This is a genomic window from Yersinia frederiksenii ATCC 33641 (assembly GCF_000754805.1).
GTDB classification, from domain to species: Bacteria; Pseudomonadota; Gammaproteobacteria; order Enterobacterales; family Enterobacteriaceae; genus Yersinia; species Yersinia frederiksenii.
Map to the genome: position 1 here is coordinate 2059587 of NZ_KN150731.1, position 57671 is coordinate 2117257.

The window sequence follows — 57671 nt, forward strand, 5'->3', positions numbered from 1 at the left end:
TACCCGATTCATTGGCTGTCGTCAGCTCGTCGGGATTAGCTCGCTTGCGGACTTGCGACAACGCCAATGAGTTTGGTTATACCTAATAAGCGCATATTAGCAGGGCATTTTCTCTTTCAGGGGATCACGGTTTACAGAACTTTTCTCTGGTGACTTTCCAGAGTTCCTCGACCCTATGCTATTATGCGCTACCTGTAGCCCTAACCGGGCAAGAACAATAGACATTTCGTGGTGATAGATGAGCAATAGCTATCTGGCGTTTCCTAAATTTGATCCGGTCATTTTCTCCATTGGCCCGGTTTCCCTCCATTGGTATGGCTTGATGTATTTGGTGGGCTTTGTCTTTGCCATGTGGTTGGCGGTTCGTCGGGCCAATAAACCGGGTAGTGGCTGGACCAAAGAAGAAGTCGAAAACCTCCTTTATGCCGGGTTCCTTGGGGTGTTTGTTGGTGGCCGCGTCGGCTATGTTCTGTTCTATAACTTACCGATGTTCCTCGATAATCCACTGTATCTGTTCAAGGTATGGGATGGCGGTATGTCATTCCACGGTGGTTTGATTGGTGTTATCTGTGTCATGTTGTGGTTCGCCCGCCGCACCAAACGTCATTTCTTCCAAGTGTCTGATTTTATGGCTCCTCTAATACCATTTGGCTTAGGTGCTGGTCGTTTGGGTAATTTTATTAATGGTGAGCTGTGGGGCCGTGTCACGACTGATACCCCGTGGGCTATGCTGTTCCCAACCTCTCGTGGTGAAGATATTGCGATTGTTGCCGCCGACCCGGCAAAATGGCAGGCGATCTTCAATCAATACGGTGTATTGCCGCGTCACCCTTCGCAACTGTATGAAATGCTGCTGGAAGGGGTGGTATTGTTTATCATCCTGAACCTGTTTATCCGCAAGCCGCGCCCAATGGGTAGTGTGTCTGGCCTGTTCCTGATTGGTTATGGCACATTCCGTATTATTGTGGAATGTTTCCGCCAGCCAGATGCTCAGCTCGGCTTGTTCGACGGCGTGATCAGCATGGGGCAGATCTTATCTGTGCCTATGATTCTGGCCGGTATCATTATGATGATTTGGGCGTATCGCCGTCCTGCGCAACAACTTTCGTGAGGTAACATGAAACAGTATCTGGATTTGATGAAAAAAGTGCTGGCAGAAGGCACTGCTAAAGATGACCGTACCGGCACCGGTACGGTGTCAATTTTTGGGCATCAGATGCGTTTCAATTTACAAGATGGTTTCCCGCTGGTGACCACGAAACGTTGCCATTTGCGTTCAATTATTCATGAGCTGTTATGGTTCCTTAATGGCGATACCAATATTGCCTATTTGAAGGAAAATAACGTCTCAATTTGGGATGAGTGGGCTGATGAAAATGGCGATCTTGGTCCCGTTTATGGCAAGCAATGGCGTGCCTGGGGTGCCGCAGATGGTCGTAAAATTGATCAACTAAGTAACGTGGTTCAGCAGTTGAAGCAAGATCCCAACTCCCGTCGAATTATTGTTTCTGCTTGGAATGTGGGTGAATTGGATCAGATGGCATTGGCGCCATGTCATGCTTTTTTCCAGTTCTATGTTGCTGAAGGCAAGCTGTCTTGCCAGTTATATCAACGTTCTTGTGACGTGTTCCTTGGGCTACCATTTAACATTGCCAGCTATGCATTGCTGATTCATATGATGGCACAGCAATGTGATTTGGCAGTGGGTGATTTTGTCTGGACGGGGGGCGATACGCATCTGTACAGCAACCACATAGAACAAACGCAACTGCAATTGAGCCGCGAACCACGGGCATTGCCGAAACTGATTATCAAACGCAAACCTGATTCATTGTTTGACTATCGTTTTGAAGATTTTGAGATTGAGGGATATGACCCTCATCCAGGAATCAAAGCCCCGATTGCTATTTAGTTCTTTGACTGGGGCCGCAATGGCCCCAGCTTATACTCCTCACCTTTCTACTGCCCGACCTTTTCTATCACTCCCCACACTCAATAGAAACTGCGAGCTACTGCGCAATCTTTTCTACATTTGTGTCGCCATAAATAAAATTCTGCGTACCTTTTCCAAGGTTGGTGATGAGTGACTGGCGCGCAAACTTCAGCGACGTAAACTCACGACATGGAAATTAATATAACACTCAAAAACCACTGTTTCAAAAGAAGCAATATCCTTATAAAACAGAATGGTATGACTCTTATTGAACTGCTGTTGGTGATTGCATTGGTTGGTTCAATGGTTACATGGGGAGCCCAACGTTGGCATCATTATCAACAACGTGAGAGGCTCGCGGATAGTGCTCGCCAGTTACTCGCCTTCTTAACACACTTACAGGCCGAAGCTAATCGCAGCAACTACACGGCATTACTGTGGGTTCAACCTGATGGGCAAGGGTGCTTAAGCAGCGGTGATAAGCCAGTCATGTCTTGCTCCTCATTAGCTGGCCCAATTTTTACCCCCCCTTATCCTGATGTAAGCATCAGTATTTCTTTAAAAAAGGAGATTGGTTTCTTTGGTGTGAGGAATACGGCACAAGCAGGAAATATCATACTCAGCAGCCCGGCAGGGCGTATCCGGCTGGTTATCTCCAGCCGTGGGCGAATGAGGTTATGCAGCGAAGAGCAGTCAGTGGCAGGTATTCATTTATGCCAATGATGACAAAAAAGTCAGTCACATCGGGTCATTCCTTACAGGAATACATGGCTGGTTTTACTCTGCCAGAGATGATGCTGGCATTGAGCATTGGCAGCTTGATTATTATGGCTGCCAGCCAGACTTTCCCTAAATTGCGCCAGCAAATATCCTACTTGCAGCAGCATTATCATCTGGAATTAGCACTGAGTCAGGTTATGGCGGCACTGGAAAAAGACTTAAGGCGAGCGGGGTTTTGTCATGGTGAGTGTCAGGGAAAGGCAGTGACAACACATAACTATCCAGGAGAGACAACGAACTCTTGTTTGATAGTGGCTTATGACCTCAATCACAATGGTCGATGGGAAGGAGAGAAACATCCACAATCCGAATATTTTGGTTATCGCCTGCATAATAAAGCCTTAGAAGGCCAGCGTGGTGAGCTGAATTGCTCTGCCAGAGGTTGGGAAAAACTCTTTGATCCACAAGAGATTACTATCACACACTTTTCTGTTAACCAATTACCACGACAAGTATCGGGACAGATTTATCGGGTGCAATTAGCAGGACAAAGAAAAAGCCATCCGGCAATTCATCACCAGCTGACTTACACCATTCGTGGTAATAACCTATGACGCAGAATTATCAACAAGGGGCGAGTACCTTAGTGACTGTCGTCACACTTTTTGTTCTGGGGCTATTTTTACTGTCTGCGCTGCACCGGCAATTGGATAATATCCAGCAAATCACGGCTGAGGAACAACGGCATTTACGAGCTTTCAATCAAGCAACGTCATCATTGAACTGGGGTCTCAAACAACATTGGTTATTCGCAATGCCGTGGCGGTTGGGGTCGACATGGTATTGCAATGAGCACCAGCAATATGGCTTAAAAACTTGTATTAAACCGGCCTCGCTGACAGGTTTTTTTATCCTAAGAGGTGAGAGCCAATCCTCCGGTGCACCTTTGATGCTTTACCAGCGCGTTAAATTGCAAACAGCTAAAGATCATAGAAATGGCTATCAATTGGTTAAAACTGCACATGGCTGGTTGGATTTTTGCCCTGATAAGGATGCTCAATTTTGCCTTTACTGAAATACCGTTACCAGCAGCAACTTACCAAGACGTTATGTCACCTGCGTGAGCAGCAAGGGTTTAGTTTATTTGAGGTGCTAATTGCTGCTCTATTTTTCATGGTTTCGCTACTGGGGCTACTGCAATACCATCAGGCACTTTTACAGGGTTTTTCTTCTTTATGGCAACAGCGGCAGGCCTGGTCTTTGCTAAACCAACATATTGACAGTGGTGGAGAGCAGAGACCCACAGATCCATCTTTATCTGGCGAAAAATCTCACTGGCGCTATCAGCAGGTTATGACCAAAGTGGATGGGGAATGCGCAGAGTTTGATTTTACTCTGACGATATCACCAAAGCGGCAAGCAAAATTAAGCCGTTGGTTCTGTTCTGGCGAGATTAAAGCCAGTGATTAGACCGAGTGAACGCAGCTAGCGCCCTTGCTGCGCCAAGTACGAAAGGGGAGATAATCGAGGTAAGCTATTGCGCTTACTCATTATCAAGTTAGAGTATTAAACCTCAGGATTTATCTGCAAGTGATAATCAGTAGGGTTAATCATTGATGGATATTTCCATAGTGCCTCAAGGGAGTCATCATGTTCACGGTCTATCATTCTAATCAATTGGATCTACTTAAAGCGATAACGACTGCGCTGATAGAACGAGAGCCGCTAGATAACCCTTTTGAGCAAGAAGTGGTGTTGGTTCAAAGCCCCGGAATGGCTCAGTGGCTGCAAATGCAGTTAGCACAACAATTTAGCATTGCGGCCAATATTGAGTTTCCGCTACCCGCCACCTTTATCTGGGAGATGTTTACCCGCGTATTACCGGGGATTCCAAAGGAAAGTGCATTCAGTAAAGATGCTATGACATGGAAACTCATGTGGTTATTGCCTGATTTATTGGAAAATCCAGCATTCTCCCCGATGAAACGCTATTTAAGTGACGATAATGATAAACGTAAGATTCACCAGCTTGCCGCACGTGTTGCTGACCTTTTTGACCAATATCTGGTGTATCGACCAGAGTGGCTTGAAAGTTGGGAACGTGGTCAACTGATTGATAATCTTGATGATGCACAGCAATGGCAAGCTTTACTCTGGGTCGAACTTACGCGCTATACTCGCCAGTTAGAGCAACCTGAATGGCACCGAGCCAATCTTTATCAGCGTTTCATCCGCACACTGCTTGAATCCGATATATGCCCTGCAGGGTTGCCAAAACGCGTATTTATTTGCGGCATTTCGGCATTACCCCCCATCTATTTACAGGCCTTACAGGCGCTGGGTAAACACATTGATATCCACCTGATGTTTACTAACCCATGCCGTTATTTCTGGGGTGACATTCAGGATTATGCTTTTTTGGCTAAATTGCAGAGCCGCCAGCGCAGGCATTATCGCGAATCGATAGACGTAAAACTATTTCGTCAGCCTGAACAGGCAGAACAGTTATTTAATGCTGATGGCGAACAGGATCTCAGTAACCCACTGTTAGCCTCATGGGGTCGGCTTGGGCGAGATCATATGTATTTATTATCTCAGGTTGATGAAATCCAGGAGGTCCATGCCTTTGTTGATATCAAGCCGGATAATCTATTGCATGGTATTCAGCACGATATGTTGGAGTTAGAAGATCACGCCATTATGGGCACCACTGCGGAAACCCTAGCCCGCAGTGACCAAAAACGAGAATTACAACTTACAGACCGTTCTCTCAGTCTGCATGTTTGCCACAGCCCTCAACGCGAAGTTGAAGTCTTACAAGATAATCTATTGCGATTATTAGCCGCCGACCCTGAGCTGACCCCACGCGACATCATTGTGATGGTAGCGGATATTGATAGCTATACCCCCTATATTCAGGCCACATTTGGTAATGCAACGGGGAATCGTTATTTGCCGTTTGCCATTTCTGACCGCAAAGCCAGTCAGGCTCATCCCGCACTACAGGCATTTATTACGCTACTGGATTTGCCTCAGAGCCGCTTCACCTCAGAGCAAGTTTTGGCCTTGCTGGAGGTCCCTGCCTTAGCGAATAAATTCGGCATTACTGAAGATGGGTTACGCCGTCTACGGCAGTGGGTTGGAGAGTCTGGTATCCGTTGGGGATTAGATGACGACAATGTGCGAGAGTTGTCCTTGCCTGCAACCGGCCAGCATACCTGGCATTTTGGTCTCACTCGCATGTTGCTGGGTTACGCCATGGATAGCACTGCCGGAGATTGGCAGGGTGTTTTACCCTATGACGAATCTAGTGGATTGGCGGCGGAGCTTGCCGGGCAATTGGCTGATATGTTGATGCAATTGAGTCAATGGCGGCAACAATTAAATGAATCTCGCGCCCTGAGTGAGTGGCTACCATTATGCCGCCAATTATTGGATACCTTTTTTGAACCTGATAATGAAACCGAAGCGGTTTTAGTCTTGATTGAACAGCAGTGGCAGAAAGTTATCAGTTACGGTATTGCCGCCCAATATCCTGATATTGTGCCACTTAATCTGTTACGGGATGAACTGGCTTCTCGTCTGGATAATGAGCGTATTAGCCAACGTTTCCTCGCCGGACCCATTAATTTCTGTACCTTGATGCCGATGCGTTCTATCCCATTTAAGGTCGTTTGCTTATTAGGAATGAACGACGGCGTTTACCCACGAACTCTACCGCCGCTAGGTTTTGATTTAATGGCGAAACAGGTTCGTCGTGGTGATCGCAGTCGTCGTGACGATGACCGCTATCTATTCCTCGAAGCACTGCTCTCCGCCCAACAACAGCTTTACATCAGTTATATTGGGCGCTCGATTCAAGACAACAGCCAGCGCTACCCTTCGGTGTTAGTGAGTGAATTAATTGAATACATTTCACAAAGTTATCGCTTGCCGGGTGATGAAGCGCTCAGTGCTGATGATAGTGCCAAACGTGTGATTCAACATTTACTCTGCTGGCATGCACGGATGCCATTTTCTGCAGAAAACTTTATTCAAGACAGTGAGTCGCAAAGTTATGCTTCTGAATGGTTACCTTCCGCTGAGTCTCGGGGACAAGCACATCCGCAGTTTAATCAACCTCTCGCTCCTGAACCTTTAGTTGAAATAACACTGGATGAATTAATTCGTTTTTACCGCCATCCGGTGCGGGCATTCTTTCAGCTACGGCTGGGCGTGAATTTTGTTATCGAAGAGACAGAGTTGCCTGATGAAGAGCCATTTACTTTAGATAACCTTAATCGCTATCAGTTTAATACTCAGTTATTGAATGCACTGATAGAAGACAGTGATATCACTGCTGTGTTCTCACGTGCTCGTGCGGCAGGTAACCTTCCTTATGGCTCATTCGGTGAGCTGTACTGGGAAAGTCAGCAAGAGGAAATGGTGCCGCTAGCAGAACAGATTCGGAGCGAGCGTAAAGAGAGTCACAGTATTGAGTTAAATATTCTATTTGGGGAGACCACACTGACGGGATGGGTCCACCAGGTTCAGGATGACGGTTTAATTCGTTGGCGTCCCGCAGCACTCACCGCAGTCGATGGGCTGCTGCTCTGGGTTGAGCACTTGGTGTATTGCGCAGCAGGGGGAGAGGGTGAAAGCCGGATGTATGGACGTAAAGGGACAGCATGGCGCTATGCTCCACTGCATTGTGATGAAGCCCGGCAATATTTACAGCAGTTAATGACTGGGTATCAGCAAGGTATGTGTGAGCCTCTACTTTTGCTAAGCAAAAGTGGTTGGGCATGGTTGAGTCAATGCTTTGATCGTGAGTCTGGCCAGATTTTATGGGATGAAGAAACACAAACGAAAGCCAGAATGAAACTTTTGCAGGTTTGGCAAGGCTCTCAGCAAATCGCCGGGGAAGGTGAGGATCATTACATCCAAAGGGTGTTCCGCCTGCTGGATAACCAACATCTCGACATGATATTACACGAAACAGAACGTTATTTATTACCAATAGCCCGCCATAATAAGGCGTGAGGTACGGGTTATTATCAAAGCAGATCTTTCGTCGATATTGAATACAAAAAGCCGGATATGTGTTTTAGCGGCGATTTCTAAAGGGTTAGGGGAGAAACGGAATGCATAAACAGTTTGCCCGAATCATTGGCATATTTTTCTTATTAGGTCTGTTGACCCCATTGAGTTGGGCTACCACACCTGCGTGGCAACCACTGGCAGAAACTATTCACAAGAGTGAACATGACCTGCGTAAATATCAGGCGATCAAGTTGTCGAATGGTATGACCGTGTTGCTAGTCTCTGATGAACAAGCGCCGAAGTCTTTGGCTGCTGTAGCACTGCCTGTCGGATCACTGGAGGATCCTAATAACCAGTTGGGGTTAGCCCATTACTTGGAACACATGTTGTTGATGGGATCTAAGCGCTTCCCTGAACCCGGTAGTTTCTCAGAATTTCTGAAAAAACATGGCGGTAGCCATAATGCGAGTACCGCTTCTTACCGAACGGCCTTCTATCTTGAAATTGAAAATGATGCACTAGCTCCAACGGTTGACCGCTTGGCTGATGCCATTGCGGAGCCTCTGTTAGACCCGATTAATGCTGATCGTGAACGTAATGCGGTGAACGCAGAATTGACAATGGCCCGCTCCCGCGATGGCATGCGCATGGCGCAAGTTAATGCCGAAACCCTTAACCCTGCTCATCCGAGTGCCCGTTTTTCGGGCGGTAATCTGGATACCCTCAAAGATAAGCCAGATAGCAAATTACATGATGAGCTGTTGAGTTTCTATCACCATTACTATTCAGCTAATTTGATGGTGGGTGTGCTGTATAGCAATCAATCTTTGGAACAGCTAGCACAATTAGCGGCAGATACCTTTGGCCGAATTCCTAATCGTGATGCAAAAGTGCCACCGATTACTGTTCCGGTGGTCACCCCTGACCAAACCGGCATTATAATTCATTATGTCCCGGCCCAGCCCCGCAAACAGTTGAAAGTAGAGTTTCGCATTGATAACAATAGTGCAGAATTCCGTAGCAAAACAGATACCTATATTAGCTATTTGATTGGTAATCGTAGCAAAGATACCTTGTCTGACTGGCTGCAAAAACAGGGGCTAGCCGATGCCATCAATGCTGGTGCTGACCCAATGGTCGACAGAAATGGCGGTGTGTTCTCCATTTCAGTATCACTCACCGATAAAGGTCTGGCGAAACGTGACGTGGTGGTAGCAGCCATTTTTGACTACATCAACATGCTGCACAAAGATGGCATTAAAGAGAGTTATTTCGATGAAATTGCCCATGTATTGAATCTGGATTTCCGTTACCCCTCAATTACGCGAGACATGGATTACATCGAATGGCTGGTGGATATGATGCTGCGGGTGCCAGTCGCACACGTGCTTGATGCCCCTTATCTGGCTGATCACTATGACCCGAAAGCCATTGCTGCCCGTCTGGCTGAAATGACGCCAGAAAATGCTCGAATCTGGTTTGTTAGCCCGGATGAGCCGCACAATAAAGTAGCCTATTTTGTTGATGCTCCTTATCAGGTCGATAAAATCAACCCGCAACAGATGCAAGAATGGCAACAATTGGGGAAAGGTATCCAACTGAGTCTACCGGCACTTAACCCCTATATTCCGGATAATTTCTCTTTAATCAAAGCCGATAAAAATATTACTCGGCCGCAGAAAGTGGCAGAACAACCAGGGTTGCGGGTGTTCTACATGCCAAGCCAATATTTTGCTGACGAACCAAAAGCAGATATCACGGTAGCTTTTCGTCATCCTCATGCACTGGATACCGCCCGCCATCAGGTGCTATTTGCTCTGACAGATTATCTTGCTGGTCTGTCACTTGATGAACTGAGTTATCAAGCCTCAATTGGTGGAATCAGCTTCTCGACTGCGCCGAATAATGGCCTGTATGTCACTGCCAATGGCTTCACCCAGCGGATGCCTCAGTTGCTCACTTCCTTGGTTGAAGGCTATTCCGGCTTTACACCAACAGAAGATCAATTAGCACAGGCCAAGTCTTGGTATCGTGAGCAACTGGAAGTCGCTGAGAAAGGCAAAGCTTATGAACTGGCTATTCAGCCAGCCAAACTGCTCTCTCATGTTCCTTATGCGGAGCGCAGTGAACGACGTAAATTGCTGGATACTATCAGTGTGCAAGATGTCGTGACCTATCGTGACGCTTTACTTCAGCAATCTGCGGTCGAAGTTTTGGCCGTCGGTAACATGACCGCGCCACAGGTGATAGAACTGGCTGAATCGCTGAAAAAGCAGCTCAGTTTAACCGGTACCACTTGGTGGACAGGTGAAGATGTAGTGGTAGATAAGGCCCAGCTAGCCAATATGGAACGCCTCGGTAGCAGCTCTGATGCTGCACTGGCGGCAGTCTATATTCCTACCGGTTATACCGAAATTAAAGGGATGGCGTACAGTGCTTTGTTGGGGCAAATTATTCAGCCGTGGTTCTATGACCAGCTACGCACGGAAGAGCAACTTGGCTACGCGGTATTTGCCTTCCCAATGTCGGTTGGCCGTCAGTGGGGCTTGGGCTTCTTACTGCAAAGTAACAGCAAACAACCTGATTATCTTTACCAGCGCTATCTGGCTTTCTATCCACAGGCAGAAAAGCGCCTGCGTGAAATGAAACCCGCTGATTTTGAACAATATAAACAGGGGCTAATCAACCAATTACTGCAACGCCCACAAACACTGGATGAAGAAGCCAGCCGTTACAGTAATGATTTCAATCGTAATAATTTTGCGTTTGATAGCCGCGAGAAAATGATTGATCAGGTGAAGCTACTGACTCACACCGCACTGGCCGATTTCTTCCAGCAAGCCGTTATCAAGCCGCAAGGTTTGGCGCTGCTTTCTCAAGTTAAAGGCTTAGGGCAAACCGCTGGTGGGTATGCGGAGCTTAAAGGCTGGACGACGTATCCAACAACGTCTGCCTTGCAGGCAACTTTACCGCAGAAGGTATTGGCTCCATGACATCAATGACTCCCCAGCGGCTGGAGCCGCTAACGCTGCCCTTGTATGGCGAGAGGCTGATTGAAGCCTCTGCTGGTACCGGTAAAACTTTTACTATTGGGGTTCTTTATCTCAGATTGTTGCTGGGCTTAGGCGGGGAGGCTGCATTTCGTCGCCCTCTGATGGTTGAAGAGATCCTAGTGGTCACCTTTACCGAGGCGGCAACGGAAGAGTTAAGGGGGCGAATTCGCAACAATATTCATGAGTTGCGTATCGCGTGCGTGCGAGGAGTCAGTGATGACCCAATGCATAAAGCTTTACTTGCTGAAATCACCGATCTGGGCGAGGCCGCAGCACAATTACTGGCAGCTGAGCGCCAAATGGATGAAGCAGCGATTTACACCATTCACGGCTTTTGTCAGAGAATGCTAGCGAACAATGCATTTGAGTCTGGCATCTTATTTGAGCAAACATTGGTACAGGATGAACTGCCACTGCGCAGGCAAGCTTGTGCCGATTTTTGGCGGCGTCATTGTTATCCACTCCCATTGACGATTGCACGAGCGGTCAGTCAGGAATGGAGCGGCCCGGAAGCGCTGCTCAAAGATCTTGCAGCTTATTTGCAGGGTGAAACCCCTAAATTTCGCCAAGCCCCCGGTGAAGATGAAACAATACTCAGCCGGCATCAGCAAATTGTGTTGCAAATTGATGCGGTTAAAGAGCAATGGCGTGCAGCAGCCCATGAATTAGAAGCTTTGATTAGTGGCTCTGGCGTTGATAAACGCAGCTACAGTACTAAACATTTACCTAATTGGTTGGGTAAGGTTGAGGTCTGGGCTGAGCAAGCAACGGGTGATTATCAACTACCCAAAGAGCTGGAAAAATTTCGCCAGTCAGTATTGTTTGAAAAGACCAAAAAAGGAGCGGCCCCCCAGCATGCTCTGTTCAGTGCAATAGACCGGATATATGAACAACCGTTGACACTGAGAGACCTGATTTTGGCCAGAGCCATCAGTGAGATACGGACTTCTGTTCAGCAAGAAAAACGCCAACGAGCGGAACTGGGATTTGATGACCTGCTCAGTAAACTGGATGCGGCATTGCAACAACCGGGTGGGGAGCTATTAGCTCAAGCTATTCGTACTCGCTATCCCGTAGCAATGATTGATGAGTTCCAGGATACCGACCCTCAACAATATCGTATTTTTCACACGCTGTATGGTGGACAAGGTGATTGTGGCCTATTGCTGATCGGTGATCCCAAACAGGCTATTTATGCTTTCCGCGGAGCAGATATTTTTACCTATATCCGCGCCCGTTCAGAAGTAAGTGCCCACTACACACTAGAGACCAATTGGCGTTCATCTTTTCCGATGGTGCAATCAGTCAATAGGCTCTTTAGTTTAGTTAAAGTCCCTTTCTTATTTGAACAAATCCCATTTATAAATGTGGCGCCTGCTGAAAAAAATAGTCAGCTATCATTTGAAATAAAAGGGAAAAAGCAGCCCGCGATCTCTTTCTGGTTGCAACCAGGGGAGGGCGTTGGTGTCAGTGAATATCAACAGTTAATGGCGCGGCAGTGTGCTGCTCAAATTCGTGACTGGTTGACTGCAGGCCAACAAGGGCTAGCCCAATTAGTGACTGCCGAAAGCTCAAAGCCAGTTCAGGCATCTGATATAACCATATTGGTACGTAGTCGTGCAGAGGCGGCATTAGTACGAGATGCGCTTAGTGCATTGGCTATCCCATCAGTTTATTTGTCTAATCGTGACAGCGTATTTGATACCGCAGAAGCCAAAGACTTGTTGTGGCTATTGCAGGCGGTGCTTGCTCCTGAGCAGGAGCGGGCCTTACGCAGCGCGATGGCGACTGGGATACTGGGGCTGGATGCCAAAATGTTGGATGCATTAAATCACGATGAACGGGCTTGGGATACTTTGGTAGATGAATTCGATGGTTATCGCCAGCATTGGCAGCGCCGTGGAGTGCTGCCAATGCTGCGGGAAATTATGGCGCATCGTCATTTAGCTGAAAACCTACTAGCTACCCCAGGTGGAGAACGACGACTAACCGACGTGCTGCATCTGGGGGAGTTATTGCAAGAGGCTGCATCGCAACTTGATAGTGAGCACGCACTAATCCGCTGGTTGGCACAACAAATAGCACAGCCAAATCATCAGTCAGATAATCAGCAATTGCGTTTGGAGAGTGACCGCCATTTAGTGCAAGTTATTACTATCCATAAATCGAAAGGGTTGGAATATCCATTGATATGGTTACCTTTCGTGGGTAATTTCCGCCAGCAACAGGATGTGCTTTACCATGATCGCCATAGTTTTGAAGCATTACTTGACCTCAGTGCTGATGAAGAGAGTCAGGCTCTGGCGGAAGAAGAGCGTCTGGCGGAAGATCTACGGTTATTATACGTAGCACTGACTCGTGCGGTTTATCATTGCAGCGTGGGTATTGCTCCGCTGATTAAAGGCGGGCGAAAAAAGCAGGGCGACAGTGATATGCACCTCAGTGCATTAGGTTATTTGGTGCAGCGGGGGCAAGCCGGAGATGCACAATATCTGGCGGATAAACTTGCAGAGCTAGTCACATTGGCGGCGGGCGATATTTCTGTTTCGGCCGTCGGACAGCTGAATGAGACTCCTTGGCAACCACAATCAGAAGCATTGCCAGCTCTGGCGGCGCGCCAGTTTAACCGACAAATACAAGATTATTGGCGTGTCACCAGTTATTCCGGTCTACAACAGCATGGTTCCAGTAAAAGCGGTCTATCATCGGTATTGAATGTGCCATTACAAGAGTTATTACCCCGGCTGGACACCGATGCTGCGGGTGAACAAGCGGTGATAACCGATAACCACTTAACACCTCATACTTTCCCGCGCGGTGCTGCACCGGGTACTTTCCTGCATGACCTACTTGAGCCTTTGGATTTTAGCCAACCTATTGATCAAGAATGGCTTACTGAGCAATTGCAGCAGCAGGGTTTTGGTGAGCAATGGTCAGCCATGTTGTATCAGTGGCTATATGACGTTTTACAAGTCCCGCTTAATGAAACGGGCGTGACGCTGGCAGGGTTAACGCCACAGAGCAAGCAGGCAGAATTACAATTTTACCTGCCGATCGACGCGCTGTTACAAGCCCGAGAGTTAGACGCCTTAATCAAGCACTATGACCCACTCTCTCGCCAGTGCCCTGTATTGGATTTTCAGCAAGTTCGAGGGATGCTTAAAGGGTTTATTGACTTGGTTTTCTGCTGGCAAGGCAAATATTACTTACTGGATTACAAGTCTAACTGGCTGGGTGAAGACAGCAGTGCTTATACCGCTGAAGCGATGACTCAAGCCATGGCTGAGCATCGCTATGACCTGCAATATCAACTATATACTCTGGCTTTACATCGCTATTTACGTCATCGGTTAGTGAATTATGACTATCAACGCGACTTTGGTGGCGTCATTTATCTCTTCCTGCGTGGAGTTGATAAGCAGCATCCAGGTAATGGTATTTTTAGCTGCCGCCCACAATGGGAGTTGATTGAAGGAATGGACAATCTATTCAGTGGTCGTGCTATTGAGCTGCAATTCAGTGATGAAAGTGGCTTTGCCTCTATAGATGACAGGGGCGCAATATGATGGCGTTACTGGATCAGGCGGTTCGTGACCACTTACTACGCCCACTGGATGTTCAGTTCTCGCGCATGATTGCCGGTGAAGACAATCCCATGCTGCAATTGGCTGCCGCTATTCTCAGTGCGGAAGCTGGAGCTGGGCATGTGTGTCTGCCACTAAGCTATTTACAGCCAGATGAGCTATTTGGTGGTCGACAGCCTAGCTTATCACAAGCGCTGTGGCAGGCAGCGGGGTCGCCTAATAAATTGCTTTGGATTCAATCTCTAAACAGCTCTCCAGCGGTCAGTGATGGTGCACGGCCGACACCATTAGTTTTGCAAAATGATCGTTTGTATCTGCAACGAATGTGGCAATACGAAGGGGATGTCGTGCGCTTTATTGCCAGCGACAATGCCGCTTCATTCATTACTGAAACCAGAGTCGTCAACGAAACATTGCTACGAGAAACCCTCGATGGTTTGTTTGGGGGGACTGGCCCTGAAGTTGACTGGCAAAAAGTGGCTGCTGCGGTGGCAGCAACCCGTCGAATTTCCGTGATTTCTGGCGGACCGGGTACCGGAAAAACTACGACGGTCGCCAAGTTATTGACCGCATTGATACAACTTAGCCAGGGGCAACGTTTACGTATCCAACTTGCCGCCCCGACCGGTAAAGCCGCAGCACGCTTGACTGAGTCACTGGGTAACGCCATGCGGCAACTGCCATTGACTGATGATGAACGACAGCTATTTCCTGACCAGGCATCCACATTACACCGTTTGCTGGGTGCTCAGCCTAACAGTCAGCGTCTGCGTTATCACCGAGGTAACCCATTAAACCTTGATGTGCTGGTGGTCGATGAAGCTTCCATGGTGGATTTGCCCATGATGGCGCGGCTGATTGCTGCGTTGCCAGCCAAGGCTCAGGTGATTTTTCTTGGGGATCGAGACCAATTAGCCTCGGTTGAGGCGGGGGCGGTACTGGGTGATATTTGCCGCTTTGCTGAATTGGGCTATAGCGCAGCGCGGGCTGAACAATTAGCGCGCTTAACAGGCTGCACACTGAGCGGGCACATACCTATTGGTGATGTGCAGACTGATACCGTCAATGTCCGTGACAGTTTGTGTTTATTACGCAAAAGCTATCGCTTTGATGAAAAGTCCGGTATTGGCCAACTTGCCCTAGCCGTTAATGCTGGCAAGTATCGCGATGCATTATCTGTTTTAAGTGGTACATATTCTGATATCGAACGTTTTCCTTTGGTTGATACCGATGATTATCAGGTATTGCTGGAAGACTGTGCCGCTGGTTATCAACATTATCTTCAACTGGCGACAAGCGGCGCGCATGCAACTGATGTGTTGGCGGCATTTGGCCGTTACCAGTTGTTGTGCGCATTACGCACCGGTCCATTTGGCGTCAGTGGGTTAAATGAGCGAATTGAACAGTTATTACATCGGCAGCGGTTCATTGAACGAACCCCAGGGCCATCAGGGCGTTGGTATGTTGGTCGGCCAGTCATGATTGGGTTAAATGACAGTGCCCTTGGTTTGTTTAACGGTGATATTGGTATTGCTTTAAATGACTCTGAGGGCGAGCTGCGGGTGTATTTCCAATTACCTGACGGCAATATAAAATCGGTACAACCCAGTCGCCTTCCCAGCCATGAAACCGCCTATGCGATGACGGTACATAAATCTCAGGGATCAGAGTTTGAACATACTGCGTTAGTATTGCCCAATACTTTTATGCCAGTGTTAACTAGAGAACTGGTCTATACCGCGATAACTCGAGCCCGCCAGCACTTAACGTTGTATTGCAGTGATGCGGTACTGGGGAGTGCGATTCGCACGCCGACACTTCGTCTGAGTGGATTAGTTGATCGCTTGAATGAGCTGAAGAAATAAAACTAGGGGGCTATAGAGCCCCCTTGATGACATCAACGACCAGCTACAAATCAGCCAGTAGAATTTTTGAACGGCGCTGATAGTTATACAATTCTTGCTTCAGAATAGGTAAAACATCAACTTCTGCCGGAGTAAATCCGCGCTCCTGGAACCAATGAATACTGCGGGTAGTTAACACAAACAGCTTTTTAAGGCCCATCTGCCGTGCCTGATTAGCAACCCGCTTAAGTAGCATTTCGCCACGGGAAGAGCTGCGATAATCGGGATGTACTGCGACACAAGCCATCTCACCAATTTGCTCTTCAGGGAATGGATAAAGTGCGGCGCAGGCAATGGTCAAATTATCTCGCTCAATAATGGTGAACTTATCGATCTCCATCTCAAGCTGTTCGCGTGAACGACGTACCAATATTCCTTGCTGTTCGAGTGGGCGGATCAGTTCCAATATGCCGCCAATATCATTAATGGTGGCACGGCGAACTTGCTCTGCACTCTCCATAACAATCTGGGTACCGATACCATCACGGGAGAACAGTTCTTGTACCAGTGCTCCATCTTCTTGATAACTCAGTAAATGGCTGCGACGCACGCCACTACGACAAGCTTTTACTGCGCCACGCAGAAAACGCACGGTCCCTGAGTTGTAGTCACCAACCTGCTCCAGATCTTCAATTCGCTTTTGTGCGTCGTTGGGGAACAGTTCGGAAATAATATTGCCTTCATGGTCTGTCACCCCTTGGGATGAGCAGAAGCCAATCATTTTTTCGGCTTTTAGTTTGATGGCTAACTGAGTGGCCACTTCTTCAGATGTCAGATTAAAGCTCTCGCCGGTAACCGATACCGCAACTGGCCCCAGTAACACGATAGCGCCGTTATCCAACTGGCGATGGATAGCCTCTTCATCGATCCGACGAATACGCCCGCTATGGCAATAATCAACACCATCATCCACACCCAAAGGTTGGGCAATGATAAAGTTGCCGCTGACGACATTAATATGCGCACCTTGGAGTGGCGTGTTATTCAGGCTCATCGATAATCTTGCCGTGATATCTAACTGTAATAAGCCTGCAGCTTGTTTCACCATTTCCAGTGTGCGGGCATCGGTCACCCGGGTATGCTTGTGATAAATAGGTTCGTAGTGATGCTGTGCTAAATTGGCATCAATTTGGGGACGGGCACCGTATACCACGACCAGTCGGATCCCAAGGCTATGCAATAGCCCTATATCATTGACGATGTTCGAGAAGTTTTCATGCTCAATCGCCTCGCCCCCCAGCATGACAACAAATGTCTTGCCGCGGTGGGCATTGATATAGGGAACTGAGTGGCGAAATCCCTGGACCAGTTCAGTACTACGTTCCTTCACGGCAGACCCTCTTTGAATTTTTATTCGGTATTTTTGTATTTTTATTCTTTTTTGATCAAGATGGCAAGCAGGAAATTGCTATTAAATGCATATGTATGGCACATGCTCATTAATAAATTGAATAACATAAAAATGTTTTTCTGATGACAGCTGGGGGTCGATTAGTTAAAGTTTTTCCTCGTGAATTTTTTTTGTTCGATTTTTATTCATATTTTGGTAGTGACTTTGGAGTTACATGGCAGATTCAAATCATAATTTTAGGCGTCGCCGTCTACTACAAGGTGCCGCCGCAGCCTGGATGTTAAGTGTCACCCGGGTTGGATTTGCTGCTTCCTCTCATATCATCGCAGTAAGGGTTTGGCCCTCTTCAACTTATACCCGGGTAACACTGGAATCCAATACGCAGCTGAAGTATCGTCAGTTTGCGCTAACAAATCCGGATCGGATTGTGGTGGATATTGAAGGCGTGCATCTCAATAGCGTATTAAAAGAAATCAGCAGTCAGGTGCAATCCGGCGATCCCTACCTGAAGCAGGCACGAGTAGGGCAGTTTGATAAAAATACTGTCCGGCTGGTGTTGGAGTTGAAGCAAAGTATTAGCCCGCAATTATTTACTCTTAAGCCCTTTGCTGAGTTTAAAAACCGCTTGGTAGTTGATTTATATCCGCAGGAGGGCACAACCTCTGCAGAGGATGACCCACTGCTGGCTCTATTAGAGGATTACAATAAAGGTAATGTGGAGCGCACTTTACCCGCTGAAGCCCCAAAAGCGGGTAAAGCAGGGCGGGACCGGCCGATTGTTATCATGCTGGACCCCGGACATGGTGGGGAAGATCCTGGCGCTATTGGTCGAAATAAAACCCGTGAAAAAGATATTGTGCTGCAAATTGCCCGCCGGTTGCAGGCATTAATAAAGAAAGAATCGAATATGCGGGTGTTTATGACCCGTAATGAAGATGTCTTTATCCCATTGAAAGTTCGGGTCGCTAAAGCACGTAAGTTACGTGCGGATTTATTCATTTCGATTCATGCCGATGCTTTTACCAATCGAGCCGCCAGAGGCTCCTCTGTGTTTGCGCTATCGACCAAAGGGGCAACCAGCACAGCGGCACGTTTCTTGGCCCAAACACAGAACGAAGCTGACCAGATTGGTGGCGTCAGCAAGAGTGGTGATCGCTATCTGGACCATACCATGATTGATTTGCTGCAAACGGCGACTATCAATGACAGCCTGAAATTTGGCAAAGAAGTGCTGAATCGTATGGGTAAAATTAACAAACTTCACAAGAATAGTGTTGATCAGGCCGGTTTTGCCGTCTTGAAGGCACCTGATATTCCGTCCATTTTGGTTGAAACGGCATTTATCAGTAATTTGGAAGAAGAGCGAAAATTACGAACCAGCCATTTTCAGCAGCAAATTGCCGAATCTATCTTTGCCGGTATCAAAGCTTATTTTGCTAATGGCGGGGCGATGGCTCGGGTTTAGTCAGATTGATTGATATCAGTAGGGGCAGGATAGCCCTTGCTGGTAAGGGCTTGTGATAATTAGAAAGCCAGAAACAAAAAAACACCCTTGAGGGTGTCTTATGCGGATAACAAAACGATTAAGAATTGGTTGCGGGGGCCGGATTTGAACCGACGACCTTCGGGTTATGAGCCCGACGAGCTACCAGGCTGCTCCACCCCGCGTCCGTCTTAATACTATTTTTTATCTTTCTATCTTAATGTAATTGGTTGCGGGGGCCGGATTTGAACCGACGACCTTCGGGTTATGAGCCCGACGAGCTACCAGGCTGCTCCACCCCGCGTCCGTCATTACATTTATTACTTTACTTCTTAAAGCCACTTTCGCAGCTGGACATCTATTCTACCTAATTCGTCTTAACTTTCAAGACTATCGAACCACATTTGATACTGCTGGTAGCCAGTATCGGTTGGTTGCGGGGGCCGGATTTGAACCGACGACCTTCGGGTTATGAGCCCGACGAGCTACCAGGCTGCTCCACCCCGCGTCCGATTGAGCGCACTATACTCTGGATGAGATCTGTTGCAAGTAGTTTTACCACTTAATTATGGTAAATAGAGTTTTTCGATTAATTTATCAACTATCTGTTTCCTTTTTCCCCACAACTCTGTCAGGGGATTTTTTTCTAACTGCTGATTCCTTTATCCATAGGCGTTTGTTATCGTTCGCCGGTAGATAAAATAAGTAAGAGAAGGCGTGAAATGACAAGTCGTTGGGGCAAATACCTACTGAGTGGAATAATGATTGCCGTTCTGGCAGGTTGCCAATCGCGGCCAACCGACCGCGGGCAGCAATATAAGGATGGGCGTCTGGAGCAATCACTGGAATTGGTGAATGAACCCAACGCGGCAGGTAAGCCAGTCAACGCCAAAGATTATTCTGATCAGGTGAAGGTGATTAACCAATCTTCACCGGGTCTCTATAGCCGTAATAGTAATACCTTCAATGCGGTTCAAAACTGGATGTTGGCAGGGGCTGATACCAGTAAGCTAAGTCTGTTTGGTTTGAATGCCTATCAGATGGAAGGGGTCGATAATTTCGGTAATGTGCAATTTACCGGCTACTACACCCCAGTGCTTCAAGCCCGCTATACACCGCAAGGTGAATTCCGCCACCCACTTTATCGCATGCCAGCCAAAGGAAAACGCCGTTTACCTGATCGCGCTGCTATATATGCCGGTGCATTGGATAACCGTAATTTAGTGATTGCCTACACTAATTCGTTAGTCGATAACTTTATGATGGAAGTGCAGGGCAGCGGTTATATTGATTATGGTGATGGCCGGCCACTGACTTTCTTTGGCTATGCTGGTAAAAATGGCCATGCTTACCGCAGTATTGGCAAGGTGCTGATTGATCGTGGGGAAGTGGCAAGAGCAGATATGTCGATGCAAGCTATTCGCCACTGGGCTGAAACTCACAGTGAATCGGAAGTCCGAGAGTTATTAGAGCAAAATCCATCCTTTGTCTTCTTCAAACCGGAAATGTATGCGCCAGTGAAAGGGGCCAGTGCGGTGCCTTTGATTGCTAAAGCGTCGGTCGCCTCGGATCGTTCGCTGATTCCACCGGGTACTACGTTGTTGGCTGAAGTACCTTTATTGGATAATCAGGGGAAATTCACGGGGCAATATCAGATGCGCTTGATGGTTGCACTGGATGTGGGGGGAGCAATTAAAGGCCAACATTTTGATATCTATCAAGGGATTGGCCATGAGGCAGGCCAGGCAGCCGGCTTCTACAACCATTATGGCCGCGTTTGGGTACTGAAAAATGCTCAAAGTAGTGGGCCACTGTTTACTGCTTATCAAAGTGGTAGCAAAGCAGTACCAGCAGATAATAGTTCTTCGCTGTTGGTGAGTAATCAGGGCCAGTAGATATCCCCCAACGACCTAAAGCTACAGAATAATTAACCGCAGCTTTAGGTTATCTGGCTATGGATGCTATCTTTCCTCGGCGGCCTACTGGCCGCTTTTGCATTAGTATTATTTTTCAAAGTAATGAAGGTAACGAGTTTATGAGCACAGCCTATTCCGAAGCTTACCAACAGCGATTTGGTGGCATTGCACGCTTATATGGGCAGCAGGCACTGATGCTTTTTTCACAGGCACATGTCTGTGTCATCGGTATTGGTGGTGTGGGTTCATGGGCAGCAGAGGCACTGGCGCGTACCGGTATTGGCGCAATTACATTAATTGATATGGATGATGTTTGCGTGACTAATACCAATCGGCAAATCCATGCCTTACGGAGCAATGTCGGGCAGGCTAAAACCGAAGTCATGGCAGAGCGAATTCGAGCGATTAATCCAGAATGCCGAGTAACCTGTATTGACGATTTTATTACGGCGGATAATGTTGCTGAGCTATTAGACAACAACTTTAGCTATGTTATTGATGCCATTGACAGTGTACGGCCAAAAGCCGCGCTATTGTCTTATTGTCGCCGCTATAAAATCCCGGTGGTGACGACTGGCGGTGCTGGTGGGCAAATCGACCCAACTCGCATTGAAGTGGTGGATCTGGCGAAAACTATTCAAGATCCGCTGGCGGCAAAGTTGCGTGAAAGACTGAAAAGTGACTTTAATGTGGTGAAAAACAGCAAAGGTAAACTGGGGATCGACTGTGTTTTTTCCAGTGAACCATTAGTTTACCCACAAAGTGATGGTTCGGTGTGTGCGTCTCGCAGCACAGCTGAGGGACCGAAAAAGATGGATTGCACTTCAGGCTTCGGCTCGGCAACCATGGTCACCGCCACCTTTGGGTTTGTCGCGGTATCACATGCATTGAAAAAAATGATGGCAAAAGCTGCCCGTCAGGCGAAATAGTAACTCAGGGCATGTGCGCAGCTAGCAAGCTTGTAACTTCAATTAATAAAGGTATTGGGCGGCAATGGCTTGCACACCTTGCGCTAATGCCTGCAAACCACTGGCGCGCGAAGTGCTTAATTGCTGGCGCAGCCCTAATTGGTCAAACAGTGCTAAGGGATCTTCAGCAAGTATTTGCTGTGGAGTTTTACCTTCAACGGCAGTCAAAATAACCGCTAATAGTCCACGAACAATCCGGCCTTCACTGTCACCGTAGAAATGCAAACTGCCATCCGGCAGATGCTCATGCCCAAGCCACACTCTATTTTCACAACCCGTTAGCTCCCATTCATGCTGTTTTAATGACTCGGGCAATGGTGGGAGCTGTTTGGCCAGTAAAATTAACTGGCGATAACGATCTTCCCACTGTTTATGGGGGCTGAATGTTTCCAGTAAATTAGCAGCAGTAATGTCGTGACCAAATGGGTGTGGGGCAATCATCATCTTCTCAATCTAGGTCTGGTTGATATTATTAAAACTTAGTCTTGTAGTAACGCCAGAGCTTTAGTTATTGCAGAACACAGTACTTCAACATCGTGCTCGTTATTGTAAGGAGCAAATGATGCACGCAAACTACCACTCACTCCCAGTGCAGCCATTAATGGCTGGGCGCAGTGTTGCCCAGCCCGGAGCGCGATGCCTTGTTCTGCCAGTAACGTCACCAGGTCACTGTGATGAACACCATCAAACGTGAAGGCCAGTAAGCTTGATTGTTGGCAACGGAAGCTGCGAAAACCCGGCAATTCAGCCAGCTTATTCTCGGCCAGCGTCGCCAGATTTTGGCTATAAGCTTCAGCTTCTTCCAGATCAATATGTTCAAGCCAACTGAGTACTGCGGATAAACCAATCACGCCAGCAATGTTAGGGGTACCCGCTTCAAAACGATAAGGGACTTCATGGGGGGTAAAACCGCCAAATGAAGCCTGTGTGAGCATTTTGCCGCCACCTTGCCATGCAGACATCTCTCTCAATAATTCAGATTTGCCATACAGAGCACCAATGCCGGTTGGACCATATAATTTATGGGCAGAAAAAGCATAAAAATCAATATCAAGAGCTTGAACATCAGCCGGATTATGAACAACGCCCTGGGCTCCATCGACCATAACCACACAATCATATTGATGGGCGAGTTCAATTGCCTGAGCCAATTGTGGGCTACCGCCAGTCACATTAGACATCTGCCCTAGCGCTAATAGGCGAGTTTTACTGTTGAGTAATTGCGGCAATAGCTGTAAATCGGGCAGATTATCAAGACCGATAGGTAACTTAATTATTCTGGCACCCGTCTGTTCGGCAACCATAAGCCAGGGTATTAAATTCGCATGATGCTCTGCTTCACTGACAATAATTTCATCCCCAGCCTGTAGGCGAGGGCGGGCATAACTTTGCGCCACCAGATTAATGGCCTCGGTAGTGCCTCGTGTCCAAATGATATTCTCTGCTTCCGGCGCATTGATAAAGTCAGCCACCTGTTGGCGGGTTTCTTCAAAACGGACAGTTAGGGAGAGTGCTGATTGATGCTGGCTTCGGTGTACCGTCGCGGAATCTTGTTGATAAAACAACTGGGTAGCTTCAATCATGGCGCACGGTTTCAGCGCCGTTGCTGCACTGTCCAGATAGATTATTTCATCATTGATTGCCGGGAATTCCTGGCGAAAATCCGTTGGATTAAAAGCCTTCATACTGTTGTTCGTATCCTTTGATTTGCTTCGGAACTGTCTCATTTTGCCCATAATTAGCCTACTAATGGCCCTGAGCGCTGGCAATATGTCCTGAGCGAGTTATGCTGAATAGTAACGGACATAACCATTTGTCTGGTAATGGAAACGAATTTTTCAGCATTTTAATCTGCAAGGAGTCACCCATGAAAAAGACAGCTGCCGTAATTTCTGCACTTATGCTCACTTTTACTTTAGCAGCCTGTTCAAGCAACTATGTTATGCACACCAATGATGGTCGCACTATCGTTGCTGATGGTAAACCTAAAGTAGATGATGAAACCGGGATGATAAGCTATACCGATGCTAACGGTACCGAACAGCAAATTAACCGTTCAGAAGTGAAAGAAATGGCTGAAGGTAATTAATTGATAGCCTTAGTACTACTTAAATTTAAGCTTTTGCTCTGTGCAATGCAAAGCGGGCGCTTAAATTTAGGTTTTTGAAAAATAAGTAAGCTCTGAAATTAGGGTAAAAAAAAGCACCGCAAAAATAGCGGTGCTGCATAAAATCACTATGGACAGACAGGGTAAATGTACAGGAAGTGAAAAAAAACAGTAGCTTAGCTACTATGTCTGGTACACCAGACCATTTGCAAACACAACATCACAACCACAAAGCCAAAAGCATTTCAGTACCTGGATACTAAACCTACTTTTCGTTCCGGCTTGGGAAGTGCCGCCACTATAGGTATTTACTGGCACATCCTCAACGGACAATTTATAATGTCTCGGATTATAAAAACTAATAAGTAAACAAAGGGTTTCATCTCACGGTGAGCCGTTATAAAAAAGTATCCAATTCATGTCAAAACGATTGCCACCACTGAATGCTTTGCGGGTTTTCGATGCGGCCGCACGCCACCTGAGCTTTACTAAAGCTGCTGATGAATTATTTGTGACCCAAGCTGCGGTTAGCCACCAGATAAAGTCACTGGAGGATTTTCTTGGGCTAAAACTGTTCCGACGCCGCAACCGCTCTTTACTCCTGACCGAAGAAGGCCAGAGTTATTATCTCGATATCAAAGAGATATTTACCTCCATCAATGAAGCCACGCGCAAATTACAGGCCCGTAGTGCGAAAGGGGCTCTGACCGTCAGTCTCCCTCCTAGTTTTGCTATCCAATGGTTGGTCCCCCGTCTTTCTGGATTTAATGCGGCTTATCCCGGCATTGATGTCAGGATCCAGGCGGTTGATCGAGAGGAGGACAAACTCGCTGATGATGTTGATGTAGCCATATTTTATGGTCGGGGAAATTGGACCGGTTTACGCACTGAGCGTCTGTATGCCGAATTCCTGCTCCCGGTGTGTGCGCCGAGTTTATTAATGGGCGAACATGGATTAAAAGTGCCGTCAGATCTGGCTTATCATACCTTGTTGCATGATACTTCCCGCCGAGATTGGCTGGCATATACCCGTCAATTGGGGGTGCCGCAGATTAATGTGCAACAAGGGCCGATATTCAGCCACAGTGCCATGGTGGTGCAGGCCGCTGTTCATGGCCAAGGTATTGCATTGGTGAATAACGTGATGGCGCAGTCTGAAATTGAAGCAGGGCGATTAGTGTGCCCATTTAATGATGTATTGGTGAGCAAAAATGCTTTTTATCTGGTTTGTCATGACAGTCAGGCAGAACTGGGTAAAATAGCCGCCTTTCGTCAGTGGATATTGGCAAGAGCCGCCAGCGAGCAGGAAAAGTTACGTTTTCGCTACGACAACTAATTTTTAATTATCACTAGGTAATTTAACGATAACTCTGAACCAACTTAAGGTTAATGACGATGAATAGTCGTTTAATGCTGATTTTTGCCGCCCTGAGCGGTTTTTTCTATGTTGCTTTCGGCGCCTTTGGTGCTCATGTATTGAATGCCTCTTTGGGGCCGAATGAGATGGCTTGGATTCGCACCGGGCTGGAGTATCAGGGTTTCCATACGTTGGCGATCCTGGCATTAGCTGTTGCTATGCAACGGCAGATAAGTATTTGGTTTTACTGGAGTGGAGCCTTGTTAGCGCTCGGAACGCTACTCTTTAGCGGCAGTTTATACTGCCTGGCTCTATCACACCTGAAGCTGTGGGTATATATCACGCCAGTGGGCGGAGTATGTTTTCTGGCGGGATGGATTTTGATGTTGGTTGGCGCGCTGCGTCTAAGAAAAAGGGCAGAACGCCATGAATAATAAAATTGCTTTATATTGTCGCTCAGGCTTTGAGAAAGAGTGTGCGGCAGAAATTACCGCCAAGGCGGCACAGCTTGAAATTTTTGGCTTTGCGCGGGTAAAAGAAAACAGCGGTTATGTGCTGTTTGAATGCTATCAGTTGGAAGATGCTGATCGTTTGATTCGCGAAGTCCCCTTCCGCGAATTGATCTTTGCCCGCCAGATGATGGTGGTGGGTGAGTTATTGAAAGATTTACCGCCTGAAGACCGTGTGTCGCCGATTGTTGGTATGTTAGTTGGTGTTATTGAAAAAGCCGGTGAGCTTCGTGTTGAAGTTGCTGATACCAATGAAAGCAAAGAGCTACTTAAGTTTTGCCGTAAGCTGACGGTACCGCTGCGTAGTGCGATGCGTGAGCAAAAAATTCTGTCTGTTCGTGAGAACGCTCATCGTCCAGTTGTGCATGTGTTCTTTATCGCTTCTGGCTGCTGTTATGTTGGTTATTCTTATAGCAACAATAACTCACCATTCTATATGGGTATTCCACGCCTCAAATTCCCATCAGATGCACCAAGCCGTTCAACCTTAAAACTGGAGGAGGCTTTCCATGTGTTTATTCCTGCAGATGAATGGGAAGAACGCCTGGCCAGTGGTATGCATGCTGTTGATTTAGGTGCTTGCCCCGGTGGTTGGACATATCAATTAGTGCAACGCAGCATGATGGTTCAGGCCATTGATAATGGTTTGATGGCGCAAAGCTTGATGGATACCGGGCAAGTCACGCACCACCGTGTTGATGGTTTTAAATATGAACCAACCCGTAGCAACATTTACTGGTTAGTGTGCGATATGGTGGAGAAACCCGCTAAGGTGACCCAACTTATCATTAAGTGGCTGGTAAATGGTTGGTGCCGTGAGGCCATCTTCAACCTGAAACTGCCGATGAAAAAGCGGTTTGAAGTCGTTTCTGAGAATCTAGAAATGATAGATGAACAACTGAAAGAACAGGGTATTAATGCCCATATTCAGGCTAAGCAGCTCTATCATGACCGTGAAGAAGTTACGGTACATGTACGGCGTATCTGGTCTGGTATGCCTGGCCGCCGAGATGAGCGTTATTAGCCTGTACCCTCCGTACCTGAGGGCGCAGGGTGGAGCTATGCACACTCACCCGAATCACTTACCTGTGTAAGCTCATCGGGATGAATTCGTTTGCTGCCTATCTGTAACGCCGCCAATAACTTTGGCTATGGGGTTATGTTTAAGGAAGGGGCCAATTGGCTCCTTCGTTTTATGTGGTTCTTATTTATTCAAACGTAGCTGCTGTAAATTGCCAGTTAAGGGCAAATCAGTTTTAAGTGTCGCGATTTGTTTGCAAATAAAAGCCATCTCCCGATGTTCCTGCAATTTCTTACGCCACTTCTCCGGCACAGCATCTATCCCTTGATAAAGTTCTTCCAGACTATTGGCTTGTTGCAGTAACAACGCCGCAGTTTTTGCGCCAATGCCGGCCACACCAGGGATTTTACTGCTGCTGATCCCGGCCAGCCCCCAATAATCCGGCAACTGATGCGGTAATACACCAAATTCTTGCTTTACGAATGGCATATCCAACCAACGTTTTTGAAAGTAATCTCGAATCTGTACATTCGGCGCTAACAGCTGGCAGTAACCTTTGTCGGTTGAAATGATAGTCACCTGATGCCCAGCACTGCTGACTTTTGCAGTCAGCGTTGCAGCCAGGTCATCGGCTTCATTGCCCGGTGAATGCCAACAATTAACCCCCAATGAAATAAATGCCTCACGGATAAGGGGCATTTCCTGTTGTAGATTATCTGGCATCGGTGAACGACCCGCTTTGTAATCGGGAAGACATTGATGACGCCAACTATCAGAGCGGTCGTCCTCATCAAAAACTGCAACGGCATGAGTGGGTTGGCTATGTGAAATAAGTTGTTGTAACCCATGCTTACAAGCATTAATGCAAGGTGAACCCTGCACCGCGTGAACGCGGCGAATCAGGTTAAGGGCATCAACAATAAGAAGGTGAATTTGCATGATCTGTCTTATTTGAAGGTGGCATCATCATTAAGCCAGAGTGATGTCGAGCAACGCCAGCCAGAAGGCTTGGCGCTACCCGGTGAAGTTTAGTTATTCTTTAGCTACATCTCTATGCTTTAGCTATGCATCTATCCCTAACTACAGATTTCATAGCAAGGTGTATAAGCACTACCCGGCAGCTTCATGCGATGTTGAGCAATAAAGCCTTGCAACAGTTGGTCCATTTGCTTCATCAGCAGCGGGTCACCGTGCAATTTGAATGGCCCATGGGCTTCAATCGCATGGATGCCAACTTCTTTGACGTTACCTGCCACAATGCCAGAAAAAGCACGACGTAATGCTGCGGCCAGTTTTTCGGGTGGCTGATTATGGGACAAGTCCAGATTGGCCATATTCTCGTGTGTCGGCTCAAAAGGATGCTGCAAATCAGGCTCGATACGAATAGACCAGTTAAAGCTATAAGCATCGCCAGTATTACGACGATTCTCTTTTACCAATGGCATCGCTTTCTTCATCTGACGCGCGACTTCAGCCGGATCATCAATGATAATCTGATAGTATTTACGTGCTCCATCACCCAGCGTATTCATGATGAATTCATCGACAACCCTGAAGTAATCGGCACTCTCTTTTGGCCCGGTCAGAATCAGCGGTAATACCTGCTCACTGTTATCCGGATTCATCAGAATCCCTAACAGATAAAGTAATTCTTCCGCTGTCCCTACGCCGCCTGGGAAAATAATGATCCCATGTGCAATACGGACGAAGGCTTCCAGACGTTTTTCAATGTCTGGCATGATAACCAACTCATTGACCAGTGGATTTGGTGGCTCGGCGGCAATAATTGAAGGTTCGGTCATACCGATAAAACGGCCTTGTTTGTAGCGCTGTTGGGCATGGCCTACAGCGGCTCCTTTCATCGGGGCTTCCATCGCTCCCGGCCCACAGCCGGTACAGATATTTAATTCGCGTAAACCGAGTTGACTGCCCACTTTTCGGGCATATAAGTACTCGGTTTCATTGATTGAATGGCCACCCCAACAAACCACCATATTAGGTTCTTCATCGATATGTAGGGCTCGGGCATTACGTAAAATGGAGAAGACTTGGTCGGTTAAATGGCCGGAACTTTCCGTATGCCGGTGCTGGGAGTGCTCGGCACTCACAATTTGACCATTCACGAATAAAATATCGCGCAATACAGCAAACAGGTTTGCCTGCAATGAGCGGATGATTTTACCATCAACAAAAGCATGTTCTGGGGGATTAACTAGCTCGAGTTTTACGCCACGTTCACGGCGCAACACATTGATATCAAATGTCTCATAGCGAGATAATAGTTCTTTACTGTTATCCGTCAGGCTACCTGAATTGAGGACAGCCAAGGAACAATTACGGAATAAACGGTATAGATCACTACTCGCTGTACGTTTAAGCATATCCACTTCGAGCTGTGATAACAGATCCATTGAGCCGAGTGGGCTGATATGTGTAATCAAAGTTACTCCTTTACACCCCTGAGGGGGTGGTAGAACTTATGTATTAGAGTGTCGCTTGCTGTTTTTCCGTGGAATATCAGAGAGCCCTCTAAGTGTCCATTACTGGCTTTTTCATCTAAAAAGAGCATGAAGATCCTGTAATTAACCTTAACGTTGCCAGTCACTTTTTACCAATATTAACGTATTCGAGCTGTAATCTTGCGCACATGCCCGCATTTATTGTCGTGCTAAACGGCCGGTCGACGGCACAAAATCAGTATTGGAGCGCCATGGATTGATATCCAGTCCGCCGCGTCGGGTATAGCGAGCATAGACCGACAATGTTTCTGGCTGACAAAAACGCATGATGTCATTGAAAATACGCTCAACACATTGCTCGTGAAATTCATTATGGTGGCGGAAAGAGACCAGATAGCGCAGTAGTGCTTCCCGGTTAATTTGTGGGCCGCTATAGCTGATTTGCACTGACCCCCAATCCGGTTGATGGGTTATCAGGCAGTTAGATTTGAGCAAGTGACTGACCAAACTTTCTTCTACTCGGTTTTTACCGGCTGCGCCTTGTAAGTAATCAGCTTTGAATTCATAGCTATCGATACGAATATCCTGCTGATCCAAGCATTCTCCCGAAAAATTGGCAATTGGCTGATGCGTCAATTCGTCTAAGTGATATAGCCTGACACTGACATCACCTTGCGCGCAGGCGGCTAAATCCTGTTGCAAAGTGGTTTGTACTTTTTCCCAGTCAGCAAAAACAGTTTGGTTAAAACTGTTGAGGTAAAGCTTAAAGCTTTTTGACTCAATCAGATTAACACTCCCCGCATTCAGGCTTATTTCACCCACCGCAACTTGGGGGAGTCCATTGCTGTTGAGCCAAGACAACTCATACATTGTCCAGATATCTGCGCCATGGAAGGGGAGGTTATCTGGATATAAACCGAGAGGTTCACGGTTCATGCTGCGAGGCACAGCCTGTAGTAAGCTGACATCATAGTGGTCGCGATATGCAGTCGGTTTACCTAGCGTTAGTTCCGCCAGAGCATGATGGTCTTGATATGAAGACATGCTGTTTCCATGATGAGAGATAGGTACAATAGCTATAGTTTATCAATTAATGCCGTGTTTAACTGCATTTCTGAGTGGGTGTTATATCCCCTTTAATGCAACGTAAGCTGCGGCGATACTGAGAATAACCATGGACCTGAACGTTTCAACGGCACTGAATAGCTTTACTCAACGTTATATTGATTTGTGGCAGCAGCAAACTGGGCACCTGCCTGCCAGTGAAGAGCTCTACGGCGTTCCTTCTCCTTGCATTGTGGAAACTCAGGATTCTCAGGTGTTTTGGGCTCCTCAGCCTTTTGTGGCTGAGGCCACCCTTGCCAATATTGAGCGTGCACTGGAGATTCAACTGCATCCAGATATTCATGAGTTTTATACCCGGCAATATGCTGGGGATATGAAAGCAGATTTAGGCGAGCATCGTTTTACCTTGCTACAGGTCTGGAGTGAAGATGATTTCATTCGTTTGCAGGAGAATCTGATTGGTCATTTAGTGACGCAAAAAAGATTAAAACTCTCGCCGACACTATTTTTAGCAACCACTGAATCCGAAATGACCATGGCTTCACTCTGTAACGTCAGTGGTAATGTAGTGCTTGAAGAGTTTGGTAGTGGAAAGCGGACATTGTTAGCATCAACTCTGGCCCATTTTTTGGATGCATTACGTCCAGTATTACCTGAATAAATAAACGGTTATTGTTTATTCAGGTGCCGTCGGTGTGAGAGATCTCGCACACCGGCTGTGAGACATCACTTCTATTATTTTTATGTAAAATTCTTGCATTACACTTATCTTCAATAAAATCACTTTGTTATAAACATTCATTTTTTTATATATAAAAGAGCCTGCCTCATTATTCTTTCAGTACCTTGTCTCTCTTTGCTGATTAAGCGATCCTTTATTCGCTGGATAGGATCTGGTGGAGAAGGACGGTATCAGGATGGTGCCACTTCAGGATGAAGAACACAGGGACTGCTTAGGATGAGTGAAGGGATGTTTCAGGATGAAACCAAGGACACCTCCAGGATGGAGATTGAGAGCCAGTTCAGGATGATTGGTGGGTTAGGATAACCTTAGGATTGACGCCGGGATGGTGTAGGACAACGCGACGGATTGCTGGTTAGGATAACCACACGGAAAAGTTTTCAAGGATTGAGCAGGGAGCATCAATTTTAGCTGGATTGCTATGAAACGAATTGAGGGGTACTGGTAAAACAGTACCCCTTTTTTTATCTGTATTTTGCTCAATCCTAATCGGTAGACTAGGGTGTGAACTTGGGCATCCTTTGGTTCAATGGTATGCTTGGCCGCCATTGAACCAGCCCGGTGAATGGTTGTTTTTTTGGTTGAGAGCATAATTATGAATACAGAAAATCAGGTGCGTCAGAGCCTACAGAATATTGAGCTTGCTATGCGGGAGATTGATCTCTGGCAAACAGTACCACCACAAGCTGAAGCTTTCGAAAGTAATGAACCTTTTAGCATTGATACCATGGATGCTGAACAGTGGTTGCAATGGGTGCTTATCCCTCGGATGTATGCATTATTGGAATCGAACGGCGCGCTTCCAACACGTTTTGCGATTACTCCCTATTTTGAAGAAGCCTTGAGTGGTGAGGATCGCCCGGATTGCACTGCACTGCTGGTTGAGTTACAGCGTCTCGATTTTCTACTGAATAAAGAAAGTCACTGATGCTGGAAATACTCTATCAAGACGAACATATAGTGGCGGTAAATAAACCTGCTGGCTGGCTAGTACATCGCAGTTGGCTGGACAGTAATGAAACCGTATTTGTGATGCAAACAGTACGCGACCAGATTGGTCAGCATGTGTATACCGTTCATCGGCTGGATCGCCCGACATCAGGTGTATTGTTGATGGCGCTGTCTAGCGATGTCGCTCGTGCTCTTTCATTACAATTTGAACAACACCAAATCCAAAAAACGTATCATGCGGTGGTGCGTGGGTATGTATTGGCTGGTGACACTATTGATTATGAAATGACGGAAGAGCTAGACAAAATCGCCGATAAATTTTCCCGGCCAGATAAAGCGCCTCAGCCTTCAGTCACGCATTATCAGCCCTTGGCTAAAGTAGAAGTGCCAGTGGCTATTGGGCGGTATGACACCGCGCGCTTTAGTTTATTAGAGTTGCTGCCGGAAACCGGGCGTAAGCATCAACTTCGCCGACATATGGCACATATTCGCCACCCAATCATCGGTGATAGTGCCCATGGTGACCTGCGCCAGAATCGCGGAGTTGCCCAGCATTTTGGTTGCTCGCGCCTGATGCTTCATGCCAGCCATTTGCAACTGAATCATCCAGTGACTGGCGAGCCACTGATCTTGACTGCGCGCTGGGATGAATCCTGGCAACAGTTGATGTCGCATTTTGGTTGGCAGGGTATTGTCCCTCATCTTGAAAGGGTTGAGTTTCCGGCCACTGCGGGTCAGGATAGTGACTAATTTTTCTAGTTAAAAGGAAATATCTTTTATGGCTCAGGTCGGGATTTTTGTCGGCACAGTTTACGGTAATGCATTGTTAGTTGCAGAAGAAGCCGAGAACATACTGAAAGAGCAGGGGCATGAGGTAAAAGTGTTTGACGAAGGGACCTTAGAAGCTTGGCAATATTATCGTCAACATTATGTGTTGGTGGTCACGTCGACCACCGGGCAGGGGGATTTCCCCGACAGCATTGCCTCTCTATTTGTCGCCGTGCGCGATCATGTCGGGTTCCAGCCAGAGTTGCGTTATGCAGTCATTGCGTTGGGTGACAGCAGTTATGATAATTTCTGTGGCGCTGGGCGTAAGTTCGATGAATTGTTGCAAGAGCAGGGCGCAACAAGAATTGGCGAAAGACTGGAAATTGATGCTATCGAGCACCCAGAACCAGAAGTGGTTTCAGCGCCTTGGGTAGAGCAGTGGGGGCGTTTACTTCAGTAACCCGCGTAGTTTTTTGGCCTCAGGTTTGATGATTAATTTGCATAACAAAACTGAGGCTATTTCTTTGTAAGTTTTAATATTTCTTCTTTTCTCATAATTAACCTGCGTTTAAATAGTTCACAAATTTCCTTTGTGTAAAGTTGCTGCAACTGCCAATGCAGTGATTTAATTTATTTATTCAAGGGATACAACACCATAATGAATCATACTTTTTTTTCTTCCACACCTAATCAACTGGGCAGCGGAGTACTACCTTCTCGTTATAATGAAGTTATATTTGAGCTTTCAGATGGTAATTGGGTTAATGAAATTATATTACCCGAGCATCCTGCGGATAAAAACAGTGTTGTGATTCGTTCTTCAGCAACTAGGGATGCGACGTTACAGCTATCATCAGATTCATCAGATTCATGGAATTCTTTGGATATTCAAGCTGGTTATCAATACGTTCTTGAATATGATATTAATATTCAGGAGTGGAATATTAAGATAACGAGTATTGATTATCTGACACCCAACAGTGTCGATAATGTTATTCCAGATAATCCGCAACCCCTGACTTATTATTCGATAGATAACTGCAATTATGTAGCCGAAGTGACTTTACCAACCACGGCAGAGAACGGGGCAGTTATTATTTTTAACTCTACCGCCAGTGCCGACTCACAAGTATTAGGCAACAATATATTGTATGGTAGTGCCAAGACGATTAAGTCTGGTGAACCGCTTATTTATCGATATCACTCTAGCCACAATGGTGGTGGCTGGATGATTGATGCTGTATTAATCCAAGCGCAAGATAATATAAATAATGAAATATCTGATCCTACCGTACATATTAGCTTTATAGACAATAGTGATAAAGTGCAGGAAGTTGCTAATAATGAGCAGGAACACAGCAAAGAAAAACCAATAATACTTAATACTCTGTCGACCACACCTAATCAATTGGGGAGTGCGGTGCTACCTTCGGGCTATGATGAGATTGTATTTGAGCTTTCAGACGGTAACTGGACTAAAGATATTATATTGCCACTGCAACCGTTGGATAAGAGTCGCGCTGTTATCAAATCATCCGCGACTTTTAATGCTTACCTGCAACTCCCATTTGCATCATTAAAAATTAGCGCAGGTAGTGAATATTTATTCGAATATCGTTCAGATATACAACAATGGCACATTATGGGGGCGGGTATTAATCATATAACACCCAACAGTGTCGGCAGTGTTATTCCTGATAATCCAGATGGTATTACCTGCTATGTGATGGAGAGTGAAGATTGGGTACCTGAAATTACACTCCCTTCTAGCGCCAATGATGAGTCGCTTATTATTATTCGATCTACTGCAATCAAAGATTCAACAATATCTCATGAGCACTTGTTATATGGCAGTACTACCACGATAAAAGCGGGTGACCAGTACGTTTTCAAGTATTTGGGGAAGTTAAATCGTTGGGTGCTAGAGTCTGCACCAACAAGAAATATATCCGTAGATGATTTTCAAAGTGAAATACCGTTCCCAACAGCACAAACTACAGTGTTGGCTATTACCAATAATAATTGGTGCGGCAGAGTACGACTGCCAAAGAACGCCGGTGATCGCGATAAAATAAAGATAAAATCTTCCGCTGACACCATAACGTTGATTGATGCTGCCAATATTAATCAGCCAGGAGCGATGAAATTAAATAATGGTGAACAATATGATTTTTTCTATATTGCTGAGAAAGGAGAGTGGCAACTTATAAAATCACCAGATACGTTTTATCAGGCACAAGATATAACCGAGGGTATTGTGCCCGCATTAAACACCCCACGAACGATCATTAATGCAACCAATGACAATTATCAGTCAAGATTATTGCTGCCTACCGCGCAGGAACCCGGAAGTCGGGTCATTCTTAACTGTGGTGCTGAGTGGGATATATCTGTCTCTGCTGATGGGACAAACTATAAAATTTCTTATGGTGAAACGGTCGCTTTTAAAGTGGATGAACAAGGACTTTGGCAAAGAGAAACTGTGACCATTGATTTGTTATTACTCTACAGCGATAAAGCCGCAGCCCGTTTGGGTGAAGATGAAATGCGCGATTTTATGATGGAAGGCTTTTATCGGACGAATGAAGCACTGGAAAATTCAGGTGCTAATTTTCGCTTTCGGGTCGTTGGCTTACGACAAGTGGAGGCAAAAACAGGCTGGCGCGATCTGGACGATCCCCTTGAGGACTTACGAGACGATCCATTAGTGCAGGAATGGCGGGACTTCTTAAAAGCCGACGGTATTTATTATGTAGGCACCGAGAATGGCTGTGGATTAGCATGGGTGGGCCCTCACGGAGGTTATAATATGGTAGCGACGGGTTCAATAAACTGTGATGCTGACGTGATGCGCCATGAAATGGGTCATAATATGGGTATTAAACATGGCGGTGAAAGCGAGACATATAATCATGGCTATGAACTACTAGCAACGATTATGGTGGACAGTGACAGTCTTTATTACTCTACGCCAGATCGTTATACCGCCGATTACGGTATACCCATGGGGATACCCAATAGAGTCGATGCAGTGCGGGCGATGAACGAGATATCGGCTGTCGTCACTGCTTATCGTTAAATCGCACATCGAGATCAACATATTTGTCTGATGGCTGAAATAAGTTCGTATTGTGGCGTAGTGTGACACTACAATACGAACCAAGCTTAATATCCATCGTCCGATTTAGCGGCCGTTTGTCAGCTTTTCCAGGTCAGATTCAATTTCAGAAATCTTATTGGCGACAACGCTTTCTAAATGACGTAAGTCATCCAGAATTTTACGTTTTAAATCAACTTCAATCTGATCGCGCTTGCATAATTGATCAAGTTCATCAATGACATAACGGAGATTAGGATTGATTTCGTTGATCTCTTTATAACCATGACCGGCATTATCAGCCACCACAGTTTTGCGTTGACGTGGATATTTGAATTTCACACTCTTGGCAAAAAACTCACCTTTATCTTTGCGGAAGTAAATTTTCAGAATGTCGTTATTGGCCTCCTGACGCAGGCTATAACGATCGACATCTTCCGGTTGTGTGATTCCTAAACTTTTCAGATTGTCATACATAGCGCCACCTTTTTGGTTTTATATTCCACAGTTTATGATTATGACGGTAAATTTCGCCAAAATATGTGATTGCAGGCGATATCTTATGTATTTGAAGCTTGATGCAGCTGCAATTACTTTGGATATACAATGGTCAAGACAAAAAAATAGCGGGGGATTAGCCCGCTATGTGCCATCTTAGTCGATGGTGCGTAATAACTCGTTAATACCGACTTTACCACGGGTCTTTGCATCAACTTTTTTCACGATAACCGCGCAATACAAGCTGTAGCTACCGTCTTTTGATGGCAGGTTGCCAGAAACGACAACAGAGCCAGCAGGAACACGGCCATAATGTATTTCACCGGTTTCGCGATCATAGATACGGGTACTTTGGCCGATGAATACACCCATCGAGATAACGGAGCCTTCTTCGACGATGACCCCTTCAACCACTTCCGAACGTGCGCCAACAAAGCAGTTATCTTCGATAATGGTTGGGTTAGCTTGCAGTGGCTCTAATACACCACCAATGCCTACACCGCCGGACAGGTGAACATTTTTACCAATCTGTGCGCAGGAACCCACTGTTGCCCATGTGTCGACCATAGTGCCTTCATCGACAAAAGCCCCAATGTTTACATAAGAAGGCATCAATACGGTATTGCGGGCAATGAATGCACCTTTACGCACGGTCGCAGGAGGTACTACTCGGAAGCCTTCACGCTGAAAACGCGCTTCATCATAACCGGCAAATTTCATTGGCACTTTATCGTAGTAACGGGTTTCTGCACCTTCCATTACTTGATTATCATTGATACGGAAAGACAGCAACACCGCCTTTTTTAGCCACTGGTGGGTGACCCACTGACCGTCAATCTTTTCTGCGACCCGCAAGGCACCGGTATCTAGCAGATCAATCACATGGTTAATCGCTTCGCGCGTTACGGTGTCTACGTTTGCCGGAGTAATGTCTGCACGACGCTCGAAAGCGGTTTCAATAACGTTCTGTAGTTGCTGCATCCTGGTCTCTTTCCTGATGTTATACCCATCGGACTTGAAGCCGCAGCACGGTTAGCTGCAACGCCAGTGGCTTTGGGTAGCCGATTGTAAGAAAATTAATCGTTAAAAAGTTATTTGTATCACAGTTTATCGTTCGGATTGAGGGTATCTGTCAACCGTTGTGCTAATTCACGACGAGTTTCAATACTCAAAGCGCGGCGATCTTTATCCGCTAACACAAATAAATCCTCTACCCGCTCGCCAATGGTGGTGATACGCGCACTATGTAGCGATAACCCTAGATCGGCAAAAATCTCGCCGACACGAGCGAGTAGGCCTGGCTGGTCTAATGCGATTAACTCCAGATAAGTCCGGCGCTCATTATGAGTGGGTAAAAAGTTGGTTTCCGTTGGCACACTGAAATGGCGCAATTTAGATGATAACCGCCTGACGCGTGGATGCTGATAGTTTGTCCGAGTCATGGCCTGTTGCAAGGCATGCCTGATAATCGGGTGCCTGTCTTGTGCCAGTGGGCTGCCATCTGGCTCCAGCACAATAAAAGTATCCATCGCCATTCCATCACGGTTGGTGAAAATCTGTGCATCATGGACACTCAGGTTGCGGCGATCCAATTCACCGACCACGGCGGCAAATAACGATGGGCGGTCAGGGCTCCAGATGAATATCTCGGTTCCCCCACGGGTTGCCTGACGGCTAATTAATACCAGTGGCTTGGTTGAGTCGTGCTCAAGCAAATGGCGTGCATGCCAGGCCAACTGATTCGGCGAATGGCGCAAGAAGTAATCCGCCCGGCAACGGCTCCAGATACGATGCAATGCTTCTTCATCAATATTATCCATCCGCAACAGTGCCAATGCCTGTAGCCGATGGTGGCGCACGCGCTCACGGAGATCCGGGCTGTTTTGCATCCCACGGCGCAGCTGTTTCTCGGTGGCGAAATAAAGTTCGCGCAATAAGCTTTGTTTCCAGCTATTCCACAGATTCTCATTGGTGGCGCAAATATCGGCGACCGTCAAACTGACTAAATAACGCAAGCGCGTTTCGCTTTGCACTTCAGCGGAGAATTGTTGAATAACCTCTGGATCTTGAATATCACGACGTTGAGCTGTTACTGACATCAATAGATGGCAGCGTACTAACCAGGCCACAAGTTGCGCCTCGCGGGAGTTCAGCCCGTGCTGTTCGGCAAACTCTAAAACATCGTGCGCGCCGAGAATAGAGTGGTCACCCCCACGCCCTTTGGCAATATCGTGGAATAGCGCGGCCAGTAGCAATAATTCAGGCTGGGGCAAGCGCGGGTAAAGCTCTACGCACAGGGGGTGGAGTGGCCGGGTGGTTTCATCAGCGAAACTTTCTAGTTTCAGTAAAACCCGAATGGTGTGCTCATCAACGGTATAAGCGTGGAACAGGTCAAATTGCATCTGCCCGACGATACTGCCCCATTGCGGCATATAAGCCCACAGAACGCTGTGGCGGTGCATTGGCAGCAATGCGCGGGAGACTGCACCGGGATGACGTAAAATAGCCATAAACAGCTTCCGGGCTTCAGGAATGTTACATAACGGCTGTTTCAGGTGCCGACGCGCATGGCGTAAACGGCGCACGGTGGTGGAGTAAATCCCTTTGATATCCTGATTGCGCACCATCAAATAGAACATGCGCATAATGGCTTCAGGCTGCTGGACAAAGAGATTCTCATCACGCAGATCTATTAAATCCCCACGTAATTGAAATTCGTCATCTAATGGTCGTGGTTTTTCGTTGGTATCTAACGCCAATATGGCTTCATCAAACAACTGCAACAGCATGTTATTGAGTTCACTCACTCGGCGAGTCATTCGATAAAAATCTTTCATCATATGCTCGACGGGTTCATTGCCTTCGCCTTGATACTGTAAAAGCTGGGCAACACTCAACTGACGGTCGAACAATAGGCGATTATCATAGCGTGTTAATACCAAATGCAGTGCAAAACGGATTCGCCATAAAAAACTTTGGCTTTCAATAAGTTCATTGCGCTCTGCTTTTGTCAGAAAACCGAAATCGACCATTTCATTTAAGGAGGTGGCACCAAAATGGCGACGGGCAACCCATAGCAGGGTATGAATATCTCTTAACCCTCCGGGGCTGCTTTTGATATCCGGCTCCAGATTATAGCTAGTACCGTGATAGCGCTTATGCCGCTCTTGTTGTTCGGCAACTTTGGCATGGAAAAACTGGGGAGATGGCCAGAAGCTGTCGCTGAAAATATGCTTTTGCATCTGTAGAAACAGAGCAACATCGCCGCAAATCAAGCGCGATTCAATCATATTGGTGGCAACGGTGAGGTCAGCCAGTCCTTCTAACAGACACTCTTCCAGCGTTCGTACGCTGTGGCCGACTTCCAGCTTTAAATCCCATAGTAGGGTAATCAACTGACCGACTCGCTGGGCCTGCTCTTCATTCAGGCGCTGCTTGCTTAGGATTAATACATCAATATCGGATAATGGGTGCAGCTCGCCCCGACCATAGCCACCGACCGCAACCAGTGCAGTCTCGGGTACATCATCAAAGCCATAGAGTGTCCATAACCGCCGTAGCAGGCGGTCAATGTAATCACTGCGTGCAGCAATGAGTATCTCGGCACTGATTCCGCCATTGAATGCATCAGCCAGCCAGGACTGGAAAGTCTCTAACCGTTGCTTGAGTGTTGGGCAATTAAGCTCGCTATCAAGATAGGTATTTGGTGGCGCGGGCTGCTCCGGAATGACCTTCGTTACCGCCAGTAATGCTGAGTGCTCGGTGTGATTGTCAGACATATATTTCCTGTAGATAAAAATCCGATGAAAATGCAGCCCATAAAAAAGCCGGCGGGTGCCGGCTTGTCATTATTACTCGTGCGTTATGACATTGGGGATGGTGTCATCCTTACGTAACGTCATTATTTCGCAGCCGCTCTCGGTTACCACAATAGTATGCTCATACTGCGCCGACAAGCTGCGATCTTTAGTTTTTACCGTCCAGCCATCTTTCATGGTGCGGATGCGGTAATCACCGGCATTAACCATAGGTTCAATCGTGAAGGCCATACCGGCTTGCAGAACAACACCGCCGTCATCAGCATCGTAGTGCAGAACTTGAGGTTCTTCATGGAAACCTTCGCCAATACCGTGACCGCAATATTCACGCACCACGGAGAAGTTCTCTGCTTCGACAAACTTCTGGATAGCTTTACCCAGCGTACGCAGGCGGATACCCGGTTTGACCATTTTGATCGCCAGATACAGGCTTTCTTGCGTCACGCGGCACAAACGTTCGCCCAAAATTGTCGGCTTGCCGACAATAAACATTTTTGAGGTATCGCCGTGGAAGCCATCTTTAATCACGGTAACGTCAATATTGACGATATCGCCATCTTTCAGCACTTTCTCATCACTTGGAATGCCGTGGCAGATAACTTCATTGACTGAAATACAGACTGACTTTGGAAAACCGTGATAGCCCAGACACGCAGAAATCGCCTGCTGGTGGTTAGTGATATGGTCGTGACAAATACGATCAAGCTCACCGGTACTAATTCCCGGTTTTACGTGAGGTTCAATGATTTCCAGCACTTCAGCAGCCAAGCGGCCAGCAACGCGCATTTTTTGAATATCTTCAGGTGTTTTGATTGAGATTGCCATGCAAAAGTGTCCGTAGGGGCTGTAAATCTCTAGCCGCCGTTATTAATTAAATGCAGAAAATGAGCAGGTAAATATCGATTAATAAAAAATCTGTCCACAATGGTACCAGCCCTGCAATTTGCTGCCAAACTTTCGTTTGCAGTGACGACATTAAATGCAACAAAAGTTGGTGTGTTGTGGCTGTTTATGGTATAAAGCGCGCCGGCGAACCGTACTCTGTACTCGTGACAAATGCGTTGTTTAGCTGAGTAATACCAATCGCACTCATATGTGTAAATAACACACACGTGTCGACACATACGCCGGGGTGCCCTAAAGTTTTTGATTATTATCAATCGCTTATGGGGTCGGCGTTATGGGACACGTGGAGGCATAACCCCAACTGATACTATAGAGGTTTTAATCATGGCAACTGTTTCCATGCGCGACATGCTCCAGGCCGGTGTTCACTTCGGTCACCAGACCCGTTACTGGAACCCGAAAATGAAGCCTTTCATCTTCGGCGCACGTAACAAAGTTCACATCATCAACCTGGAAAAAACTGTACCACTGTTCAACGAAGCTCTGGCTGAATTGAAAAAGATCTCTTCCCGTAAAGGTAAGATCTTGTTCGTTGGTACTAAACGCGCAGCAAGCGAAGCGGTAAAAGAAGCTGCCAACAACTGCGACCAGTTCTTCGTGAACCATCGCTGGTTGGGCGGGATGCTGACTAACTGGAAAACTGTTCGTCAGTCCATCAAACGTTTGAAAGATTTGGAAATCCAGTCTCAAGACGGCACCTTTGACAAGCTGACCAAAAAAGAAGCGCTGATGCGTACTCGTGAACTGAACAAGCTGGAAAACAGCCTGGGCGGTATCAAAGACATGGGCGGCTTACCAGACGCACTGTTTGTTGTTGATGCTGATCACGAACACATCGCTATCAAAGAAGCTAACAACCTGGGTATCCCGGTATTCTCTATCGTTGATACTAACTCCGATCCAGATGGCGTTGACTTCATCATCCCAGGTAACGATGACGCAATCCGTGCAGTTAAACTGTACCTGAGCGCTGTTGCTACCGCCGTCAATGAAGGTCGTTCTCAAGATCTGGCCGTTCAAGCGGAAGAAAGCTTCGTAGAAGCTGAATAATAAGTCAGGCTCGGTGTGAGCCCTTATTAACCAGGTATTGAAATATGTTGGTTAGGGGGCCTTTTATAGGCCCCCTTTGCGTATCTAATGTGAGATCTTGTTTTCACAAGAGAACCGAGGAAATTGAAATGGTTGCTATTACCGCTGCTTTGGTAAAAGAACTGCGTGAGCGTACTGCTGCAGGCATGATGGAATGTAAAAAGGCGTTGGTTGAAGCTAACGGCGACATCGAGCTTGCCATCGACAATATGCGTAAATCTGGTCAGGCTAAAGCTGCTAAGAAAGCAGGTCGTATCGCTGCTGAAGGTATCATCCTGGCTAAAGTTTCAGCTGACGGCAAATTCGGTGTGATTCTGGAACTGAACTGCGAAACTGACTTCGTTGCTAAAGATGCTGGCTTCAAAGCATTCGGCGAAGAAGTTATCAACGCAGCTCTGGCTGACAAAATCGCTGATATCGACGTTCTGAAAGCTAAGTTTGAAGAACAACGCGCTAACCTGGTTGCTAAAATCGGTGAGAACATCAATATCCGTCGTATTGCTGCTCTGGAAGGCGATATTCTGGGTACTTACCTGCACGGCGCACGTATCGGTGTTATGGTTGCGGCAACTGGCGCTGATGAAGAGCTGGTTAAGCACATTGCTATGCACATCGCTGCAAGCAAGCCTGAATACGTTAAGCCAGAAGATGTTCCTGCTGAAGTTGTTGCTCGCGAGCACCAAATCCAGTTGGATATCGCTATCGAATCCGGCAAGCCACGTGAAATTGCTGAGAAGATGGTTGAAGGTCGTATGCGTAAGTTCACCGGCGAAGTTTCTCTGACTGGTCAGAACTTCGTTATGGACCCAAGCAAAACTGTTGGCGATCTGTTGAAAGAGAACAAAGCTGACGTTGTAAACTTCATCCGCTTCGAAGTGGGCGAAGGCATTGAGAAAGTTGAGACTGACTTTGCTGCTGAAGTTGCAGCGATGAGCAAACAGTCTTAATGCTAAAAATGGGGCCGCCAATAGGCGGTTCCATTTTATCTACCCAATACCCGTCGATCTTCAAGTTACAGGTGTGTTGACTGCCTTCGTTCACCTCAGTCCCTTACTGATGTAAGCTCCTGAGGACTCGCTCAGTTGTCGTCCTCCTGAAACTCGAATTATTTAGGGTATAATCTTAGTCCGGTCAGTTTTCAACGCAAAATATGGCTTTGAAGTTCTGACGGTCAAGTCTCCAATATTTTTACTGCTGCTTAGGACAGAACACCATGGCAACCAATGCAAAACCCGTATATCAGCGTATCCTGCTTAAGCTTAGTGGCGAAGCCTTGCAAGGCGCAGAAGGTTTTGGTATCGACGCAAGCGTTTTGGATCGCATGGCTCAAGAAGTTAAAGAGCTGGTCGAATTGGGCATTCAGGTCGGTGTGGTCATTGGCGGTGGTAACTTATTCCGCGGTGCCGGTTTAGCACAGGCAGGGATGAACCGTGTAGTGGGCGACCACATGGGAATGCTGGCTACCGTAATGAACGGCCTGGCAATGCGAGATGCACTGCACCGTGCCTATGTGAACGCCCGCCTGATGTCTGCTATTCCACTTAATGGTGTGTGTGATAATTACAGCTGGGCTGAAGCAATCAGCCTGCTGCGTCACAACCGAGTGGTGATCTTTGCTGCGGGTACAGGTAACCCATTCTTCACCACGGATTCTGCGGCTTGTTTGCGCGGCATCGAGATTGAAGCTGATGTTGTGTTGAAAGCAACAAAAGTCGATGGGGTTTACTCTGCAGATCCGGTGAAAAATCCTGACGCGACATTGTACGAACAGTTAACCTATCAAGACGTTTTAGAGCGTGAGTTGAAAGTTATGGATCTGGCGGCCTTCACTTTGGCCCGTGACCACAACTTGCCAATTCGGGTCTTCAACATGAATAAACCTGGTGCTCTGCGTCGTGTGGTGATGGGTGAGAATGAAGGGACGTTGATCACTAAAGAAGTGACAGCGGTAGCTAAATAAGCGACTTCCCGTACTGTCAGGGGCATCTGGATTGATCTTTTGCCCCTTTAGCCAGCAACTGTTGGTTTGTATATTCACCGGCTATACTTAAGTTATGGCCTGACAAGTAACCAGTTTTCAAGGGTTCACAACGTGATTAACGAAATTAGAAAAGATACCGAAGTACGCATGGAGAAATGCTTAGAAGTCTTCCAGAGTCATATTAGTAAGATTCGTACTGGTCGCGCTTCTCCAAGCATCCTTGATGGCATTCAGGTTGAGTATTATGGCACTGCTACGCCATTGCGCCAGTTGGCTAACATCATTGTTGAAGACTCCCGTACTCTGGCGTTGACTGTTTTTGACCGCAGCCTGAGCGCCGCCGTTGAGAAAGCAATCATGACCTCAGATTTAGGTCTGAATCCTTCTTCTGCAGGGACTGTTATCCGTGTTCCGCTGCCAGCATTGACTGAAGAGCGCCGTAAAGACTTGATTAAAGTTGTGCGCGCAGAAGCAGAGCAGGGCCGCGTCTCAATTCGCAACGTGCGCCGTGATGCAAACGAAAAAGTGAAAGCGTTGTTGAAAGATAAAGAGATCAGCGAAGACGAAGATCGCCGTTCTCAAGATGAGATACAAAAGCTGACCGATGCTTTCATCAAGAAAGTTGATGCGGCCTTGGCTGCGAAAGAAACCGAGTTGATGGATTTCTAATCCTCATTCGTAATGGCAGAGCGTCGCTTCGGCGGCGCTTTGTTTTTAGTCGGTTTAATGTTTTATTAGGCTGATGCTTTATTGGCTAAATATCTTATTAAAACAATAGATTATCGGCGCAATAAGCTTATTGACAATAAAGCGCCATACAATTGGGTTTGAGGATAAAAGTTTATCGCCTGTTGTACAGGTCGGTCGATGCCTCGCCTATCATAAAAACAGTTATTCAGAGCACTCTCATGAAGCAACTGACTATTCTTGGTTCTACTGGTTCCATCGGCAACAGCACCTTGGGTGTTGTACGCACGAATCCCGAATTATTCAAAGTAACTGCGCTGGTGGCTGGCCGCAATGTCGAACAGATGGCCCAGCAATGCCTTGAGTTCTCTCCCCGCTATGCAGCAATGTCAGATGAAGAATCGGCGGCAGCATTACGTCGGTTATTAGCTGAGCATGGTTCTCAAACTGAAGTTTATTCAGGCGAAAAGGCGGCCTGTGAATTAGCCGCTTTAGATGATGTCGACCAGGTAATGGCGGCCATTGTGGGTGTGGCAGGGTTACCTTCTACATTAGCGGCTATCCGTAAAGGCAAGCAGGTATTGCTGGCTAATAAAGAATCGCTAATTACCTGTGGCAAGCTCTTTATGGATGAAGTGAAGCACAGCCACGCACAGTTACTCCCCATCGATAGCGAACATAATGCTATTTTTCAGAGTTTACCTGAAAACGTTCAGCGCCAATTAGGCTATTCTTCTTTGAGTGAGCATGGTGTCTCCCGCATTATTTTAACTGGCTCTGGTGGCCCACTGCGAGAAACCCCGTTATCACAATTTGCTGATGTCACACCGGACCAAGCTTGTGCACATCCCAACTGGTCTATGGGGCGTAAAATTTCAGTCGACTCAGCGACTATGATGAATAAAGGGCTGGAGTATATCGAGGCTCGCTGGCTATTTAATGCCAGCGCGGAGCAGATAGAAGTGATTTTGCATCCTCAATCTGTCATTCACTCGATGGTCCGCTATCATGATGGGAGTGTATTGGCACAAATGGGCGCTCCAGATATGCGCACACCTATTGCGCACGCGATGGCGTACCCGATGCGAGTTAACTCCGGTGTCGCTCCCTTGGATTTTTGCAAGATTCGTGAATTGACCTTTGGTGACCCGGACTATCAACGTTATCCATGTTTGAAACTGGCCATTGATGCATCTAACGCAGGGCAGGCTGCGACGACAGCGCTCAATGCAGCAAATGAAATTTCTGTGATGGCATTCTTGGATTCGATAATTCGTTTCACTGACATTGCAGCAATCAATCGTACTGTTGTAGAGCATTTATCGTTGCAAGAACCAACCAGTGTGGACGAGGTGCTGGTGATTGACCGCCAGGCACGTGATATGGCAACGAAAGCAATAGCAAAATTGAATAATTAAAAGCCTTATCTACTGATGTGGGAATTTGTTAGGGCAGGGCTGAGATGGTATAGTCAGCATTATCAATGGATGGATAGACCATTGATTAGTGGCCCAATAGGTATTTAAACCGTCTATTTTGGCTGTCACTTGAGAAGCCGTGACTTGGTACACGGCTTTTTTTGTGCGCTTACTGCCTAATGTTCGGGACGAACAATTGATTTATTGAGGAAATGAGTTCGCATTATGTCGTCTGTAAATGAAGATAGGGCTAACTTGTCCCCCCTGACTCCGCGTCATGTTGCTATTATTATGGACGGCAATGGGCGTTGGGCTAAAAATCGGGGGAAATTAAGGGTTTTCGGTCATAAAGCAGGGGTGAAGTCGGTTCGCCGTGCCGTGAGTTTTGCCGCTTCTCATCAATTAGACGCACTCACGCTTTATGCTTTCAGCAGTGAAAACTGGAACCGCCCTGCTCAAGAAGTCAGCGCTCTGATGGAGCTTTTTGTTCGAGCGCTGGACAGCGAAGTAAAAAGTCTGCATAAACATAATGTTCGTTTATCAGTTATTGGTGATATCAGTCGATTTAGTGAACGTTTGCAACAACGGATCCGTCGCTCAGAAGAGTTAACTGCAGATAATGACGGTCTGAAGCTGAACATTGCTGCCAATTATGGTGGCCGTTGGGATATTATTCAGGGAATGCGTCACTTAGCTGAGCAGGTACAGCTAGGCGAGTTGCAACCCGCAGATATCAGTGAAGAATCGCTAAACTCGCATATCTGCCTGCATGAGCAATCTGAGGTAGATTTAGTGATCAGAACCGGTGGTGAACATCGCATCAGTAATTTCTTGTTGTGGCAAATTGCCTATGCTGAACTTTACTTTACTGATGTACTCTGGCCTGATTTTGATGAACATGTCTTTGAAGGTGCGCTGAATGCATTTGCACAACGCGAGCGTCGCTTCGGGGGAACTACACCTATCGATGCCACTGCATCCTAGGGGGAACTTTTGCTGAAGTATCGTCTCATAACTGCTTTGATTTTGATTCCGGTTGTCATTGGTGCACTGTTCCTGCTTCCGCCGGTTGGTTTTGCTATTGTTACTCTCGTTGTCTGCATGCTTGCAGCCTGGGAGTGGGGGCAATTAGCCGGGTTTGCCAGTCGTTCTCAGCGTATTTGGTTAGCCATACTCTGTGGTTTTCTTCTTGTTTTGATGCTGCTTAGTCTCCCCGCTTATCAGCATTCAGCGCATCTCCCACAAGTGAGTGTGCCACTCTGGCTCTCTATGGGCTGGTGGATGACTGCATTGATGTTGGTGCTGACTTATCCACGTTCAGCGGCGTTCTGGCGCGACTCTCGCCTCTTGCGTATAATTTTCGGCATTCTGACGATTGTCCCGTTCTTCTGGGGCATGGTTGCGCTGCGTCAGTATGGCTATGAACAGAACCATAATATCGGTGCCTGGTGGTTACTGTATGTGATGCTCTTGGTGTGGGGGGCTGATTCCGGTGCTTATATGTTCGGAAAACTGTTCGGTAAACACAAATTAGCGCCTAAAGTCTCGCCAGGTAAAACCTGGGAGGGATTAATTGGCGGTTTACTGACATCAGCTCTGATATCATGGTTGTTTGGTCGATACGCTCCGTTGGATATCATCCCGGAAAAGCTGTTAATCTGTTCCGTGGTTGCTGCATTGGCCTCGGTACTCGGCGATTTGACCGAAAGTATGTTTAAACGTGAAGCGGGAATCAAAGACAGTGGTCATTTGATTCCTGGTCATGGTGGGATACTGGATCGTATCGATAGCCTGACCGCAGCTGTGCCGGTATTTGCCTGCTTAATGCTGTTAGTGTTTTAATCCGTCACTGACGGGGAGTTTAGGGAATATGATGAGCATACTCTGGAGCCTGGCCGCGTTTATTATCGCACTGGGGATCTTAATTACAGTGCATGAGTTCGGTCACTTTTGGGTGGCTCGGCGCTGTGGTGTCCGTGTTGAGCGCTTTTCGGTCGGTTTTGGTAAAGCGCTATGGCGTCGGACTGATCGCCTGGGTACCGAGTATGTTATCGCCCTTATTCCATTGGGTGGCTACGTTAAAATGTTGGATGAGCGGGTAGAGGCTGTCGCGCCAGAATTCCGCCATCAATCCTTTAACAACAAAACTGTTTTACAACGCGCGGCAATCGTCAGCGCGGGTCCTATTGCCAACTTCCTTTTTGCGGTAATTGCATACTGGCTAGTGTTTATCATTGGTGTGCCAAGTGTACGCCCGGTTGTGGGGGATATTTCACCACAATCCATTGCTGCACAAGCCAATATTTCTCCGGGAATGGAACTTAAGTCTGTAGATGGTATCGAAACGCCTGACTGGGATTCTGTTCGTTTGGCATTAATCAGTAAAATTGGCGATAAGCAAACACAAGTTGGTGTTGCGCCATTTGGTTCTACCAATGTGGTGCAAAAAACCTTGGATTTGCAACAGTGGCAATTTGAACCAGATAAACAAGATCCTGTCGTAGCATTGGGTATTATTCCTCGTGGACCGCAGATTGAATCCGTTCTGGCTGAAGTCCAATCAGGGTCAGCGGCAGAAAGAGCGGGTTTACAAGCGGGGGATAGGATAGTTAAAGTTGGTGGCCAGTTATTGGACCGCTGGCAAACATTTGTTTTACAAGTTCGAGATAACCCCGGTAAAGCACTGGTGTTAGATATTGAAAGGGGAGGTACCCCCTTGTCTTTAACCTTGATACCAGATACAAAATCGGTTGGAGAAAACCGCAGTGAAGGTTTTGCGGGTGTAGTGCCGAAAGTTATACCGCTTCCGGATGAATATAGAACGATTCGCCAATATGGTCCGTTTACGGCATTCTACCAAGCTGGGGATAAAACCTGGCAGTTGATGCGGTTGACGGTAAGCATGTTGGGTAAACTGATTACTGGTGATGTTAAGCTGAATAACTTGAGTGGCCCGATATCTATTGCACAAGGTGCTGGGGTTTCAGCTGAGTACGGATTGGTATATTACCTGATGTTTTTGGCGCTAATCAGTGTCAATTTGGGCATTATCAATTTGTTCCCGTTACCGGTGTTAGATGGTGGACATCTGCTCTTCCTGGCGATAGAAAAGCTGAAGGGTGGGCCGGTTTCTGAGCGAGTACAAGACTTCAGTTATCGCATCGGCTCGGTTTTGCTGGTGCTATTAATGGGGCTTGCACTTTTCAATGATTTCTCCCGTCTTTAACGGCTGGGGATAGGTTAGGAAGAACGCATAACAACGATGGCGATGAAAAAGTTGCTCATAGCGTCGCTGCTGTTTGGCAGCGCCACCGTATACGGTGCAGACGGGTTCGTAGTGAAAGATATTCATTTCGAAGGCCTGCAACGGGTCGCCGTCGGTGCGGCGTTACTTAATATGCCGGTTCGCGTAGGCGATACCGTCAGTGATGATGACATCGGTAATACTATCCGTGCGTTGTTTGCTACAGGCAACTTCGAGGACGTTCGTGTCCTGCGCGATGGTGATACGCTGATTGTTCAAGTCAAAGAACGCCCAACGATTGCCAGCATCACTTTCTCCGGTAATAAAGCGGTGAAAGATGACATGCTTAAGCAGAATCTGGAGGCCTCTGGCGTCCGGGTTGGCGAAGCCCTGGACCGTACCACTATATCCAACATTGAAAAAGGACTCGAAGACTTCTACTACAGTGTGGGTAAATACAGCGCTTCAGTGAAAGCTGTTGTTACGCCACTACCACGTAATCGTGTCGATCTCAAACTGGTCTTTACTGAAGGTGTGTCTGCAAAAATTCAGCAGATCAACATCGTAGGTAACCACAGTTTCACCACTGATGAACTTATCTCGCGCTTCCAATTGCGTGATGAAGTGCCATGGTGGAACGTTGTTGGTGATCGCAAATATCAGAAGCAGAAACTGGCCGGTGACCTTGAAACTTTGCGCAGTTTCTATCTGGACCGTGGTTATGCCCGCTTTAATATCGATTCGACTCAAGTGAGCCTGACGCCAGATAAAAAAGGCATCTACATCACAATCAATATTACTGAAGGCAATCAATACAAGCTTAACAGTGTGGTCGTGAGTGGCAATCTTGCTGGTCACCAATCTGCAGCCGATAAGCTGGTCCAGATTGAGCCGGGTGAATTGTTTAACGGCAGCAAAGTCACACGCATGGAAGAAGACATCAAGAAGATGTTGGGCCGCTATGGCTACGCTTACCCACGTGTGGTATCTCAACCTGAAATTAACGACGCTGATAAAACAGTTAAACTGCATATCAATGTAGATGCGGGTAACCGTTTCTATGTTCGTAATGTTCGTTTCGAAGGCAATGACACCAGTAAAGATTCCGTATTGCGCCGTGAAATGCGCCAGATGGAAGGTGCATGGCTGGGTAATGATCAGGTCGAAGCCGGTAAAGAACGGTTGAACCGTTTGGGCTATTTCGAAACCGTTGATGTTGAAACTCAGCGTGTTCCGGGAACAGCTGATCAGGTTGATGTGACTTATAAAGTTAAAGAACGAAACACAGGTAGCCTGAACTTTGGTATCGGTTACGGTACTGAAAGCGGTGTAAGCTTCCAGGTTGGCGTTCAGCAAGATAACTGGTTGGGTACCGGTAATACCGTTGGGCTTAACGGCACAAAGAATGATTACCAGACTTATGCTGAGTTTACCTTAACTGACCCTTACTTCACTGTTGATGGTGTAAGTCTGGGCGGGCGTATCTTCTATAATGACTTTAAAGCAGATAATGCAGACCTGTCTGGCTATACCAACAGCAGCTACGGTGTTGACGGTACTTTAGGCTTCCCTATCAATGAAAATAACTCATTGCGTGTTGGCTTAGGTTACGTCCATAACGACCTGTCTGATATGGAACCGCAAGTCGCGATGTGGCGCTATCTGGATTCAGTAGGCCAACGACCAGGCTATACTGGTCGTGAAGGCTTTACTACAGATGACTTTACGCTGAACCTGGGTTGGACATATAACAACCTTGACCGTGGTTTCTTCCCAACTTCGGGTGTGAAATCATCGGTGAATACGAAAGTTACCGTGCCAGGCTCTGATAATGAGTTCTACAAGGTGACATTCGATACATCAGCATATCGGCCATTGGATGAAGATCGTTCATGGGTGCTCTTGGGCCGTGGTCGCTTGGGTTATGGCGGCGGTATCGGTTCGAAAGAGATGCCATTCTACGAGAACTTCTATGCAGGCGGTTCCAGCTCTGTTCGTGGCTTCCGATCGAATAACATTGGTCCAAAAGCTGCGTATTATGCCAATAATGGGGCTACAGTTAATAATTCTACCGATGCAGTTGGTGGTAACGCGATGGCGGTGGCCAGTTTAGAACTGATTACACCAACACCGTTTATTAGTGAGAAATACTCAAACTCTGTACGGACCTCATTCTTCATTGATTCCGGTACGGTATGGGATACTAATTGGGAAAATACCGCAGAGACACGTGCTGCAGGTATACCTGATTACAGTAAAGCCAGTAATATTCGTGTGTCTGCCGGTGTGTCCTTACAATGGATGTCTCCATTGGGGCCATTAGTGTTCTCATATGCTAAACCGGTTAAAGATTACGAAGGTGATAAGTCAGAGCAATTCCAGTTTAACATTGGTAAAACTTGGTAATTGATTGGCGAAGTAGTACTGAATTTTAAAGACAGCACTGGTAGTTGAAATACCCTAAAGTAGCGTCAGCTTTGACTGGCGCTATGCTAGGGATTATTCAGTATTAAGTGCACTTCAAGGTGTCTCTGACACAAACGGGTAATGGTAAGGAGTTTATAGTGAAAAAGTGGTTGTGTGCCGCAGGTCTAGGTTTAGCATTGGCTGCTTCAGCCAGCGTTCAAGCCGCTGACAAAATTGCTATTGTTAACGTTTCCAGCATTTTCCAACAATTACCTGCGCGTGAAACCGTAGCTAAGCAGCTGGAGAATGAATTCAAAGGCCGTGCAACCGAACTGCAAGGAATGGAGCGCGATCTGCAGACTAAAATGCAGAAGCTGCAACGTGACGGTTCTACCATGAAAGCCAGCGATCGTACCAAGCTGGAAAACGACGTAATGAAACAGCGTGAAACTTTCTCTACCAAAGCCCAGGCTTTTGAGCAAGACAATCGCCGTCGTCAGATGGAAGAACGTAACAAAATTCTGAGCCGTATTCAGGATGCTGTTAAGCTTGTTGCCAGCAAAGGCGGTTATGACGTAGTGATCGATGCAAATGCTGTTGCATATGCAGACTCTTCTAAAGATATCACTGCTGACGTGCTGAAACAGGTTAAATAAAACATGCCTTCAATTCGACTGGCTGATTTAGCCCAGCAGTTGGATGCACAGGTGCACGGTGATGGCGATCTCGTCATCACCGGCATCGCTTCTATGCATTCTGCCGAGCCTTCGCAAATCACATTTTTGTCAAACAGCCGCTATCAGGAACAACTCGCTACCTGCAATGCAGGGGCTGTGGTGTTGACTGAGGCAGATTTGCCATTTTGTAAGTCTGCGGCTTTAGTCGTTAAAAATCCTTATTTAACCTATGCGCGCATGGCTCAGATAATGGATACCACTCCTCAACCGGCACAAGATATTGCCCCAAGTGCGGTAGTTTCTGCGCAGGCAACGCTGGGAGAGAAGGTTTCTATTGGTGCAAATGCAGTGATAGAGTCCGGTGTTGTGCTGGGCGATAACGTTGTTATCGGTGCTGGCTGCTTTATTGGTAAGAATACTCACATTGGTGCAGGTAGCCGTTTGTGGGCCAATGTCTCCGTTTATCATGAAGTTGTGATTGGACAAAACTGTCTGATTCAATCCGGTACGGTCATTGGTGCAGATGGTTTTGGCTATGCAAATGATCGTGGTAACTGGATAAAAATTCCCCAGCTAGGTTCTGTACATATTGGCGATCGTGTTGAGATTGGTGCCTGTACAACGATTGACCGTGGGGCATTGGATAACACGATTATTGGTAATGGCGTGATCATTGATAACCAATGTCAGATTGCACATAACGTTGTGATTGGCGACAATACCGCAGTTGCGGGTGGTGTTATCATGGCAGGCAGTCTGAAAGTCGGACGCTATTGTATGATAGGCGGTGCCAGTGTGATCAATGGTCACATGGAGATTTGTGACAAAGTTACAATCACCGGGATGGGAATGGTGATGCGTCCAATCACTGAACCTGGGTTATACTCCTCCGGAATTCCGCTACAACCGAACAAAGTTTGGCGCAAGACAGCTGCTTTAGTGATGAATATTGATGGGATTAATAAACGCTTAAAAGCTATTGAGCGCAAAATCGATAAAGAATAATCACTTTAGCCCGAAACTCTGAGCAAATAATCAAACTTATTGGTAGTGAATACCAAAAGTAAGTGTAAAGAGTTCATAATTTGCGGCCTGCCTAATGCCTCCTTATTTGGGGCTGTGCAGGCCGTGTTGTTGATAGCATCAGTTTTTAGACAGGAAGAGTATTTTGACTACTGACACTCATACTCTGCATATCGAAGAGATTTTGGATCTACTCCCGCACCGTTTTCCGTTTTTGCTGGTAGATCGCGTCCTCGACTTTGAGGAAGGCAAATTTCTACGTGCAGTGAAGAACGTCTCTTTCAACGAGCCATTTTTTCAAGGCCACTTTCCAGGTAAGCCAATCTTCCCTGGTGTATTGATATTGGAAGCGATGGCTCAGGCTACCGGGATCTTGGCATTTAAGAGCCGTGGTAAACTTGAACCAGGTGAGCTTTATTATTTTGCTGGTATTGATGAAGCCCGCTTCAAGCGCCCAGTAGTGCCTGGCGATCAAATGATCATGGAAGTTGAGTTTGTCAAAGAACGCCGTGGTCTGACTCGCTTTACTGGTGTTGCAAAAGTTGATGGTGAAATTGTTTGTACAGCAACCATGATGTGTGCTCGTAGCAAACCGGCAACAGCGCCAGTAGAGGCAGCAGTTGTAAAGCCTGACGTTAAGGAGTCCTGATACGTGATTGACAAAACCGCCGTTATCCATCCAAGTTCTATCGTCGAAGAAGGTGCCATTATTGGTGCCGGCGTTCATATTGGCCCCTTCTGTTTCGTCGGATCCCAGGTGGAAATCGGCGCTGGCACGGAACTGAAATCCCATGTCGTCGTTAATGGAATAACAAAAATTGGCTGTGATAATCAGATTTATCAGTTTGCTTCGATTGGTGAAGCTAACCAAGATCTGAAATATGCAGGTGAGCCTACTCGCGTCGAGATCGGCGATCGTAACCGTATCCGCGAAAGTGTTTCTATCCACCGTGGCACAGTCCAAGGTGGTGGGTTAACCAAAGTAGGCAGCGATAATTTACTCATGATTAATGCCCATATAGCCCATGATTGCATCATTGGCAGTCGTTGTATTCTTGCAAACAATGCAACGTTGGGTGGGCATGTAGAAATTGACGATTATGCCATTATTGGCGGTATGACGGCAGTTCACCAATTCTGCGTGATCGGCGCGCATGTCATGGTGGGCGGTTGTTCAGGTGTTGCTCAAGACGTGCCTCCTTTTGTCATCGCTCAAGGCAACCACGCGACACCATTTGGTATTAATATCGAAGGGTTGAAGCGCCGTGGCTTCGACAAAGAATCACTTCATGCTATCCGCAATGCATACAAACTGTTGTATCGCAGTGGCCGGACTCTGGACGAAGTTAAGCCAGAAATTGCCGAACTGGCGAAGCAACACCCGGCGGTTCAGGCATTCAGTGATTTCTTTGAACGTTCGACTCGCGGCATTATTCGCTGACCTATGCAAAATAGCCCATTATCTGTTGATCGTCCGTCAAGCAGCGGGCGTCCTTTAACTATTGGTTTAGTCGCTGGAGAAACATCTGGCGACATCTTAGGTGCAGGGTTAATTCGTGCACTGAAAGCTCAGGTTCCTGACGCGCGCTTTGTTGGTGTGGCAGGTCCTCTGATGCAAGCTGAAGGATGTGAAGCCTGGTTTGAGATGGAGGAATTGGCAGTAATGGGGGTTGTTGAGGTTTTAGAGCGCCTGCCACGACTGTTGAAAATTCGAAAAGAGCTGACTCAGCGTTTCAGTGAGCTCTCTCCGGATGTTTTTGTCGGTATCGATGCTCCTGATTTCAATATTACCCTTGAAGGGCGTTTGAAACAGCGCGGTATTCGAACCATTCATTATGTCAGCCCATCTGTTTGGGCCTGGCGGCAAAAACGTGTTTTCAAAATTGGTAAAGCGACCGATATGGTGCTGGCTTTTCTTCCTTTTGAAAAAGCGTTTTACGATCGTTTTAATGTTCCCTGCCGTTTTATCGGCCATACCATGGCGGATGCCATGCCGTTAGCTCCCGATAAACAAGCGGCGAGAGCAGAACTTGGCATTGCAGCAAACACACCTTGTTTAGCCTTGCTACCCGGTAGTCGCCATTCTGAAGTAGAAATGCTCAGTGGCGATTTTCTGCGTACAGCAGCCATCTTAAAGCAACAAATACCGGAATTGACCGTGCTGGTTCCGCTGGTTAACAGCAAGCGGCGCGAACAGTTTGAGCGAATTAAAGCTGAAGTTGCCCCCGACTTATCAGTACATTTATTGGATGGTAATGCCCGTTTGGCAATGATTGCCAGCGACGCGACGCTGTTGGCTTCTGGTACTGCGGCATTAGAGTGCATGTTGGCTAAATGTCCGATGGTGGTCGGTTATCGTATGAAACCATTCACATTCTGGTTGGCCCAGAAGTTGGTCAAGACGCCTTATGTCTCGTTACCTAATTTATTAGCTGGTGAAGAGCTGGTGACTGAGCTGTTACAGCACGAATGTCAGCCACAAAAATTAGCCGATGCGCTATTGCCGTTGCTGCAAGGTGGGGAAGCTGTTGAAGCCTTAAAAGCACATTTTCTGATTTTACATCAGAGCATCCGCTGTGGTGCGGATGAGCAAGCAGCACAGGCTGTATTGGAGTTAGCCGGACGATGACTGATATTTTTATTTACCCACAGGCCAATCTGATTGCGGGCGTGGATGAAGTAGGTCGCGGCCCGTTAGTGGGTGCGGTTGTCACTGCGGCGGTTATTCTTGATCCTAAACGGCCAATAGTCGGTTTAGCTGATTCTAAGAAACTGAGTGAAAAACGACGTTTGTCACTTTATGACGAAATTACTGACAAGGCACTGTCATGGAGCCTTGGCCGCGCAGAGCCAGAAGAGATTGACCACCTTAATATCTTGCACGCAACAATGCTTGCCATGCAGAGGGCGGTTGCTGGGCTGCATATTGTCCCTGATTATGTCTTGATTGATGGCAATCGTTGCCCGAAACTGGCCATGCCGTCACTGGCTGTTGTCAAAGGTGATAGCCGGGTTGCCGAGATTAGCGCTGCCTCCATTCTGGCTAAAGTGACGCGTGACCGTGAAATGACTGAGCTTGATCTTCATTTCCCTGAATATGGTTTCGCTCAGCATAAAGGCTATCCAACCCCTGTCCATTTAGAAACGTTGGCAGCCTTCGGTGCTACTGAGCACCACCGGCGCAGTTTTGGCCCGGTAAAACGTGTGCTAGGTTTGGTGTAAACCATTTTGGTACCAACCACTTTTGTGCCAATAACGAAGTAACATCCATAACATATGGATATGATTCTTCGGCAATAAATTGCTGGAGATATAACTCAATCCACTAATTTCTGGTATCTGGATATGGCCGAACCTCGTTTTGTCCACCTGCGTGTTCACAGCGATTACTCCATGATCGATGGATTAGCCAAGATTGGACCCTTGGTGAAGAGAGCTGCTGCGTTGGGCATGCCCGCTCTGGCCATTACCGATTTTACCAACCTGTGTGGCTTGGTAAAATTCTACGGTAGCGCCCATAGTGCTGGGATCAAACCCATCATTGGCGCAGATTTCTATGTGCAAAGCGAAATCTTGGGTGATGAGTTAGCTCACCTGACGGTTTTGGCACGCAATAATGAAGGTTACCAAAACCTGACTTTACTGATATCTGAAGCTTATCAACGTGGCTATGGCGCTGCTGGCCCTATTATTGATCGTGATTGGTTAATTAATCATAAAGAAGGGCTGATTCTCCTGTCCGGTGGCCGGATGGGGGATGTTGGTAAGTTTATCTTGCGAGGTAATCAGGTTCAGGTTGATCAGTGCCTCGAGTTTTATCAAGAACATTTCCCTAATAGTTACTATCTGGAGCTAATCCGTACTGGCCGCCCGGATGAAGAAAACTACCTGCATGCCGCAGTAGCGCTGGCTAC

At 46.9% G+C, this 57671-nt stretch carries 48 protein-coding genes and 3 tRNA genes (1 of these 51 only partly in view); 38 read left to right on the forward strand and 13 right to left on the reverse strand.

Annotated features, from left to right (window positions below; translation table 11 throughout):
• Positions 1 to 238: 238 nt before the first annotated feature.
• The 10 genes from lgt (at position 239) to recD (ending at position 16177) form a co-directional block, all read left to right on the forward strand.
• Positions 239 to 1111 carry a prolipoprotein diacylglyceryl transferase gene (gene lgt, locus DJ58_RS12630; RefSeq protein WP_004706733.1) on the forward strand — a complete coding sequence of 291 codons (873 nt, stop codon included), beginning with the start codon at positions 239 to 241 and terminating at the stop codon, positions 1109 to 1111.
• A 6-nt stretch (positions 1112 to 1117) separates the two neighbouring features.
• Entirely contained in the window at positions 1118 to 1912 is a 795-nt protein-coding gene (thyA, locus tag DJ58_RS12625) for a thymidylate synthase (protein WP_004706732.1), read from the forward strand.
• A 210-nt stretch (positions 1913 to 2122) separates the two neighbouring features.
• Positions 2123 to 2656 carry a prepilin peptidase-dependent protein gene (locus DJ58_RS12620; RefSeq protein ID WP_032910254.1) on the forward strand — a complete coding sequence of 178 codons (534 nt, stop codon included), beginning with the start codon at positions 2123 to 2125 and terminating at the stop codon, positions 2654 to 2656.
• Positions 2647 to 3267 carry a prepilin peptidase-dependent protein gene (locus DJ58_RS12615; protein ID WP_032910253.1) on the forward strand — a complete coding sequence of 207 codons (621 nt, stop codon included), beginning with the start codon at positions 2647 to 2649 and terminating at the stop codon, positions 3265 to 3267. Before DJ58_RS12620 ends, DJ58_RS12615 begins: the two co-directional genes overlap by 10 nt.
• Positions 3264 to 3728, forward strand: a complete 465-nt coding sequence (locus tag DJ58_RS12610) for a YgdB family protein (protein WP_032910251.1) — start codon at positions 3264 to 3266, stop codon at positions 3726 to 3728. Before DJ58_RS12615 ends, DJ58_RS12610 begins: the two co-directional genes overlap by 4 nt.
• A complete protein-coding gene (locus tag DJ58_RS12605; protein ID WP_032910250.1) occupies positions 3716 to 4123 on the forward strand; it encodes a prepilin-type N-terminal cleavage/methylation domain-containing protein in 408 nt (135 codons plus the stop codon). The genes DJ58_RS12610 and DJ58_RS12605 overlap by 13 nt, the downstream gene beginning before the upstream one ends.
• A 180-nt stretch (positions 4124 to 4303) precedes the next feature.
• A complete protein-coding gene (gene recC / locus DJ58_RS12600) occupies positions 4304 to 7675 on the forward strand; it encodes an exodeoxyribonuclease V subunit gamma (protein ID WP_004706727.1) in 3372 nt (1123 codons plus the stop codon).
• Between the two features lie 101 nt (positions 7676 to 7776).
• Positions 7777 to 10668: a pitrilysin gene (ptrA, locus tag DJ58_RS12595; protein WP_004706726.1), complete on the forward strand. Its 2892-nt coding sequence runs from the start codon at positions 7777 to 7779 to the stop codon at positions 10666 to 10668.
• Positions 10665 to 14294 carry an exodeoxyribonuclease V subunit beta gene (recB, locus tag DJ58_RS12590; protein ID WP_032910249.1) on the forward strand — a complete coding sequence of 1210 codons (3630 nt, stop codon included), beginning with the start codon at positions 10665 to 10667 and terminating at the stop codon, positions 14292 to 14294. The genes ptrA and recB overlap by 4 nt, the downstream gene beginning before the upstream one ends.
• On the forward strand, positions 14294 to 16177 hold the full coding sequence (gene recD, locus DJ58_RS12585) for an exodeoxyribonuclease V subunit alpha (protein WP_370447129.1): 1884 nt from the start codon (positions 14294 to 14296) through the stop codon (positions 16175 to 16177). The genes recB and recD overlap by 1 nt, the downstream gene beginning before the upstream one ends.
• 43 nt (positions 16178 to 16220) lie before the next feature.
• On the opposite strand, the gene argA is transcribed toward recD, so the two are convergent.
• Positions 16221 to 17546 carry an amino-acid N-acetyltransferase gene (argA, locus tag DJ58_RS12580; protein ID WP_004706724.1) on the reverse strand — a complete coding sequence of 442 codons (1326 nt, stop codon included), beginning with the start codon at positions 17544 to 17546 and terminating at the stop codon, positions 16221 to 16223.
• Between the two features lie 235 nt (positions 17547 to 17781).
• On the opposite strand from argA, the gene amiC reads away from it, so the two are divergent.
• Complete coding sequence (gene amiC, locus DJ58_RS12575) at positions 17782 to 19032, forward strand: N-acetylmuramoyl-L-alanine amidase AmiC (RefSeq protein ID WP_004706723.1); 1251 nt, start codon at positions 17782 to 17784, stop codon at positions 19030 to 19032.
• Between the two features lie 126 nt (positions 19033 to 19158).
• Here amiC and DJ58_RS12570 read toward each other — a convergent pair.
• The 3 genes from DJ58_RS12570 to DJ58_RS12560 form a co-directional block, all read right to left on the reverse strand.
• Positions 19159 to 19235, reverse strand: a tRNA-Met gene (locus DJ58_RS12570).
• Between the two features lie 42 nt (positions 19236 to 19277).
• Positions 19278 to 19354: transfer RNA gene (locus DJ58_RS12565), tRNA-Met, on the reverse strand.
• A 127-nt stretch (positions 19355 to 19481) separates the two neighbouring features.
• Positions 19482 to 19558: transfer RNA gene (locus tag DJ58_RS12560), tRNA-Met, on the reverse strand.
• Positions 19559 to 19772: 214 nt separating this feature from the next.
• Here DJ58_RS12560 and mltA point away from each other — a divergent pair.
• Positions 19773 to 20945, forward strand: a complete 1173-nt coding sequence (gene mltA, locus DJ58_RS12555) for a murein transglycosylase A (protein WP_032910247.1) — start codon at positions 19773 to 19775, stop codon at positions 20943 to 20945.
• Between the two features lie 140 nt (positions 20946 to 21085).
• Positions 21086 to 21895 carry a tRNA cyclic N6-threonylcarbamoyladenosine(37) synthase TcdA gene (tcdA, locus tag DJ58_RS12550; protein ID WP_032910334.1) on the forward strand — a complete coding sequence of 270 codons (810 nt, stop codon included), beginning with the start codon at positions 21086 to 21088 and terminating at the stop codon, positions 21893 to 21895.
• Positions 21896 to 21937: 42 nt separating this feature from the next.
• Here tcdA and csdE read toward each other — a convergent pair whose 3' ends face one another.
• Together csdE and csdA are read right to left on the reverse strand one after the other, a co-directional pair.
• On the reverse strand, positions 21938 to 22378 hold the full coding sequence (gene csdE, locus DJ58_RS12545) for a cysteine desulfurase sulfur acceptor subunit CsdE (protein ID WP_004706720.1): 441 nt from the start codon (positions 22376 to 22378) through the stop codon (positions 21938 to 21940).
• Positions 22379 to 22413: 35 nt separating this feature from the next.
• Positions 22414 to 23619 carry a cysteine desulfurase CsdA gene (gene csdA, locus DJ58_RS12540; protein ID WP_004706719.1) on the reverse strand — a complete coding sequence of 402 codons (1206 nt, stop codon included), beginning with the start codon at positions 23617 to 23619 and terminating at the stop codon, positions 22414 to 22416.
• A 182-nt stretch (positions 23620 to 23801) separates the two neighbouring features.
• On the opposite strand from csdA, the gene DJ58_RS12535 reads away from it, so the two are divergent.
• The 4 genes from DJ58_RS12535 to rlmM all read left to right on the forward strand — a co-directional run bounded on the left by DJ58_RS12535 (position 23802) and on the right by rlmM (position 26931).
• On the forward strand, positions 23802 to 24023 hold the full coding sequence (locus DJ58_RS12535; RefSeq protein ID WP_032910246.1) for a YgdI/YgdR family lipoprotein: 222 nt from the start codon (positions 23802 to 23804) through the stop codon (positions 24021 to 24023).
• Positions 24024 to 24459: 436 nt separating this feature from the next.
• Positions 24460 to 25377: a transcriptional regulator GcvA gene (locus DJ58_RS12530; RefSeq protein WP_004706717.1), complete on the forward strand. Its 918-nt coding sequence runs from the start codon at positions 24460 to 24462 to the stop codon at positions 25375 to 25377.
• A gap of 59 nt (positions 25378 to 25436) precedes the next feature.
• Entirely contained in the window at positions 25437 to 25832 is a 396-nt protein-coding gene (locus DJ58_RS12525; RefSeq protein WP_072088263.1) for a DUF423 domain-containing protein, read from the forward strand.
• The gene (gene rlmM, locus DJ58_RS12520; protein WP_004706716.1) at positions 25825 to 26931 is read left to right on the forward strand and encodes a 23S rRNA (cytidine(2498)-2'-O)-methyltransferase RlmM; all 1107 of its coding nucleotides are present in this window, start codon (positions 25825 to 25827) and stop codon (positions 26929 to 26931) included. The genes DJ58_RS12525 and rlmM overlap by 8 nt, the downstream gene beginning before the upstream one ends.
• 180 nt (positions 26932 to 27111) lie before the next feature.
• Here the strand turns inward: rlmM and xni are convergent, their stop codons facing one another.
• The 3 genes from xni to queF form a co-directional block, all read right to left on the reverse strand.
• Entirely contained in the window at positions 27112 to 27867 is a 756-nt protein-coding gene (gene xni, locus DJ58_RS12515; protein WP_032910245.1) for a flap endonuclease Xni, read from the reverse strand.
• Between the two features lie 137 nt (positions 27868 to 28004).
• The gene (gene ppnN / locus DJ58_RS12510; protein ID WP_032910244.1) at positions 28005 to 29369 is read right to left on the reverse strand and encodes a nucleotide 5'-monophosphate nucleosidase PpnN; all 1365 of its coding nucleotides are present in this window, start codon (positions 29367 to 29369) and stop codon (positions 28005 to 28007) included.
• A 216-nt stretch (positions 29370 to 29585) separates the two neighbouring features.
• A complete protein-coding gene (queF, locus tag DJ58_RS12505) occupies positions 29586 to 30431 on the reverse strand; it encodes an NADPH-dependent 7-cyano-7-deazaguanine reductase QueF (protein ID WP_004706712.1) in 846 nt (281 codons plus the stop codon).
• Positions 30432 to 30561: 130 nt separating this feature from the next.
• Between queF and syd the strand changes: the two genes are divergently transcribed.
• The 5 genes from syd to DJ58_RS12480 all read left to right on the forward strand — a co-directional run bounded on the left by syd (position 30562) and on the right by DJ58_RS12480 (position 35992).
• Positions 30562 to 31113, forward strand: coding sequence for a SecY-interacting protein (gene syd, locus DJ58_RS12500; protein WP_004706711.1), 552 nt, complete (start codon positions 30562 to 30564; stop codon positions 31111 to 31113).
• A 676-nt stretch (positions 31114 to 31789) separates the two neighbouring features.
• Positions 31790 to 32122, forward strand: a complete 333-nt coding sequence (locus DJ58_RS12495) for a YqcC family protein (RefSeq protein ID WP_032910332.1) — start codon at positions 31790 to 31792, stop codon at positions 32120 to 32122.
• Positions 32122 to 32895 carry a tRNA pseudouridine(65) synthase TruC gene (gene truC / locus DJ58_RS12490; protein WP_004706710.1) on the forward strand — a complete coding sequence of 258 codons (774 nt, stop codon included), beginning with the start codon at positions 32122 to 32124 and terminating at the stop codon, positions 32893 to 32895. Before DJ58_RS12495 ends, truC begins: the two co-directional genes overlap by 1 nt.
• Before the next feature lie 28 nt (positions 32896 to 32923).
• Positions 32924 to 33373: a flavodoxin gene (locus DJ58_RS12485; RefSeq protein ID WP_004706709.1), complete on the forward strand. Its 450-nt coding sequence runs from the start codon at positions 32924 to 32926 to the stop codon at positions 33371 to 33373.
• Positions 33374 to 33571: 198 nt separating this feature from the next.
• The gene (locus DJ58_RS12480; protein ID WP_004706708.1) at positions 33572 to 35992 is read left to right on the forward strand and encodes a M12 family metallo-peptidase; all 2421 of its coding nucleotides are present in this window, start codon (positions 33572 to 33574) and stop codon (positions 35990 to 35992) included.
• A 105-nt stretch (positions 35993 to 36097) separates the two neighbouring features.
• On the opposite strand, the gene DJ58_RS12475 is transcribed toward DJ58_RS12480, so the two are convergent.
• From DJ58_RS12475 to map, 4 genes are all read right to left on the reverse strand, one after another.
• Entirely contained in the window at positions 36098 to 36487 is a 390-nt protein-coding gene (locus DJ58_RS12475) for a DUF3461 family protein (protein WP_004706707.1), read from the reverse strand.
• Positions 36488 to 36664: 177 nt separating this feature from the next.
• Positions 36665 to 37489 carry a 2,3,4,5-tetrahydropyridine-2,6-dicarboxylate N-succinyltransferase gene (gene dapD / locus DJ58_RS12470; protein WP_004391708.1) on the reverse strand — a complete coding sequence of 275 codons (825 nt, stop codon included), beginning with the start codon at positions 37487 to 37489 and terminating at the stop codon, positions 36665 to 36667.
• A 119-nt stretch (positions 37490 to 37608) separates the two neighbouring features.
• Positions 37609 to 40287 (reverse strand): bifunctional uridylyltransferase/uridylyl-removing protein GlnD, encoded by a 2679-nt coding sequence (gene glnD / locus DJ58_RS12465; protein WP_004706706.1) that lies wholly within the window; start codon positions 40285 to 40287, stop codon positions 37609 to 37611.
• Between the two features lie 72 nt (positions 40288 to 40359).
• Positions 40360 to 41151 (reverse strand): type I methionyl aminopeptidase, encoded by a 792-nt coding sequence (gene map, locus DJ58_RS12460; protein WP_004706705.1) that lies wholly within the window; start codon positions 41149 to 41151, stop codon positions 40360 to 40362.
• Between the two features lie 405 nt (positions 41152 to 41556).
• Between map and rpsB the strand changes: the two genes are divergently transcribed.
• The 16 genes from rpsB to dnaE form a co-directional block, all read left to right on the forward strand.
• The gene (rpsB, locus tag DJ58_RS12455; RefSeq protein ID WP_004706703.1) at positions 41557 to 42282 is read left to right on the forward strand and encodes a 30S ribosomal protein S2; all 726 of its coding nucleotides are present in this window, start codon (positions 41557 to 41559) and stop codon (positions 42280 to 42282) included.
• A 128-nt stretch (positions 42283 to 42410) separates the two neighbouring features.
• Positions 42411 to 43268 carry a translation elongation factor Ts gene (gene tsf, locus DJ58_RS12450; RefSeq protein ID WP_004706702.1) on the forward strand — a complete coding sequence of 286 codons (858 nt, stop codon included), beginning with the start codon at positions 42411 to 42413 and terminating at the stop codon, positions 43266 to 43268.
• Positions 43269 to 43534: 266 nt separating this feature from the next.
• On the forward strand, positions 43535 to 44281 hold the full coding sequence (pyrH, locus tag DJ58_RS12445) for a UMP kinase (protein WP_004706701.1): 747 nt from the start codon (positions 43535 to 43537) through the stop codon (positions 44279 to 44281).
• A gap of 132 nt (positions 44282 to 44413) precedes the next feature.
• On the forward strand, positions 44414 to 44971 hold the full coding sequence (gene frr / locus DJ58_RS12440; RefSeq protein WP_004706700.1) for a ribosome recycling factor: 558 nt from the start codon (positions 44414 to 44416) through the stop codon (positions 44969 to 44971).
• Between the two features lie 239 nt (positions 44972 to 45210).
• On the forward strand, positions 45211 to 46407 hold the full coding sequence (gene ispC, locus DJ58_RS12435; protein ID WP_004706699.1) for a 1-deoxy-D-xylulose-5-phosphate reductoisomerase: 1197 nt from the start codon (positions 45211 to 45213) through the stop codon (positions 46405 to 46407).
• A 225-nt stretch (positions 46408 to 46632) separates the two neighbouring features.
• Positions 46633 to 47391 carry a (2E,6E)-farnesyl-diphosphate-specific ditrans,polycis-undecaprenyl-diphosphate synthase gene (gene ispU / locus DJ58_RS12430; RefSeq protein WP_032910243.1) on the forward strand — a complete coding sequence of 253 codons (759 nt, stop codon included), beginning with the start codon at positions 46633 to 46635 and terminating at the stop codon, positions 47389 to 47391.
• 9 nt (positions 47392 to 47400) lie between these two features.
• Entirely contained in the window at positions 47401 to 48249 is an 849-nt protein-coding gene (gene cdsA / locus DJ58_RS12425; protein ID WP_032910242.1) for a phosphatidate cytidylyltransferase, read from the forward strand.
• 28 nt (positions 48250 to 48277) lie between these two features.
• Entirely contained in the window at positions 48278 to 49633 is a 1356-nt protein-coding gene (gene rseP, locus DJ58_RS12420) for a sigma E protease regulator RseP (protein ID WP_004706696.1), read from the forward strand.
• A 36-nt stretch (positions 49634 to 49669) separates the two neighbouring features.
• Positions 49670 to 52057 (forward strand): outer membrane protein assembly factor BamA, encoded by a 2388-nt coding sequence (bamA, locus tag DJ58_RS12415; protein ID WP_004706695.1) that lies wholly within the window; start codon positions 49670 to 49672, stop codon positions 52055 to 52057.
• A 158-nt stretch (positions 52058 to 52215) separates the two neighbouring features.
• Positions 52216 to 52713: a molecular chaperone Skp gene (skp, locus tag DJ58_RS12410; RefSeq protein WP_032910241.1), complete on the forward strand. Its 498-nt coding sequence runs from the start codon at positions 52216 to 52218 to the stop codon at positions 52711 to 52713.
• Between the two features lie 3 nt (positions 52714 to 52716).
• Positions 52717 to 53739, forward strand: a complete 1023-nt coding sequence (gene lpxD, locus DJ58_RS12405) for a UDP-3-O-(3-hydroxymyristoyl)glucosamine N-acyltransferase (RefSeq protein ID WP_004706693.1) — start codon at positions 52717 to 52719, stop codon at positions 53737 to 53739.
• A 163-nt stretch (positions 53740 to 53902) separates the two neighbouring features.
• Positions 53903 to 54406 (forward strand): 3-hydroxyacyl-ACP dehydratase FabZ, encoded by a 504-nt coding sequence (gene fabZ, locus DJ58_RS12400; RefSeq protein WP_032910240.1) that lies wholly within the window; start codon positions 53903 to 53905, stop codon positions 54404 to 54406.
• A 3-nt stretch (positions 54407 to 54409) separates the two neighbouring features.
• Positions 54410 to 55198 (forward strand): acyl-ACP--UDP-N-acetylglucosamine O-acyltransferase, encoded by a 789-nt coding sequence (gene lpxA / locus DJ58_RS12395; RefSeq protein ID WP_004706691.1) that lies wholly within the window; start codon positions 54410 to 54412, stop codon positions 55196 to 55198.
• Between the two features lie 3 nt (positions 55199 to 55201).
• The gene (lpxB, locus tag DJ58_RS12390) at positions 55202 to 56386 is read left to right on the forward strand and encodes a lipid-A-disaccharide synthase (protein ID WP_004706690.1); all 1185 of its coding nucleotides are present in this window, start codon (positions 55202 to 55204) and stop codon (positions 56384 to 56386) included.
• Entirely contained in the window at positions 56383 to 56979 is a 597-nt protein-coding gene (rnhB, locus tag DJ58_RS12385) for a ribonuclease HII (RefSeq protein ID WP_032910239.1), read from the forward strand. The genes lpxB and rnhB overlap by 4 nt, the downstream gene beginning before the upstream one ends.
• A 123-nt stretch (positions 56980 to 57102) precedes the next feature.
• Positions 57103 to 57671, forward strand: the beginning of a protein-coding gene (gene dnaE, locus DJ58_RS12380) for a DNA polymerase III subunit alpha (RefSeq protein ID WP_004706688.1). The gene runs 2914 nt beyond the window's last position; 569 of the gene's 3483 nt are visible here — the first part of the coding sequence; it begins with the start codon at positions 57103 to 57105; its stop codon lies off the right edge, out of view.

What these genes read in the sequence shown, in the direction of transcription:
- rlmM (WP_004706716.1), top strand. Translation starts at nt 25,825, where the DNA reads ATGAATAATAAAATTGCTTTATATTGTCGCTCAGGCTTTGAGAAAGAG.
- glnD (WP_004706706.1), bottom strand. Translation starts at nt 40,287, where the DNA reads ATGTCTGACAATCACACCGAGCACTCAGCATTACTGGCGGTAACGAAG.
- DJ58_RS12485 (WP_004706709.1), top strand. Translation starts at nt 32,924, where the DNA reads ATGGCTCAGGTCGGGATTTTTGTCGGCACAGTTTACGGTAATGCATTG.
- lpxD (WP_004706693.1), top strand. Translation starts at nt 52,717, where the DNA reads ATGCCTTCAATTCGACTGGCTGATTTAGCCCAGCAGTTGGATGCACAG.
- csdE (WP_004706720.1), bottom strand. Translation starts at nt 22,378, where the DNA reads ATGATGATTGCCCCACACCCATTTGGTCACGACATTACTGCTGCTAAT.
- DJ58_RS12620 (WP_032910254.1), top strand. Translation starts at nt 2,123, where the DNA reads ATGGAAATTAATATAACACTCAAAAACCACTGTTTCAAAAGAAGCAAT.
- tsf (WP_004706702.1), top strand. Translation starts at nt 42,411, where the DNA reads ATGGTTGCTATTACCGCTGCTTTGGTAAAAGAACTGCGTGAGCGTACT.
- ispU (WP_032910243.1), top strand. Translation starts at nt 46,633, where the DNA reads ATGTCGTCTGTAAATGAAGATAGGGCTAACTTGTCCCCCCTGACTCCG.
- queF (WP_004706712.1), bottom strand. Translation starts at nt 30,431, where the DNA reads ATGTCTTCATATCAAGACCATCATGCTCTGGCGGAACTAACGCTAGGT.
- DJ58_RS12495 (WP_032910332.1), top strand. Translation starts at nt 31,790, where the DNA reads ATGAATACAGAAAATCAGGTGCGTCAGAGCCTACAGAATATTGAGCTT.
- rpsB (WP_004706703.1), top strand. Translation starts at nt 41,557, where the DNA reads ATGGCAACTGTTTCCATGCGCGACATGCTCCAGGCCGGTGTTCACTTC.
- csdA (WP_004706719.1), bottom strand. Translation starts at nt 23,619, where the DNA reads ATGAAGGCTTTTAATCCAACGGATTTTCGCCAGGAATTCCCGGCAATC.
- DJ58_RS12535 (WP_032910246.1), top strand. Translation starts at nt 23,802, where the DNA reads ATGAAAAAGACAGCTGCCGTAATTTCTGCACTTATGCTCACTTTTACT.
- ptrA (WP_004706726.1), top strand. Translation starts at nt 7,777, where the DNA reads ATGCATAAACAGTTTGCCCGAATCATTGGCATATTTTTCTTATTAGGT.
- rnhB (WP_032910239.1), top strand. Translation starts at nt 56,383, where the DNA reads ATGACTGATATTTTTATTTACCCACAGGCCAATCTGATTGCGGGCGTG.
- pyrH (WP_004706701.1), top strand. Translation starts at nt 43,535, where the DNA reads ATGGCAACCAATGCAAAACCCGTATATCAGCGTATCCTGCTTAAGCTT.
- lgt (WP_004706733.1), top strand. Translation starts at nt 239, where the DNA reads ATGAGCAATAGCTATCTGGCGTTTCCTAAATTTGATCCGGTCATTTTC.
- thyA (WP_004706732.1), top strand. Translation starts at nt 1,118, where the DNA reads ATGAAACAGTATCTGGATTTGATGAAAAAAGTGCTGGCAGAAGGCACT.
- recB (WP_032910249.1), top strand. Translation starts at nt 10,665, where the DNA reads ATGACATCAATGACTCCCCAGCGGCTGGAGCCGCTAACGCTGCCCTTG.
- mltA (WP_032910247.1), top strand. Translation starts at nt 19,773, where the DNA reads ATGACAAGTCGTTGGGGCAAATACCTACTGAGTGGAATAATGATTGCC.
- DJ58_RS12475 (WP_004706707.1), bottom strand. Translation starts at nt 36,487, where the DNA reads ATGTATGACAATCTGAAAAGTTTAGGAATCACACAACCGGAAGATGTC.
- amiC (WP_004706723.1), top strand. Translation starts at nt 17,782, where the DNA reads ATGGCAGATTCAAATCATAATTTTAGGCGTCGCCGTCTACTACAAGGT.
- recD (WP_370447129.1), top strand. Translation starts at nt 14,294, where the DNA reads ATGGCGTTACTGGATCAGGCGGTTCGTGACCACTTACTACGCCCACTG.
- truC (WP_004706710.1), top strand. Translation starts at nt 32,122, where the DNA reads ATGCTGGAAATACTCTATCAAGACGAACATATAGTGGCGGTAAATAAA.
- ispC (WP_004706699.1), top strand. Translation starts at nt 45,211, where the DNA reads ATGAAGCAACTGACTATTCTTGGTTCTACTGGTTCCATCGGCAACAGC.
- xni (WP_032910245.1), bottom strand. Translation starts at nt 27,867, where the DNA reads ATGCAAATTCACCTTCTTATTGTTGATGCCCTTAACCTGATTCGCCGC.
- bamA (WP_004706695.1), top strand. Translation starts at nt 49,670, where the DNA reads ATGGCGATGAAAAAGTTGCTCATAGCGTCGCTGCTGTTTGGCAGCGCC.
- map (WP_004706705.1), bottom strand. Translation starts at nt 41,151, where the DNA reads ATGGCAATCTCAATCAAAACACCTGAAGATATTCAAAAAATGCGCGTT.
- syd (WP_004706711.1), top strand. Translation starts at nt 30,562, where the DNA reads ATGGACCTGAACGTTTCAACGGCACTGAATAGCTTTACTCAACGTTAT.
- DJ58_RS12615 (WP_032910253.1), top strand. Translation starts at nt 2,647, where the DNA reads ATGCCAATGATGACAAAAAAGTCAGTCACATCGGGTCATTCCTTACAG.
- rseP (WP_004706696.1), top strand. Translation starts at nt 48,278, where the DNA reads ATGATGAGCATACTCTGGAGCCTGGCCGCGTTTATTATCGCACTGGGG.
- DJ58_RS12525 (WP_072088263.1), top strand. Translation starts at nt 25,437, where the DNA reads ATGAATAGTCGTTTAATGCTGATTTTTGCCGCCCTGAGCGGTTTTTTC.
- lpxB (WP_004706690.1), top strand. Translation starts at nt 55,202, where the DNA reads ATGCAAAATAGCCCATTATCTGTTGATCGTCCGTCAAGCAGCGGGCGT.
- recC (WP_004706727.1), top strand. Translation starts at nt 4,304, where the DNA reads ATGTTCACGGTCTATCATTCTAATCAATTGGATCTACTTAAAGCGATA.
- DJ58_RS12530 (WP_004706717.1), top strand. Translation starts at nt 24,460, where the DNA reads ATGTCAAAACGATTGCCACCACTGAATGCTTTGCGGGTTTTCGATGCG.
- DJ58_RS12610 (WP_032910251.1), top strand. Translation starts at nt 3,264, where the DNA reads ATGACGCAGAATTATCAACAAGGGGCGAGTACCTTAGTGACTGTCGTC.
- dapD (WP_004391708.1), bottom strand. Translation starts at nt 37,489, where the DNA reads ATGCAGCAACTACAGAACGTTATTGAAACCGCTTTCGAGCGTCGTGCA.
- tcdA (WP_032910334.1), top strand. Translation starts at nt 21,086, where the DNA reads ATGAGCACAGCCTATTCCGAAGCTTACCAACAGCGATTTGGTGGCATT.
- DJ58_RS12480 (WP_004706708.1), top strand. Translation starts at nt 33,572, where the DNA reads ATGAATCATACTTTTTTTTCTTCCACACCTAATCAACTGGGCAGCGGA.